Here is a 57671-nt window from a genome sequence, read left to right on the forward strand (position 1 = left end):
CGCCACGCCCATGGCGGCAACGAGCAACGCCACCAGAACAAGAGGTACGGCGAGATAGAGCTCCATGGTCCCTCCCTGCGCGTCGGACCCGCGCCAGACGCCGCCGTGAGCATGACACCCGTCGCACCCCGCGTCCACGCGCTTCCGTGCCCACGACGCTCCTGATCGGCCGGACAGTCCCAGCAAAGCCAAGGGCGGCCCCCACATCTCGCCAAAGACCGGGGCCGCCCTTGTCCAACCAATCCACAACAGACCTGTTGGAGGTCTCCCAGCATGACCCAACCGACCGACATTCGGGCAGAGCACCTGCATACCGCTCTCTCCCTGGCAGCCTCCGGCGTGCCCGTGCTGCCGTTACGAGCTGGGAAGGTGCCGTTCGGCAACTGCCGCCGCTGCGCCGACAACGCGTGTGGTGGCCGGCCGAACATGAAGACCCCCGGCCCCTGCACCTGCCCGGCGCCCTGCCACGGCTGGGCCGCCGCCACCACCGACCCCCACTCCATCAACTCGCCGACATGGGCGCGGGCGTGGCGCGATGCGGCAGCGGCGGCCTACCACCCCGGCGGCGCCGGGCTGACGGTCGTGGACCTCGATAACCCGGCCGCCGTCGCCTGGGCAGAGCGAGCCCTGCCGTCCACCCGGACAGTGGCCACCACGCGCGGAGAGCACTGGATCTACCAGGGCACCATGCGGTCCGTGAACGCCGTCCGTGACGGTGTGGACATCAAGTCCACGATGGCCTACGCGCGCTGGCTCGGCCCCGGCACCGGCACCCTGACTGAGCTGCCCGATGTCGTGCGCGCGCTGGCCGTGCGGGAGCCTTCCACGCTCCGGCCGGCGCCGCAGGCCGTCAGCGTGCCCGCGTTGGCCGGGGGCGGGGAGTGTCCGCACCGGACGCCCGCCTTCCTGCACCGTGGGATCGCCATGGCGGAGCAGCGCATCACCGAGGCCCGCAGCGCGATCCACACCACCGTCTACCGCACGTTCCTCGCCGTGCTGTCCACTCACGGCCGGTGCGGCTGCCTCACCGACACCCACGTCGCCCGGCTGTTCACCGCCGCTCAGGCCAAGGGCGAATCCCCTCGGCACTGCACCGACGCGTGGACCAACGCCCTCACCAGGTTGGGACTGTGACCATGTCTGAGGACGAGAAGACGCCCGCCCGCGAAGTCATCGCCGACTACGCGCAAGCGCATTTCCGGTACTTCCGCACCGCCGAAGGGACCGTGTACGCGCAGAGGAATTGGCCACCCCGTGGCACGCCCGATGCGCTCGCAGGGGACGACCGGCAGCCATCGGCAGGAACTCATGGTCGGCCTGTTCAAGGACGGGCTCGGCGTGTTCAACGGGACAGCGCTCAAGGAGGCGTTGGACCTGATCGAAGCGCTCGCGCTGTCCGAGGACGTGCAGCCCGTCCACATTCGCGTCGCGCCCGGATTCGACGGGGCGACGTGGCTGGACCTGGGCCGCAACGACGGGCAGTCCGTCCGTATCCACCCCACCGGCTGGGACATTGCTATCCCGGACCCGCGCGAGGTGTGCTGGCGGCGCACCCAGCTCACCGGGGAACTGCCCCTGCCGGCCAAGAACACCGACGGCAAGGGCATCGACCGGCTGATGCAGCTGTGCAACTTCGCCACCGCGGAAACCGAGTGCCTGGCCATCGCCTGGCTGATCGGCTGCCTCGGGCCGTCCGTGCCCGTCCCCGCGCCGTTCCTCACTGGCCCCCAGGGCGCGGGCAAGTCCACCGGCGGCAGGATGCTCGTGCGGATCATCGAGGGCATGAGCGGTGACCTGCGGCGGGCGCCGAAGGACGAGGAGAACCTGATCGCGGCGGTGGCCGCCGGATGGGTGACCGCGCTGGACAACCTCTCCCACATGACGCCGGACCTGTCCGACGCCATGTGCTGCATCGTCACCGGAGCCGAGAACGTCAAACGCGCCCTCTTCACCGACGGGGACGTGTTCCGCGCCCGCTACCGCCGCCCCCTGCTCCTGACTGGTATCGACGTGGGAGTCATCCGGCCCGACCTCGCGGAGCGGCTCCTGCCGTTGCGTCTGGAGCGGCCCCGGGTGCGGCGCACCGAGGCGGAACTGTGGTCGGAGTACGCGGAGGTTCTGCCCGTCGTCCTCGGGTCTCTCCTGGACCTCACGGTGAAGGTCCGCGCGGTTGAGGCGGAGACCCCGACCGACCTGCGGATGGCGGACTTCGCGCACCTGTGCGCGCAGCTCGATGCGGCGACCGGCCTCGGAGCGCTCACCGCTTACCGGGCCAGTCTGGACGACCTCAACGACGACGTGATCGAGGGTGACCTCCTGGCACAGACCGTGCTCAGGCATGCCGCAGACATCGAACCGGGCGCAGAGCAGCGGATGACCTCCACGGAGTGGCTGCACTGCCTCACCCGCCTCTACACCGGCGAGGACTTCCGCCCGCTGCCCAAGGGGTGGCCGACCACGGGCAAGGTGCTCTCCGACCGTCCCCAGCGTCTCCAGCCGACCCTGGCCGCCCGGGGCGTCCTGATCGACTCGGGCCGCACCAGGGAGGGCCGCTACATCGAGATGACCCGCTCACCGGCCACGCCTCCGCACGAGCAGCGGGCGTTCTGACCGGCGACCGCCGACCGCCCGCAGCAAGAGGAGCACCACCGGCCAGGCGTGCTCCTCTTGCTGTTCGGCGCTCGCGCCGCCCGATGGTCGCGCCGCGAAGCGGCTCCTTCTTCACGCCCTGAGCCGCACCGCACCACCACAGACACCCCCTCTCTTTTTCCTAAGTGGAGAACGCTGCGTCACCTGCGCATACAGCCGTGACGCAGACGGCCTCTGGCTGCGTCACCCCGCGTCACCCCGCGTCACCCGCGTCACCCGCGTCACCCGCGTCACCGGTGACGCACAGCCTGCGTCACCGGTGACGCACCCCCAACGCCCTGCGTCACCCAAAACCCGCAGGTCAGGAACACGAATGACGCAGATGACGCGGTGACGCAGAAATCCACACCTCGGACAGACCGCCCCAGAGGAGTCACCGCATGACCACCGCCATGCCCCCGAGCCCCGAGGCGCTCACGGTCCCCGAGGTCATGAGCGCGCTGCGCCTGAGCCGCAGCAAGGTCTATGACCTCATCCGATCTCGCCAGTTGGCGAGCTTCACCGTCGGACGGGCACGCCGCATTGCCCCCGACAGCCTGCGCACCTTCATTCAAGAACAGATCGAGGAGAACGCAGCCTGATGGCATCCCGCAAGAGGAACCCGAACGGTGCCGGCAGCATCTGGCAGCGCAAGGACGGCCGTTACGAAGCTCGTGTGTACGTCCCGCAGCCTGACGGCACCCGCAAGCGCAAGACGGTCTACGGCAGTACGTGGGAGGAATGCGACACGAAGCGACAGGAGTTGGTGCGTCGTGACCGCCAGGGCATCCCGACGCCAACTCGTTCCGCCAAGCTGTCAGAGTGGCTGCTGTACTGGCTGGAGCACTACATCGAGCCGCGCCGCAAGCTCAGCACCTACGACAAGTACGAGACGCACGTACGGCTCTACCTCGTCCCCCTGCTGGGCACCAAGCGGCTGGAGTCGCTGAGCGTCGCAGACGTGCGCCGCTTCATCACCCGCATGCAGAACGCCCACACCTCCGCGACAGCGAAGGAAGCGCACCAGGTGCTGCGCACGGCCATCACGGCGGCCGTGCGCGAAGAACTGATCACGCGGAACGTCGCGTCGCTGGTGGAGCCGCCCCGCGTCAAGCAACGGGAGATCCATCCCTGGTCGCTGGAGGAGACGCTGGCCTTCCTGGAGGCCGCGCGCCGGGACCCGCTGTACGCCGCGTTCGTGCTGGCCATCTGCATGGGGCTGCGGCGTGGTGAGCTGGTGGGTCTGCGCTGGTCGGATGTGGACCTGGACAACCGCGTCGTGCACGTCCGCCAACAGACCCAGCGCCGCAGGGGCACGCTGTACGACGACGATCCCAAGAGCCGCCGTAGCCGCGTGGTGCCGATGCCTGCGCTGTGCATCGCGCCGCTGCGGTGGCACCGGCTGCGGCAGCGGGAAGCGTTCGCGCGCACGGGCGCCGCATGGTCGGAGACTGGCTACGTCTTCGCCACGAGGAACGGTCGACCCGTGGAGCCGAGGAACGTCTACCGGTCGTTCACGCGGGTCGCGGCCGATGCGGGCCTGCGGGTGGTCCGACTGCACGACACGCGGCACGGCTGCGCCACGCTGCTGACGGCGGCGGGCGTCGCGCCGCGGGTCATCATGGAGATCCTCGGGCATAGCCAGATCAGCATCACGATGGATGTGTACACGCACGTCGTGCACGACACCCAACGGGAAGCGATCAGTCACATGGACCGGCTGCTCAAGCGCCGTCTGCCTGCCGCCTAGGAAATCCCGTTTCTTGGGGAGCCGCCGTCCCGGCCACTAGGCCGGGCGGGCGTCGAATCGACGCCTAGGCCGGGCAGGATTGGGTGGAAGCTGGGCTGGAGGCTGCCCCAGCTCAAGCGGCTCGACGGGCGACAAGCCTGGCTGCTTGGCTGTCTGGACCTCGCAGGTCTCACCTCCATGAGGAGTGGGTAGCCATGCTCGCTGGCTCTCCCGAGGACGGCGTTGCCTTCCCAGCGCATAGGCAGTTCCTGCTTGCCTTGGGATTCCTGTTCGCGGCGCTCCGGATGCGCGTGCGTGATGTCGTGCGCCCGGTTTGGCGGCCCGTGGACTGGGTCCTGCGTACCTCATCGCGCACCAATGCGTTCATCACTGCTGTTGTGGGCGCCCAGGCCATCTACATCGTCGGTGACGACGGTCTGACTGCGATGGTGGCCGGGGCGTGGGAGCCCTGCGGCGCCACTGGGGCGTCACTGTTCGCTCTGGCGCGGTGGCTCCGCCGTGTACGGGGTATCGAGTTGGCCGTACCGGAGAGTGAGCACGTCGACGAGTCGCCGTAGCAGGCGACTGCCGTCAAATGCTGCCGTCAAAGGCCCCGGACCATGATCGGTCCGGGGCCTTTTCGCTGGTGCCCCCGGCAGGATTCGAACCTGCGACACCCGCTTTAGGAGAGACGCTATCGCTGTCCCTGTCTATGGCGATCTTCCCCTAGGTTTACCATTCCTGCTGGTCAGCGAGGTGTAGTCTTCCGGCCCCGTCTGATCGTTCCCCGCCTTTACACGACCTTCCGTTCCCATGACGTTCCCATGAGGGCTCCCACGAGCCGGTGGGAACGAGGGTGGGGGAGTCGGCCGAGACCAGCTGCGGTCGTCGAAGAGGTGAGCACCGCAGACCCTTTGGGGGCGACAAAGGCCCCGCCCCCATCAGCTTGGGTTCTAGTGGTCGTCGCAACACCCCAGCTCAAGGGGTGCAATGGACTTCAAGATCCGGGAGAACCGGGGCAAGGCTCGGGGCCGCAAGATCCTGGTCCGTGAGCGGGAGGAATACTTCCGGCTCATGGACCAGGGCCTGAGCAGTGCCGAAGCCTTCAAACGCGTCGGGATCAACTACCAGACGGGCAAGCGGTGGCGCAACGGGCGGGGCGCCTCGGGCAAGGACAAGGCGAGACCGCCGGTACGTGCCGTGGTGCCCTGAAGGCCCGTCGAGATATCTGAGGGAGGCCGACCGCGTCCACATCGCCGACCGGCTACGGGAGAAGGCCACCATCCGGCAGATAGCGGCCGAGCCGGGCCGCAGCCCGCCCAGCATCAGCCGCGAGATCCGCCGCAACCAGCACCCGGTCGGTGCTGGGATACCTCCTGTCATCCCGGATGCAGTCCCAGGGGGCGCGTGATCCCCTGGAAACAGGTTGCCCCGGAGACACGCCGCAGGCTCAACGTGGTACAGGAGGTCGCGGCATGAACAGTGATGCTGCTACTCGCAAACGGATAAATGAGCGATGGGTGTGGGCGGCCCTTTCTGGCCTATCCGCCCTGGCGGCTGGACTAGCGGGCGCATGGAGCAGCGGCAAGATCTATCCTGTGGCTAAGTGGCTTCTCCCGACAATCATTGTGGCCACCGTTGCATTTATCGCTGCATTCTTGCGAGCCGTACGTGATGAGAGCCAGAGCAAGCGGGGGGCCCGGCTATTCGTGGAATTGCTGGAGCCGCCCAATAGAGCAAAGGTTCCCTGGCTGACGAAGGTAGAGGGGCAGCTTAGACTGGATGGGTGGCCACCGGAGACGGCCGCGTCTGAGCTTGAAAGAAGGGGGCTGAAGGCAGTCCCCTTTGTGCTGTCCCCTAACGGAATATGGTACTTGCAGGACAATGCTACCGTTCGCAGCAATGGCGCTATTTCTGGCATGGCCAGGATTGGGCAGCAATCATGGAAACCGCAAGGGTATTTCACCATTGTCCTCACGCTCGTGGACGAAGGGCGGCCAGAGAAATCGGATCACGAGTTTCAGAACTTTCCCTCATTTGTGACGGAAATATCGCCCGAGCGGATGGTGCATCGGTGACTCTCCTGCGGGCGGCGGCGGTCGTAGGGGCGGGTGACCTTGGTAGGCCCTGCTGTTCTCGCAATCTCGACGTAGCGGCCCGTCCAAGCTCCGAGCACGCATCACACCTGAGGGCAGGGGTCAGCAGGTGCCCAGCAGATGCGGGCAACAGCAACCGGGGGGAAACTGGCTGGTAGTGAGTGCGGCTGCTAGCGCGACTGATCGTCAATCTTGGCGTTCGCGAGCGGCTGGAGCACATAAACAGGTCTTGACCAAAGACTGATTCTCGATTTGTCGCCTGATCAACTGGCGGACGGGCTGAGGATATCGCACACAGGCCGCCGAGGTCGTCGCGAACATCGCCAAAGATCTCTGCCGTCCTCATGCCGAGCCGAGGAGGAATCTGTGGCAAAGTCAATCAGGAATCCGATCTTCTCAGCACTCGGTGGCTATTTCACGGCCAACGATAGCTATCGCCATGCGATCGTCGGGACGGCCGAGGGAAAGGTCTTCGACATCTCCTTCGGGCAGCCGCAGGCGCATGGCCGATCCTACCTGGCCTGCTTTGACGCCATTACAGCTGCCGACGCTTTCTTCACTCCCGACGACGACTTCGGCCACGTCATCGTGGCCACGCCCAACGGAGATATCAGCGAGATTTTCAACGGCTCGTCAGGAACGTTCTTTACCTCGCCTCCTTTGGCTAATTTCTCCGACATCTTAGGCATCTCGGCCTTCTTTACCCCTGACGACGGCCTACGCCGTGTGATCGTCGCCACTGGCGACGGCAATCTGACCGAAGTGTCCTACGGCATCCAAGCTGGTACCGCGGTGACCCAGTTGCCCTTGGCAAACTTCGCCAACATCGTCGACATCGCCGCGTTCTATACCGCTGACGACGGCTTGCGCCATGTCATCGTCGCCACCGGCGACGGAAACGTCACCGAGGTTTACTACGGCCCCGCGATCGGCGTGCGTATCGCGGAGCCACCCCTCGGAACCGATCGCGACATTGTTAGCATCGCTGCGTTCTACAGCCCCGACGACCGCGCCCGTCATGTCATCGCCGCCACCAGCAACGGCGACATCATCGATAAAATCTACGGCCCCACGATCGGTGTGCACATCGGGTGGCGACTCATTGCGACCCTTCGCGACATCGTTGGCATCGCTGCGTTCTACACCCCCGACGACAGCGCCCGACATGTCATCGCAGCCACCGGTGACGGCAGCGTCACCGAGGTGTACTACTACCCCCAGTCGCCCCCCTACGTCTCACAGCCCGCACTTGACGTCTTCGGCGTCGACGCGCCGACGCTCGAGGACATCAGCCCCGACCTGTCCAATCTTGATGCCAACGCCTCCGCCGTCCTCAGCGCCAACGACATCTCCACAGCGGGACGGTCGGTGTCGATCGCCGGAAACGCCGACGAACTCTTTGTCTTCAATCAGCAGGCAGGCGTATGGAAGAACACCGGTGAACTGAACTGGAGTGCGCTGCCGCGATCGCCACTTACAGCCAGCATCTTCCCGCCCTCGCAAATCGACGTCGATCCTGTCGCAGGCGGGCACGTGGTCGCCGGCACGCTACAGGGCGCGTTTGAGAGCACCGATGGCGGCAGTACGTGGACACCGATCCAACAGACCTGGCCTTGTGGCTCGGCCGCCATCCGCGCGGTGGCGTTCGCAAAAAACTCGGAGCTCGTGCTCGCGACCGATTGCGGCATCGCCACACGTCCTGCGGCGGGCCAGCCGTTCACCTACTTTCCGACCGCCGCTGGAGTGGGCGCGCTGGCCGTGAGTCAGACAAAGCTCTGGGCCTGCAGCCACGGATCACTCTTCGTATCCACCGACAACGGGGCAACGTGGACGGCACTGCTCACCAACAACACGGCACTGAATTCCCTGGATTCAAGGTCACTTGCGGCGTTCGACAACTTCGTCTATTTCGAGTCCTCCGTCAGCGGCCTCGGCGGCTGCGGCAGCGGCAACATCATAGGCGTCTACGACGTGGCCAACAACATCCTCACCACGCAGCCGGTGACGGCGAGCGGCAGGCAGACCTGCGACGGAACAGGTCTGGGCGGACGCAGGTTCGTCCGGTCATTCATCCTTGACAATCCCGCCCTCCCGGCCACGATCGGTCCGGCAGGGCGCCTCCAGCTGTTCTTCGGCGCCGGCCAGGAGGTTTACCAGGCACTCGGATCCGACCCTGCCGGAAACATCACCAACTGGAACCTCGTCGTCGCCACCATCGAATCCGCCGCGACAACCTCGATCGGCGCGAACCCTCCGGTGCGCATTCATGCGGACATCTGGGATTTCCTTATAGACACATCCGGCGGTGGCACCAAAGCATGGGTAGCAGGAGATGGCGGTGTCTACGAGAACGTTCTCAGTAATCCGTTCGTCTTTCCCGAGAGCGATGGATGGATCCGACGCTTCGGGGGTATGCACACCCACCAGGCGCATATGATCACCGTCATTCCGACTAATCCGGTGAATCGATCCCGGCTGGCATATCCGACCGGTGACAACGAGGGCTGGTATCGCAATACCAGCATGCTCGACACGCCCACGCCCGGCTGGGAGGTAACCTTCCGGGACGGTAATCTCGGCGACGCGAGCTGGACTATGGCCGATGCCAGCTCGCCCCACTTCAGTCTCATTACCCGCAATCAGGCGGCGGCAGCCTTCATCAACCACCGTGCCACCCCCGATATTCGGTTCATCAGCTTCCTGAATTTCTGGATGAAGAAAGATGCGAAAGGGAATCCAAAAGTACTGCAAAACGGGCACTTCTACCCCGACGGCCCGACCGCCTTCCAGTTCATCCAGTCACCGAAGGGTGCGGGCCGCTTCCCGTCACTCGACGCCGTCATGATGTGCGACCTGCCGCTCATCAAATACGACGCGGCCACGGACACCAACATCCCGCTCCTGCCGAACACGCCACTGGCAGCGAACACCAACGGCCAGCCCGTGCTACTCCGCAACAAGAGCTTTGACTCCAGTCCGGACATCAACGCCGACGGTGCCGCTGGCTGGGTGATCGAGATTCCGTCATTTCCGCCCGGGACAGAGGGTTTCTACGTGACCGGATCCCGCACAGGACCGGTCTACTACTCGTTCACCTCGACAACCCTTTCACGACGCGACGGCAACAACTGGACAACCATCGCTTCCAATGTCAGCGCGAGCCCCGCATTCGGGCCAGCCTTCGTGAATCCGTACGATTCCAAAACGGTCTACGTGATCACGCCCAACAGCATCGAGGTGTCCGTGGACGGAGGCAGCACGTTCACCCCGGAGCAGCAGCTCACGGCCCTGGTGGCCGGCCGCCAAGGCTTCGCGACGAGCACGTTGGCCCAGATCTCCTTCAGCTATGACAACCCGGATGAGATCGTGGCGGGAGCCCAGAGTGGCGTCTTCTACCGCAATGCCTCCGGCCATTGGGTCGACCTGACCTCGCTCCTCCCTGCTCCACTCAGCCTGATCACCGGTGTAGGCATCGACTGCGAGGCGCTGTACGTGTCGTTCGACTCGCGCAGCGTCGTGCGGATTACGGGTTACCGCAATGCTTGACGAGGGTTCAGGAGGTTTTATGGGTTGGTGAGCAGTTCGTTCGTTGTGTCGATCTGGCGTTTGTGTCAAAGGGGTTGACGTTCGGCGAGGTTGCGGTCTGCTGTAGTCGCGGGCGAGCATGCGGATGCGGCCGCGGGCTGGGGTGATGGGCCACGGGGGAGGCTCGGGCGGATCTCCGGGGCGCCGACGTAGCCGCAGTCGTGGGGGCAGCGACGTTGCCCGCCGGTCCTTACGGCGTGCGTGACGTCGCTGAGCCCAGGTTAGGCCCCTACGCGGCGGCGCCGGAGGGCGCTCCTTGGCCGACTAGGGTCCCTCTGACGGGTCAGGCTGCCGCGGAAGGAGGCGGCGCGTCTCGGTTGCCCCGTCAGCCCAGGCCAGCAACTCCGCCACCACTTCCTCGGGGATTCCGCCCCGGGCCAGTTTCGCCTTCGTGACGTCGAGTTCCCTCTCGAGCGCAGCTAGTTGTGAACGTGACTCGTCCACCCGTGCCCGGGCAGCCCACGCCCTCGCACGCAGCAACTCCACCAACGCAGTCATCGACCGTCCTCAGTCCAGGTCAGCAACCGCCATTCCGTCCCGGAGGCAGACGGGGTGGCGTGTCATCACCACACCGTAGTAGACGGTCGGGAAGTGCGGCAGGCACAGGCGCCATGACGCCTGTGCGCTCACGGTGCGGACACACTGTGGCCTTGTCGGCTTTCCACTCCCACCCTGATCCCGCTGTGCCAATACCGTGAATGATCCGCGCCTGAGGTGTGTGAGATTCTCTGCTGCTTTGCGGGTGGTGCCCGCGGTGCATGATTCTCGCCGTCGGGCGCTCCTGCCCCGACAGCATGGCGCTGCCAGCGGATTTGCTGCGCTTCGCACCTGGAGCCCCTGGCCGGGCGATGTCCCTCGAGCGCAGATCGGTGAACCCTCGGGGAAACAACAGGGAAACCCTTTCTCGCACCCGCAGGTTGGGCCGTGCCAATGAGGGTGGCGTAGGCTGCCTGGCCTAATAACTGTCCGCTCATGTACTTAAGTTGACGGATGGTCCGCACAGTGCGCCGTGTGTCCGAGCTGGCTGATCGAGAGGACTCCGATGCCCGAATCCTTGACCTATGCAGTGCGTTCGGCGCCCGGTCGGTCGCCCGAGGTGGGATCGGCGCGTAACCGGCATGCCAGGCGCCCGGCCCAGGACGAGGCGACAGATTCGGCCATCAAATCTCGTCCGGTACGTCTCGCGGTGGTCCCCGCAGTCGCCATGGCGGTGCTCGCGGCGGCTCTGATCGTGTTCGTGCTGCGCGCTCAGGCTGGCTCAGCCGATGCCTTGACATGGGCCGTGCTGACCGGCGGTGCCGTTCTTGGCTGCGGCGTTCTGATCGGCGCCGTGATCGCCGGCTGCAACGAGGCCCGGGAGGCATCGCGGCAGTATGCGTTGCTGCGCCGCACCATTTCCGACGGCCGGTCCGCGTTGCAGGATGTGGTGCGCCGCATGGAGCGGGGCGAGCGCGTCGAGCAGGGACCCTTTCCCCATGCTGTTCCGCCCCGGACGGACCCGATGGGCCTCGTCGCGGATGAGATCAACGTCGTCCTGGGCCAGGCCGGGGCAGCCGTGGCACAGGCGACGCAGCTCTCCAAGATCGCCTCGCCGGACAGCGAGGAGAAGGTCGAAGTATTCGTCAATCTCGCCCGGCGGCTGCAGTCTCTGGTGCACCGCGCCATCGGCATGCTCGACCAGCTCGAACACGAGGTCGAGGACCCGGAGCTGCTCAAGGGCCTGTTCCACGTTGACCATCTGGCGACACGTATCCGCCGCCACGCGGAGAACGTCGCGGTGCTTGGCGGATCCGTGTCCCGCCGCCAGTGGACACGCCCGGTGACCTTGACCGAGGTGCTGCGATCGTCGGTCGCCGAGGTCGAGCACTACTCGCGGGTCAAGCTGGTGCCGCCGATCGAGGGAACACTGCGTGGGCACGCCGTCGCCGACGTCATTCACTTGTTGGCCGAACTGGTGGAGAACGCCACGAACTTCTCCGAGCCGCACACGCAAATCCTGTTGCGTGCACAGCGGGTCACAGCCGGCCTGGCCGTTGAGGTCGAGGACCGCGGTCTGGGCCTGCCGCTGGAGGAGCAGACGCGGATCAACGCGCTGCTGGCCGAGCCGGATCGCATCGACATCAGCAAGCTGCTCGCGGACGGCCGTATCGGCCTGTACGTCGTCTCCGCGCTGGCCCGCCGCCACGGCATCGCCGTCCGGCTGCAGAGCAACATCTACGGTGGTGTCCAGGCGGTCCTGGTCATCCCGCGCACGTTGCTCGGCGACGAGTCGGTCGAGGTACCACAGAAGCCGCACTCGAACGTGCACCGGCCGATTCCGGCCGCGCCGGTGCAGCAGCCGGCCGTACGCGCACCTTCCGCCGCGCTGCCCGTCACCTCGCCGCCCGCAGTCGGGCAGCCGTTGCCTCCGGCCCAGCCCGTGGCCGCGCCGATGCCCCCCGCTCAGCAGAACACCCGGGTCGACCAGCCCGGACCGTACGACCGCGGGACCGCGCACGGCAGGGCAGCCCAGAGCGGGCGTCCGCCGTTGCCGCAGCGCCGGGCGCAGGAGAACCTGGTGCCGGAGCTCCGCAACGGTCCCTTGCCCAGTAAGGCCGAGGACCAGGAAGTGGAGCACGATCCGGGGCTGATGGCTGCCTTCCAGCGTGGAGTCAGCCGCGCCGACGACGATGCCGACGAGCCGCCTACGGGCAGCTCTCTCTGACCGCAGGCTCCGTACTCGCAGCAAGGAGAAGATCGCCAACGTGAGTGACATGCATGCCGGCCAGTCCCAGAACCTCAACTGGCTGCTGGCTGGACTCGTCCAGAGGGTTCCCCATACCCGTAGCGCAGTGCTGTTGTCCTCCGACGGACTGGCGAAGGCCTTCGACGGGCTTGAGACAGCAACCGAAGCAGAACACCTGGCCGCCCTGGCATCGGGTCTCCATTCGCTGGCCCGCAGCGCGGGTATGCAGTTCGCCCAGGGTGCCGATGTCCGGCAGGTCGTGGTGGAGCTGAACACCGCCCTGCTGTTCGTATGCGCGGCGGGCTCCGGCGCCTGCCTGGCAGTCCTGGCCGATCGGGAGGCCGATGCGGCCGTGCTCGGCTATGAGATGGCCATGCTGGTCAAGAGCGTTCGGCCGTACCTTGCCACGCCGGCCCGGCAGCAGGCGGCCGGCGTGGCGAATGAAGCGAGGCACTGAGAATGTCGGACGCGGGGGAGGGGGCATGGCTCGATGACGAGGCCGGGCGGTTGGTGCGGCCGTACGCCGTCAGCAACGGGCGCACCCGTCCCGGCGCGCACTTCGACCTCCTCACCCTCGTGATGGCCACCGGCACCCGGCCGAAGACTTGTCTCGGCCCTGACTACGATCAGGTCCTCGACCTGTGCGGCACCCCCATCTCGGTTGCCGAGGTGGCTGCTCACCTGCGGTTACCGGCCGTCATCACCAAAGTACTGCTGTCCGACCTCGTGACGGACAAGGCGCTCACCACGCGTGCGCCAAGCGCCCTCGGGGCGGCTTCCCCCATCGACCGAACCCTCCTGGAGGCGGTGCTGCATGGTCTTTGCAAGCGGCTCTGACCCCTTCCCGACCGCCCTGAAGATCCTCATCGCCGGGGGCTTCGGGGTCGGCAAGACCACTTTCGTTGGAGCGGTCAGCGAAATCGAGCCGATGAGTACCGAGGAGTTGTTGACCCAGGTCAGCGCTCGCACGGACAGCCTGGTCGGCGTCGAGAGCAAGTCGACCACGACCGTGGCGATGGACTTCGGCCGTATCACCCTGGACCAGGACCACGTCCTGTACCTCTTCGGCACGCCCGGGCAGGAGCGATTCTGGTTCATGTGGGACGAGCTGTCCCAGGGCGCACTGGGAGCTGTCGTCCTTGCCGACACCCGCCGGCTCGACCACTGTTTCGCCGCCGTCGACTTCTTCGAACGTCGCGGCATCCGCTTCCTCGTGGCTGTCAACGAGTTCGACGGCGCCTACCGCTACGAGCCGGAGGAGGTCCGCGCGGCCCTCGACCTCAAGCCCGATGTCCCGATCGTGATGTGCGACGCGCGGCAGTGCACCTCCAGCACCCGCGTGCTGGTCGCACTCGTACAGCATCTGCTCGCTTCGACTCCCGGCGCCTCGCCCGCGGAGCTCAACCTGCTGCACTGATGCACGCTCAGTGCAGCTGAATGGAGTCTGCATGTCAGCCCCGGTGCCCTACTCCCAGTACACCCCGTACGACCCGACCAGCCACCTGCTGCTGACCCCCGACGACCGGGATGCGCCGGCCCGGGTGGCCAGGCTGCGCGAGCTCGGTATCGCGGACGTCCCCGTCCCGGAGTTCGACGAGTTCGCCGCCAACCTGGCACGCATCACGAACGCTCCGTATGCGATGGTCAACTTCATCGACGAGAACCGCCAGTACTTCGCCGGCCTCTACGCGGCCGGACAGTCCACGGTGGAAATGCAGCCCGTGCCGCAGCAGGAGCCGGTCGGCCGGGAGATGACCCGGGACCAGGGATACTGCCCGCACGTTGTCGTACGCAAGAAGGCGCTGGTGCTGGAGGACGTCTGCGACTATCCGCGGTTCGCCGGAAACCGGGTCGTGGACGAGATCGGCATCCGCTCCTACATGGGCGCTCCGCTGATCGACTCCAAGACCGGGATTGCTCTGGGGACGATCTGCGTGGTCGACACGGACACCCACCCGTGGGGACGAGCAGGTCTGGCGACCATCAAGTCGATGGCACAGGAACTGGCCGACCGGATTCAGGCAGGCGAGGGCCGACGTCGGCATTGAGACGGGCGCAGGCCCTGCCTTCAGCTGCGGTTTGGTTGGGTCCTCGAAGCCTGAAGGGATGCGTGACTCGCGGGCACAGCACCGTGTCCGCGACTCCCTGTGCTCAGCCCACGCGTCCGGTTGTTTCCAGCTGCTCTCGCCGAGGCTCCGCCGCTACGGTCTGCACGAGGTCGGCCAGACGCTCGGACCACTGGCCCTTGGCGGTGCCGAGCGCAACCTCGCCCAGCCGCAACAGCTGGATGTCGGAGGTGCCGGCGGGGGCGTAGATGTGGTGGGCGTCGCGCAGATAGCGCTCGACCGGACGGTCGGTGAACAAGCCGCTGGCGGCGTGGATGTCCATGCTGTCGCGGGCCGAGTCGATGGCGGACTCCACATTGAGCAACTTGGCGTTCATCAGCTCGGCGTCACACGGCAGCCCCTGGTCGAGCAGATGTACGGAGTGATAGGCGAGCAACCGCGCTGTCATCAGACGTGACTTCATCCTGCCCAGCTTGAGCTTGATGTTGGTGAGTTTGGCGAGTGGCGCGCCGTACCGTTCGCGCTCGATGCACAGGGCGGTCGTCTCCTCGACGACGGCCTGGTGGATACCGAGGGAGACCGCGGTCAGGTTGGGCCTGCCGTAGAGCACGCTGGACGAATATGCGACGGGCAGTCCCTGGCCCTCCGCACCGAGCAGATTCGCTGTCGGCACCCGGCAGTTGTCGAAGATCAGCTCACCGAAGCTGAAGCCGTGCAGCCCCATGGCAGGTTGCTGTTCGGCAAGCGAGAAGCCGGGGCGGTCCGCCTCGACGAGGAAGGCCGACAGCCCTCGCGATCCCTCACCGGTACGCACGACCACTCCGTGCAGATCGCCGACATGGCTGTTGCCGACGAAGACCTTCCGGCCGTTGATGACGTACTCGTCGCCATCGCGGACGGCGGTGGTGCCCATCCCCAGGACATGGCCACCCGACTCCGGCTCGGTGACCGCGATGGTTGGCAGGCAGTCGCCTGCCGCGATACGCGGTAGCCAGGTCCTCTTCTGCTGCTCGTTTCCGAAGTGAACGATCTTGGCGACGCCGAGCTGGGAGGCCTGCACCATGGCGCCCATGGCCCCACTGACGCGAGCCAACTCCTCGATGATGATCGTCTTGGCCAGGTGCCCAGCGCCCATGCCGCCGTACGCCCTGTCGATGGTCACGCCGATCCAGCCCTGCCGGGCGATGAGCCGGGACAGCTCCGGGGCCACCGTCTGAGCAGCCTCCATCTCCGCTATCCGCGGACGTACTTCTCGATCGGCGAACTCACGTACCCGCTGGCGTAGTTCCTCATGCCATCCGCTGGTGAAGTAGCGCTCCACAGGGCCTCCTCCGCACTTCCTCCGCATCCATCCGGATCCGAAGATCATCCGTCGGGCAGTGGTCCTAGCCCCCGTCTGGCCGCCCGTAGCATTGTCTACTTGCCGATCTATCCCAGCCAAGATCGACTCATGGCTTTGACTCAAACAGGACGTCTTGCGGCTCAGCCCAACGCTGCGATACGGAACGGCACTTACCATATCCAGGAGGTGATGAAACGAGTAACTGCTCACACGTGAACAACCTCCGCCACGTGGGCCTGCCACCAGGCAGTCGCCCAACGGAACAGGGAGCCGTTTACGTCGACGTCCGGCCGCATACACCTGGCCGACAAGAAGCCCATCTTCCAGCCTCAGCGACGACCCAACGGCGTAAATCAGCCATGACCGCGAGAGCGGATCGTGCGGGAAGCAATATCAGTACTGCGGTCACCGCTGTCACGGGACGGCATCACACTCAGAGGCCTGTCGTGGAGTCCACCCGAGACGGCCAGTGAAGGGGGCTTCGTCCGCGCCGGCCTGGGCCATCAGCGCGGTGAACACTCGCTCCCAAGTGGCGTCGATGGCCCAGATCCGCGTTCCCAGGACATCGCCGACGCCTCCTGCGCGACACGAAGCGTGCGCGCCCCAAGCGACGCGACCTGCTGACGAGCGCGATTCGGTTCAGTAGTTTGGTGATCTTGTAAGGTTGGGCCGCTACCCGTGACACGCAGGTCCTGGAACGCGCTGAACACAGTGACCCTTGAGCGGGTCACGCCGCCTGCAGTCTGGGGGAGGTGCGCGGACGGCACCAAGACAGGGGCGGGCCCGGTCAACCCCCTGGCGGGTCGGCCCCCCTGTTCACCTCGCAGCGTTTCGAGCGGAGTTCACGTGCAGCGTTATGTCATTCCCATGGGCTGGTCGATTGTGGCGTTCTCCTCGGCGTGAGCGGCGGGCAACGCCTTGGTCCGTCCGTGCCCCGCCCACTGAAAGTCCCCACAACGTGACCGTCTCCTTACCTGAGGCCGAGCCAGCCGGCCGGCACGCTGCCGTTCCCACAGGCAGCCTGTTTCGGCGCGTCTACACACCCCGCGCGTGCGACGCCCTCGCCTACTCCATGGCGACCTATGCCATGCCGCTCGTGGTACTTGCCACCACCGGCTCCGCGTCCCTGACGGGCCTGGCCTTCGCACTGGAGTGGATACCCCGGGTGGCCGCGTTCGGTATTGCCGGCGCCCTGGTGGACCGCAGCGGCGCGGCGATCGTCTGCTTCATCGCCTCGCTCGCCCGCGCCCTGCTGGTGGCGGGCGCCGCTGCCGTGCTGGACGTCCTGCCGCCGGGTACGGCCGAGACCGTCACCGTCATGGCACTGGCCGCGGTGACCGGGGCGCTGACACAGTTCAGCTTCATCGCCAACGAGGCGGTCGGCGCCGTCGTGAGCCGGCAAACCCAAGGGCAGACCCACAAGGTGCAGTCGGTGCTGATCGGCATCGACCAGACGGCCACCCTCATAGGCCCAGCTCTGGGCGGTGCCCTCTTGCTCACCGGCCCGACTCGCATGCTGGCGTGCCTGAGCGTGCTGTCCTTCGTATCCGCCGGACTCGCCCTGCAGACCCCGCCCACGCCCCTGCGCGCCGCGCGCCGTGGTGGGCCGGAGCGGGGCGGTGGCCTGCGGGAAGGGTGGCAGACGCTGCGCGCGCTGCCGTCCCTGCGCCGGCTGGTGGTCGGACTGGCCTGCTCCAATCTCATGCTCGGGCTGCTGCAATCGGCTAGCCCCATCCTCGTGGAGGGGCGCTTCGGCCACTCCGCGGCCGCCGCCGGCGCGCTCTGGTCCATCGCCGCGGCCGCCACCTTGGTCGCGGTCGCCTGCTGCCGGGTCGGCCTTGGCCGGCTCGGTCTGTGGGGGGTTGGCGTCATCAGCGCAACCGTCGCGGCGGCCGCCTGCCTCGCCGTGCCCCAGGCCCCCTCCTACACCGGCTACGTGGCCCTCGTGGCCCTCTTCATGGCCGCCGACGGAGGGCTCACCGTCGTCTTGCGCACCCTCCGCTCGCAGGTCATTCCGCCTGCGGCCTTCGGTACGACCCTCTCCCTGACCATCCTGCTCCTGCTGCTGCCCTTTCCTCTCGCGGGCATCCTGCTCGCCCTGACACCGCTGTCCTATCTGACCGACGTCATCGGGGCGTGCGCCCTGGTGCAGGCGCTCACTCTGCTCGTCACCTTCCTGCGCCTGCGTAACGACCCGGCCCTCCGAGCCAGGACATCGCCAGCCCGCCACGAGGCCTGACCCGGCCATTCGGCAATCCCAGGGTGCGCGATTTCGGCAAACTGCCGACAGGGGCACACGACTACCTGCTACCGATCATTACCAAGACCGGCCCGAGTGCTTCAGCCGGACCCCACACCAGCCCCGCGACCAGCGATCGTCATGATGCCCCGGCCTCGGGCCGAAAGCCGGGGCATCATGGCGGTTGGCACCCAATGACACCGAGGAGGTGCAGTGCAGTGACGGAAGGCTTGAAGTGGATTGGGCAGCACACATTCGATAAGCCGGCGGCTGACGGGATGCTCGGCGGGATCTCCATGACCGCGATGCGCGGGGTCCCTGTCCGGGATCTGCTGCTCAGGCTGGGCGCGGATGAGGAGGAGATATCGAGCGGTATGCCGTACCGGGACTTCCACCCGACCCGGGACGCACCCTGCATGTACGGCACGTCCGGTGAGTGGGCATACGTCCTGGAAGACCGAGGGTCGTGCACCTGGTGCGAATGGTTCTTCGATGACGAGGACAAGATGACCCCCGCGGGCGGGGAGGAGCTGATCTGCCTGAACGCGAACGTAGCGGTCAACCCGAGCTATCTCGTCTACGCGCCCGGCGACGGGAACGTATACCTGAACAACTTCGGCGACGATCTGACGGACCGCCCGCATGCGGTAGAAGGCAGCAAGCTGGCGGCCCTGGGCGAGGGCCTGAAAGCCGCAGGGGCGACCTGCCCAGAGGGGTACACCGTCCCACAATGGCATGACCTTCTCGACGCGCAGGAGGGTGGTCTGTGCGGCGTGGTGTGGCAGGCCGTCGGAGACATCCTGGGTATCCGCATCCCCCGGGCAGACGTGGAACAGGGCCGCTTGCCCGCAGCCAGGCTGACCGGCCCCTATACGTAATACTGCGGGGCGGCGCGGATGGGTTCAGTGCCGCCCCGCAGTCGTGGGAGTGCGGGTTACTTGAGGGTCATCGTGCAGCGCCAGGCGTCACTGTTCGCGCTGGTGCAACTGCCGGTGATGCTGGTCTCCAGCCAGTAGGCATCCTTGTCCATCAGCCGCATGTTGTTCACGAAGCCGGCGGAGAACGCGCCCATAGATCCCCGGTTCTGGCTGCCGGACATAGCGGACCGGCCGCAGACTTCCTTGAAGGTTGTCAGGGCGCCGGGCAGGTTGCGCAGGTGGATCGCTCCGTCGACCTTGGTCGCGTAGGACTGGATGCACTCCGATCCGGACGACACCGGGTTCAGGCCGCCTAGGTTGGCGGGCATGCCGCCGCTGTTGTACGAGGCGTTGAAGGTGAACTCGTCGCAGTCCGGAGTGTCGGTGCTGCTGTTCATCGCGTCCGGGTCGTAGTTGTTCTTCGCCCAGCCGTCCTCGTCGCAGATGACGGCGCGGTTCTTGCCGTCGCGGCCGCCAGGCAGGTAGTACAGCGCCGTGCCCGCGCTCTGCACGCCGGGGGTCTTGGGCGTGGCCTGCTGGATCAGCCAGGCGTGCGCCGCCGCCTGCGGGTTCTTGCCCGCGTTGAACGTGTACGTCGGCGCGTAGTTGGGGATCACACAGCCCGCCTTGGTGGACTGCGACTTGGTGTCGCAGCGCACCTCGTCGAAGTCGCTGACACCGCCCAGGCTCCACTGGTATCCGATGGTCTGGATGGTCTCCTCACCGATCGGGTCGACGATGCCGTTGATCTGCACGTCCGGCTTGAACGTGTACTGCTTGTCGGCGGTGGAGTCGTCCCACAGATAGCCGGAGGTGACGTAGGCGATGTGGGTGTCCCCGGCGGTCCAGTCGGGTGCGCCCTTCCAGGCGGAGGGATCGGCTTCGACCGGGTCACATCCGGCTTCGCACAGGTGCTGGTAGATGCCGAGCTGAATCCTGTAGAAGTCGGCGGGGATGCTGATCGGCTTGACGGTCAGCGTCTCGCTGAAGCTGTTGACCCCGTCCAGGCTGATCAGCCGCTGGAACAGGAACCAGGCGGTGGCCTGGACCTGGCCGTCCTTGCGGTAGTGGGCGGGCACCTTGCGGTTCTCGCAGACTAGGGTTCGGGTGGCGCGGACCAGCGTCAGATCGTCGTCGCACCAGTCGGCCACCCCGGCAGCGCCACCGGACTCCGTCGGGGCCAGGGTCGACGGCATCTTGGGGCCCTTGTCCGCAGGCACCGGCTTACCGAAGCAGACCTGCGCCCCGTCCTTGCCGACCGGGCCGCACTGCTCCTTGCCGTCGTCGCTGCCGGGCTGCGCCAACCGCGTCGACGAGGTCTTCACGACCAGCGGCTTCTTCGGGAAACTGCTTGGGTCTTGGATGGTCTGGTTGGGGTTGGGGCTGGTGTCGTCCCGAGCGGGGAGCGTCAGGTCGATCCCGGCCCGCACCGTGAACGTAGCCCACGGCGACCAGGTCGTCTCGTACAGGGACCCGTCGTAGGCGTTGGTGTGGAACATGTAGGTCGTATTGTTCTTCAGGCGACCGGCATCGACCTTGACCTGGGCCTTCTGCCCCGAGTTCACGTAGGGGGAGACGAGCACCCCGTACGCGTTGGCATCGGTCAGCTTGACCCTGGTGCCGGGAGTGCCGTCGGCGTTGGCCGTCCACACCTCGAACGTCAGGTTGACCTTGTCGCCGTCCGCGTCCGTCACCGTGTTACGCAGCGTCGGCGTGATTGTGTTGACCTGCCACTTGCCGCTCACACTCTTGAACGGCAGACCCGCCTCGGGGGTACGGCCGGACACAGGCCGCGACCCTGACGCGACCAGACTCTTTCCCTCCGGGCCATGGACCTGCGGTGGCGCAGCCAGCGGATCAGGTGCCTTCGGTGAGCCAGCTGCGGAAGCTGTTCCCGCCCCGGCCAGAACAGTAAGAACGGCACCGGCTGCCATGCAGCGCAGCGCCGTCCCTATGCGTGTGCGTCTCAACGATCCCCCTTCAAGGGTACGTATGTTCGACGCAACCCCATCACGCCCAACTCGCGTAAGGCAGGGGCAAATTCGCCACTCCGTGCACGCTGCACTCATGTGTCGCTGACGAAAAATCTCCCGGCACCGATCACCAGCACGACGAGCCCGAGTGCCCCACGCCAGCCCCGTGACCAGCGACTTCAGGGTGGAATCAACTCAGTGAGTGCAGGAAGGCCGGCCAGCCGGCGCTGGGATGCCGAAAATCCAATAAACCCTTACACCGTTCACCGTCAGGTCATACCAAATCTGAATGCTCATCATAAATGAGGCGGGACAGCTGACTTCGGCGCGGGAGTGACCGTCCTGAGTGCTGATGGCAACCGTCACGTCTGCATCTGCTCAGCAGGTCATGTGAAGGAGTCGGTGTGTTCGCTCATTGCGTGGCCACATTGGTGAAGGCGCATTTCGATCTGCGTCCCGTCCGAGGCTAGGGCGATTGGCCGCCTCATGGTTGGCCTGCTTTGATCCTTCGCGTAGCGCCAACTCGCGGACAAGAATTCCGGTATCGGGAGCCGAGCGAGGGAACGCTGCCATTCAAAAGTGCTCATTCGAAGGGAACCGCGCGTGATGAACCCCGCCCCCCAGGTTGCGACAGTCGAGATCTCCGACGCTGACCTGGACAACGTCTCCGGTGGCCTCGCGGTCGGCGGCGGTCTCTACGTCGAGACGCCGATCGCAGACGTCGCCTCTGGCGGCCTGGCCGTCGCCACGCCCGAGGGCGTTGCGGCGGGCACGGCCGTCCACACCGCCGCACACTGACAGTAGCGTTCAGCCCGATGGGTCCCGGATCCCCTGGTCCGGGACCCATCGTGGTCTTTTCGCGCCGCGCGGGCGGCAACTACTCGTCGTCACTGACGCCGGGCCGGCGCGGGTCCGGCCCGGCGGGCCCGGGCCACCCATCTGGCCAGGGTGGTCTCGTTGATCCCCAGGTCCCTCGCGACCTCGGCTATCGACTTGCCGGTCTCCGTCACGATCCGTACAGCCCCCTCACGGAACTCCGAATCGAACTTCCGTCGCTTCTCCGCCATGACTCCCAACTTCCCCTGCAGTCACGGTCTGGCGTGCGGGGGCAGTGGCCGGCGTGCCGATAGCTGCCATGGCTACGCCGCCCGTAGTCAGACTGCCGACGAACACGGCCGCTGTTCGGGCCGTGTCCCCGGCTGCCTCTTCCGAGGCGTCGATGGGCGAAACCTGTGCTGTCGCTGTTGCGGTCGCCTCAGCGCGTGCAGCGGCTCCGCGTTACACCTGTCTCATGGCGAGTTGGCGGGCCAGGCGCCTCAGTCCTTGGTAGGCGGCTGCCCGCACGGCGCGGGGACGCTTGCCCAGGACGCGCGCGGCAGCGGGACCGTCGAGGCCGACGACCACGCGCAGCAGGACCGCGTCGGCCTGGTCGCGGGGCAGACCGCGTATCAGTGTGAGGATTTGTTCGGTCGAAAGTGACGTCAGCACCTGGTCGCACGTGCTGTGGGAACTGGGGATCTCGGCCATTTCGGGTTCGAGGGCGGTGGCGGTGGAGCGTCTGCGGCTGCGACGCAAGTGGTCCAGAGCCCGGCGGCGGGCGATGGCTGCGCTCCAGCCGCGGAAATCGGCCTCGTCACCCTGGAATCGGTCCAGGTCCCGGGCTATCTCGTGCCAGGCCTCCGATGCCACCACTTGGGCATCCTGGCCGACCAGGCCGCGCAGGTAGCCGAGCAATCTTGGCTGCACGATCCGGTACACGACCATGAAGGCTGTTTCGTCGCCGCCCTGTGCCTGTGCGACGGCAGTACCTAACCTCGTGTCGGACTCGGCGTGACCGGCTTGCTCTTCCTGGCCCAAGACCTGTCCTCGTCAATAGCGTCCGGTGAGCGACGGATGGCGGACCAGCTGCGCTGGCGACCGCTTTACCCGACGTGATCATTAGCGGCTGGTCGCACAGATCTGTCACAGCAACCGCTACCCCGAGGGTGCACAGCCCTGGCTCGATGCCGCACCATGTGACGTTTGGCCGGGTCTGTGCGGCTACGGCACCGAGTCTGTGCGAGCCGACAGCTCCCGTCAGGCGTTCAGGGCGCCGCTGAGGGTGGGGTAGCAGTCGATCACGGTGTCCAGGCCCACGAGCTGGAAGGTGCGCATGACGCAGTCTCGGGTTCCGGCCAGGCGTAGCCAGCCGCCGGCCTGGCCGAGGACTTGATGAGCGGAGAGGAGAGTGGTGATGCCGCTGGAGTCCATGAACGTGACCTCACACAGATCGACGACGGTACAGCGTGCGGCACGATGAAGGCTGCTCAGAGCTTGTAGCCGTCTGATGTGATCGGGCGGTCTCCGACTCCGTCACGCGCCGGACCGTGCATCATCGGTGACTGCGAGCGAATGGAGGCAATCACCTCCACGAGTTGTTCGCGCAGCAGACAGACGCCGTGTGCGTCTCCCGCCGCAGTCGTCCCTGGTCCTTCAGCGCTGTTCATGCTCACCTCAATCGGATGCGTCCACCGGGCCACGGATGTCTCCAGGTCTCAGGCGAGCCGGCCCGCAACGGCCAGCACCACAGCGGCGGCAACGGTCACCGTTGAGCACATGACCATCACGGTCCGACCCACCCGCCTGTGCGACGGACGACGGCGTCCAGGCCATTCGGCTCGGACGGCTGGAGCACAGAAAGCCCTGAGCGGGCGGCCGTAACGCACGGCACCGTCACCACGGGGTTCCACAGTTCGTCCAACGGACGATCAAGGCCAGCGGCAATGGGGCCGTCGCCCACCATCACTCCCTTGGCCCACACGCTCATGTCACGCGACTGTCGAGCATGGCGCCATCCTGCCGCCCGGGAGCCGGGCGGGCTGGCCGCAACCCCGGTGCTGAACGCGGGCGGCCACGCGAGCGAAGAAAGCACGGCTGGAAAAGCGCCGCTGACGTACGCTTCTCCAGCCGCTGGAAAGGGCACCATCCGTCGATGTTCGTGATGGTGAACGCCTCACAAGGGCGGGATCACTTTACTCACCCTCGGACGACTCCTCACCCTCAGCCGTCGGCGCCTCCGCCTCCTCCGTTCCCGCTTCGGCTGCGGGTTCGCCTTCGGTGGGGGCCGCTTCGGGTTCCGAGGTCTCGCCGCCTGCGGGTGCTTCCGCTTCCGTGGCTTCCGCCGCCTCGGCCTTCGGCTGCTCGCCTTCGGTCGGGGTCGCCTCGGGTTCCTGAGGTGCCTGTTCGGTGTCGTCCATGTTTTCACCTCCTTCCTGCGTCGCACAGTCAAGGAGTCTGGTGTCCGTCGCCTGGTAGCCACCGGGATCCGCACGAACACACCTTTGAGCGCTTTACGCTTTTTGTCCTATTCCTTGAGGGTGAGGATGTCAACGGGCCCCCGGCCGAGAGGTTGGCGGGCCGCGGCTACCTTTACCTGGCCGCCTTCTCCGCCGTTGCCAGGGGTTGCTGTCGGTGGTGTACGGGCTGCTGGTGCTGCAGTCCGGCATCCTGCACGCCCTGCAGGCGTGCTCGCCTGAACCTGCGCCCACGCCGGCGATGACGATGGCCTCCGAAAGGCGGCGGACACCGCAATCAGTGCGTGCGGGTCGTCGATCTACGACAACTGTGATCAGCGTTCAGTCATACAAGGCCAGTGGAGGTCCCGGAGCTCGTCGTGCCACTGCTGACGGACCACGGCGTCGAGCCCGGCCGGCTTGAGCCAGCGCCGGCCTGTCCGTACTGGCACCAGGTGATGGCCCGGACCGGCCGCCGCCAGGTGGGGCCGTGCTCGGTCTGCGGTGCGCCCTGCCTGACCTCCCGGGTCATCGACACTGGCCGCGGCCGCTGCTGGGTGGGCCTGTGCCGCGATCACACGCTCGCCGTGTGGTGGCCGTCCTCCGCCATGTCGATGACCCTGGAGGGGACCCGGCTGACCTGGGGGAGGTGCTGGCTGAGCTGGGGATGCATGTCGCCTTGCGGGCCTACACCGATCAAGAGGGCTGGTGCGATGAGACTCAGCGATGAGCCACAGCGCTACTACCTCACCCTGACCGCCGGCGGTCGGATCGTGCTGCAGGGCTGGTGGGCCAGTGAGGCGACGGCGCGTCGGAAGTTCTCCGGTTGGGTCGGCGAGTACGGCAATCTGCACGGCGCGAAGATCACACTGGTCGACGAGGAGACGGGCCAGACGCTGGCCAGCTGGCCGTAGCGGGTCAGTGGGGCCTTGCCCCCGAACGCGCCCTCGGAAAGGACGCCAGTCCTGCCTCCGACACGTACGCCCTCGGCTGCGTACTGTACGAGCTCCTCGTCGGGCACCCCCCGTTCCGCGCGGATACTCCGACGGCGCTGCTCTACCAGCATGTCCAGGAGTCGCCGTTGCCTCCGCACAGCGTGAGGGCGGAGCTTACGGCGGAGCTCGAAAAACTCGTCTTGGCGCTGCTCGCCAAGGAGCCGGAAAACCGCCCGGACGCAGAGCGGGTTGCCGACAGGCTGTCCGCCCCCGAGAGGTGGGGTGCGATCCCATCGGCGGGGCTTACATCACGCCTGCCCTGAGCGGGTCGCCGCGATGAGCCGCACAGCCGTGCTGCCGGCCCCCACGACAGGACGATCTCGCAACCGTAGCCGCCGGCCACGCAGGGTCGCGATCTCGGGGATCGCAGCGGCTGCGCTGGCGACCATAGGTTTCTTCCTGTTTCAGCCCGACCCTGCGGACGTCGCCTCCGATTCGCCCGCCCGCCGTCCGCCACCGATGCTGCAGTGCCGCCGTCAGCCACTGCCGTGGCCGTCGACGCACCCGCCGCATTGTCGAACGATCCCGAGGTGCTGCTCAGCCAGCTGTCGCAGGCCCTAAGCGACGCTGCGAACCGAGTTCGCCTCGATCCGCCGCCGCGGTCGCCCACCGCGTGGCGAGCAACTCCTGGACGGCGAAGGCCGTCTGGTCGTCGCATGCCGCAACCTCCACCACGGCCAGCCGCGGCTCCACCACATGTGCTTCGTTGAACGGCTTCACGCACAGCACTATGCGCCGGCACCCGCAGAAGCTCTCCATCCGGGGGGTCGCGTGCGCTCGCATGCCGGGCCACGCAGTTGCACACTGTGGAAGTCATGGGCGTGAGGAATCAACATGTCGCCGGTCTCCGGCAGCCGTGGCAGTCGAGCCATTTGTTGCTGCTGATACCTGTTGCGCTCATCGTGCTCATCACGGTCTCGGACATCATGACCCCGGCCGACATCGTCCTCGGCCCCCTGCTGGTGATCGCGCCCGCGCTCGCCGCGTGGTTCGCAGGCCCCTGGATGACCAGCGGCATCGGGGCCCTGGCTGTCATGGCCCAGGGGTTCGTCGGCTGGCGTGATGGCCTGCTGCTGTCTCGGAACGTGCTCGTTGAGATGGTCGCTCTGGCGGTGCTGTTGACGCTGGTGGTCTGCTTCTGTGTGGTGCGGGACCGGCACAGGCGTCAGCTGGCCCGGGTAAGGACGGTGGCCGAGGCCGCCCAGCACGTCTTGCTGTGGCCGCTTCCCACCCGGCTGGGCCCGCTGCAGCTTGCCTGCCTCTACCTGGCCGCTGAGGAGGAGGCCGAGATCGGCGGGGACCTCTATGCCGCCGCCCGGACCGACAGCGCGGCCCGCGTGCTGATCGGTGACGTGCGCGGCAAGGGCCTGCCCGCCATTCGGTGAGGCCGCCCTCCTGCTCGGCGCCTTCCGGGAGGCCGCTCACCAGCACGCCTCCCTACCCCAGCTCGCCGCGGCCCTGGAGCACAGCATCACCCGCTACCTCACCGACTTCGATGGCGAGGATGAGGTGGGGGAGCGCTTTACCACCGCTCTTCTCCTGGAGATCCCCGACGACGAGCCCGTCGTCCGGATCACCAACTGCGGCCACCCGGCACCCCTGCTCCTCGGCCCCGACAACAGGGTGACCGTGCCCGGCCTCGACCCCGCACCACCGCTCGGTATCGGCTTGACGGACCCCGACGACCACACCCTGGGCGTCCTGCCCTTCGGCCCGGACGACACCCTGCTCCTCTACACCGACGGTGTCATCGAGGCCCGCAACCGGCAGGGTGCCTTCTACCCCTTCGCGGAACGCGCCGCCCAGTGGACCGACCACGATCCAGAAGACCTGCTGCACCAGATCCGTCGTGACCTGATCGCCCACACCGGCGGGCGCCTCGGCGACGACCTCGCCCTCATAGCCATCCGCCGCACCCTCATTCCCCGCCCTGGCCACGGCCTGGGACACGTCATCCGGCCCCATCGAGATCCGCCACCCCTCCCAACCACGGAACCGGGTCGCCCTCCGGCGGGTAGCTGACCATTGCAGACCAGCCAGCTCAGGTTCGGGCAGCTGCTTCGTGCCGGATCAGGTGGCTGATCGAGATCGGGAACGAGAGGGGACCGGGCGAGGTTGTGTTGCCAGAACGCCCGGATGTGAGCCACGCGACTTTCGACTTCAAGTACTTGAAGTTCCTACGGTCGATGAAGTGAGTGCACGAACCGCCCAGCACACATACACGATCAAGGAAGTGGCCGTCCTGACCGGTCTCCCGGCCAGCACGCTGCGCTACTACGGGAGCGCCCCGATCAGCCGCGGCGCGAGTAGCAAGCACCGGATCTATGACGAGGACGACCTGGGCCAGCTGATGTGGGTCGCGTGCCTGGCCGCCACCGGCATGTCAGTGAGCGACATGCGGCAGTACGTGGCGAACGGGCAGCTGGGTCCCTCCGCTGCGGGCGAGAAGATCGAGCTGCTCGCGGAGCAGGAGCGGCGTCTGGCACTCGAGGCCGAGCAGATCGCTCTGCGTCAGCGTTACGTCCGCCTGAAGATCGACTACTGGCGCGCGGTTCAGGCGGGCGATGACGCCCGCGCCGAGATGCTGTCGGCCGAGGCGCGCTCGCTCGCCGACGAGCTCAAGCGAGCCAGGAAGCAGTAGCCCGACCGCGCGCCCACTGGCGGGCTGCTGGAACCGCAGATCGACGAGAGGGGCGCACGAACACCTACCGCATCCAGCCGGACAAGGTGCTGCGCCACCCGGCGGAAGCCGGCCTCCCTGTGGCCTTCCTGCTAGTGCAGGATGAGACTGACGAATCAGGAAGCCCCTCGCTCCGTAGCCGCGCTCAGACTGTGTCCTATGCGATGAGACGGATGAGCCGCTGGTAGCAGCATTAAGCGGCGGCGAGGCCGAGCAACGTCGCGGAGGGTACGGCCCGTCACACCGACTGCCAAATGATCGGTGGCCACTCCGCACAGCCGTTCTACGCAAACATGCCCGTGCCCGCATGCCTGTAGGGGAAGCCCGCCCTCTTAGCCCTGGCCTGCGGTGCCGTCGTCTGAAGTCGCCCAGGCGGGTCGGGCGGACGAGATCGTCTGCCGCGGTCGCCGTGGCAGGCCAGCGCGCGTGGAAGCAGGGGCGGCGGCGTCTGGTCGCGGCGGACTGGGTGCGCGCGCGGGGGTGCGCTGCTCTGTGCCCTGCCCTGTGCCGGGGCCCGCCGAGCTGCGTTGTGGCGTGAAGTGGGCCACTTCGCTCGGGGGCATGCCGAGCAGGCGCGCGGCGTCACCTTGGCTTACGTGCAGCTTGTCCACGAGCTCGTGAACAGCGGCGGCGATCGCCTGGTCTTCGGCGGCGACGGCGGCCGCCCGACGGTGCCGCGCTTCGGTTACCGGACTGAGCACGGGCTCGAGTTCGGGCACCACCATCTTCAGGACGATCAGGTCCGCGGGGGCTCCGACGGCTTCGGCGACGAGGCCGCGCGCCAGGTCCTCCGCACTTTCAAGTGTGCGGCACTGGGTGTGGAGGTCGAGGCGGGGAATGTCGATGGCCCACCACCGGCCGATGCGGCGCAGGAGGACTTGGAATTCGTCGCGGGGACTCATGGGCTCTGCCTCCTCTCCTTCCCGTCGGCTGGGACTGTTGCTCACAGATTGACATACGGCCGGCGAACTTCGAAAACTGTTCGACCGGGAACGGACCAGGTGCAGGCGTGGTCAGCTGAGGCACAGTCCGAGTAGGCAGATGTCCGTCGGAGACGTCGGTACCCGTGCGGGGCGGGTCTGGGACGTATCCGCGTCCGTGCGGTTGGTGGGCGCAGGCGTCGACGGCTGTTGCGCCGTTGTATCGGAGCGGTCGGGAGCCGCGTCTCTGGTGGAGGGGGCGGTGCTGTGCGGCTGCGGGGTCGGCGTCCCGGCCGGGCGGACAGGTGCGGCGGCCTCCGGCGGGTCGATCGGCGGCGTCGTGCGGGGCGAGACCGTGAGGGCGTGCTCTCGTGGGGCGTTGGTCCTCGTCGGCGGCCGCGGCTGGGAAGGGGCGTGGGAGGACCGGTGAGTGCGCTGATCGGTCGTTGGCGCGGGCGCCGAACGATTCTGCTCGGGCGTCTGCTCCTCCACGGCGCCGATGCTCTGGTCGTGCGGCGCCACGGCTGCCTCGGCCCGGTCGGCGGAGGTCCGGTCCATCATGGCGACGGTCAGGCCGCCTCCGACGAGTGCGACAGTGCTGGCGATCGCTGCCCGGCGCTTGTTCTTCTTCCAGCGGACCAACTGGCGCCGACGTGCCGCACGCCCCTGCCGCACGGGCGGCACGTCCTCGACATCGGCGGCAACGTGCGGGGCCACGCTCGTGGAATCGCTGGACTCCGCCTCACCGTCGAGGAGCGTGTCATGCCACGTGTCGGCGGTCGCAGTGTCCCGGTAAGCCGTTGTGGCCGGTGCAGCGCTCGCCATCGCCGGGGCCGACTCGCTGCAGCCGCCGACGGCGGGCGGGGCGATGTCCGGGGCGTAGGCGCCGCACCCGGGGCACACCAGGGCGCCATTGAGATGGCGACGGCATGAGGAGCAGTAATCCATCCGCGGTCTTCCGGTCTTCCTGGTTCGAGGCGCCGTCGGCCCGCCTGGGCCACGGCCTGGTCACGTTCGCACATGTAATCGAGCAACCGGCAACGCTAACGAGGCTTTCGGAACGCTGTGTGCAGCATGTGTGATGTTCCTGCGCGGATTCCTTGTGTGAGGGCGGGATGGGCGGACGTATTCGCGCCGAGTCCACCCACGGCGGCGACCCGCGCCACTCCGGCTGACCAGCCGCAGCGGCTCCGACCGAGGGCCGCTTCCTCGGCAGGCCTGTCGGTGGGCGTCCTTGGTTACAGCCCGCAGGAGCCGCGGTCGAGGTGGAACGTTGACCCAGCGGCACACCCGGATGCCGACGATGGTCACTAGGGCGGGCAGGTATCCGCTGGCGACCTGGACGATCGGGATGGCCGGGCACCCACCTGAGATCGCCCAGCCCGTACCGAACAGCACTGCGCCGGGGATCACGCCGGCGCCGGTGCACAGGCCGAAGGCTTCGCGGTAGGGGCCGCAGCGCTCGGCATCGAGGAGGGCGATCTCGCGCGGGAGGACGGGGTGCACTTCAGGTTGCCATTCTGAGCACGATGTTCGCGCAGCTCATTGTGACTGAGCGCCGCAGTCGGTCACTTCCGGCGATCAGTGTCCGCCTGCTCGACGTGCCGCTGGAGCCGGGTCAGTTAGACCCAGATCTCGTGCTCGTTGCGGTAGTGCGGCCACGGCTGGCCGGCCTGTCGTGCGGCGAGCAAGTGTCTGATACCTGCGGCCCACGAACCCGGCCGAAGGAACTCGACCAGGTAGCGGTCTAGTGCCGAGCGGCGCATCTGCAAGGTCCAGGCCGGGGTCATCGTGAGCCCGCCGGCATGGCCCGGCTGCCGGGGAGCTCGGTTGCGTGGATGCCCTCCACAGCGGCCCTCCTCATGGCCGTTGCCAGCAGGTCCAGATGGGTGCGCAAGGGCAGGTCCAGGTCATGAAGGACCTCCGAGGCGTTGTCCCCAGGCAGCGGACCACCGTGTAGGACCGCCGCGCGGGCCTGGTTGATCCGCTGTAGCTGTGCCCGCTTGGTCTTCTTCGGATCCGTCTTGATCTCCAGCGTGCGGGGCGGCTCAGTGTCGTGGAACACCGTGATGTCGCCGATGCGCAGGCAGCTGGTCAGATCATGTAGGAGCGCGAAGGCGCCGTCCTCCTTCCAGGCCCGCTCGACCGCCTCCCGCTCCGCTGACAGTCCCGCCTTGCCGTACATCAGGCCGGGTGGGTCGTTCCGGCACAGCGCGAGGATGAACGGGCGGTGGAAACCGAACACGCGCCAGGCCAGCGCGTCGCCGACCGAACGCAGCTGCCTGGCCAGCCGCGTGCACACGTCGTACTCGAACTGCCAGGTCTCCGCAACTGCAGGGTCACGGTCGGACTGCGGCTCAGGCGCCTGTGGATGGGGCGACCTGCCCTTCTTCCGCATCCTGACGAAAGCGCGCTTGAACTCGTCGCGGTCCCTCTCCACCTCCAGCAGGCGGGTCAGCAGGTCCTGCTGGAATGCGAAACCAGCCTCCACCGTCCGGCAGTCGCGCAACTGCTGTATGAGCGAAGCCAGGATGGGCTGCATCGCCTGATGGCGGGGATGCACCATCATGTCGTCAGGGTCGTAGTGGTCCGCGTCGAACAGGCTCACGCCGCAAGTGTGACGATGAACCTGCCTATCTGTGGCGCATTTTCCCGGGCCCAGCCGAAGTGATTCCTGTGACTGTGAGCGAAGAATTTAGACCCATGGACGCCTGCGAAGGGCGGCCGACCGGGCGCATCGTCACGGTCTGGAAACGACAGCACGCGCACCGTATATAGCTGCCACTGTGGCTACACGTAACTCTGCACTGCCGGGGGGCCTCGTGCGTCGCTTCGTTCTGCCCATCGCTGCCGTCCTGCTAACTGCCGCCTGCGGAGGCGGCGCCGGGCACGCCACATCGGTGTCTACGCACGCCTCGTCCGGGCCGCCCACAAAGGGCATAACCTCGCCGACTGCGCACGCTCACAGCGGACCCAAGGCGGCCAAGCCGAAACCGTCACAGTCAGCCAAGAAATGCTCGCCTACACGGGACGTCATCGTCTGGACGAAGGCCCGCGGTGTACCCGACAACGCGGCGGTCCTGGGAAATTACAACTTGGTGACCTGCGAGAACACATTTCAGTTGCTGCAGCACACGTCGCCGACTGAAGCCGGAGACTGCACCGAAGCGGCATGGGCGAGCGATAACCCGGGCTATGACGCCGATGCGATCCCGGCCGCGCGCCTGAAGAAGGTGCAGGTCGCGATCGGCCCCGCCTGTTGACGTTCAGTGTCGTCGCCGACGAGGACCAGCGGTGTCGGTGCGGTCCGGTCGGTGAGGGCGTTCGGGACTCCGGGCCCTCGGACAGGGCCCGGCGCTTCATCCGTAATCGGAGGGGGATTTGCCGAGTCGCCAATCACTGGGCTTGTGGCTGCGCATCGATTCCTCGGCAGCTGCATCTGCGCGGGACTCTTGATCGGCGCGCTTCTCCTCGGCCTGCTGGCGGATACGCCGCTTAGCGGCCTTGCTTGTTCGCATATAGAAGCAGGCCAGATGGTAGAAGCGGCCTCCTTCACTCTTGAGGCCGGGCTGTGCGCGACACTGGCGGTCATGCCTCCGGTGCTTCCCGGTGGGTATCGTCCAGGGTGAGGCGGATTCGCGCCAGGGCCTCGGCAATTTCTGCGGTCTCCTCGTCGTCGGGGCCGTAGACCACGCACATGTCGGCGTGAAGCGGCTCGAGCCATCGTCGTGCCTCGACGAGTCGTCCCTCGGACAGCTCCAGGAATCCGATGGCGCTCCGCAGTTGTATCGCCTCGTCGCAGGCGTCGCTGTCCACGGCCCGCACCTGACGGAGGATGGCCTCGAACTCCTGCAGGGCGACCGTCACCTGGCCCAGTTCGGCGCGGCAGTGCGCGGCCTGGGCGCGGCAGGAGCGCGCCTTCTCGCTGGTGGGCCCGGCGGTGCGGGAGAAGGCGCGGGCGAGCGCGTCGAACTCGGGTAGGGCCCGGCGGTAGTCGCCGCCGAGGAAGCGAACCGCAGCCCGTTCCATGCGCAGGTCGAGAACCTCCCTGTTATCGGAGCCGAGCGCCAGGGCGGCCGGCTCGATAACGCTGCTGAGGACCTCGCCGGCCTGTGCGAACCGCTCGTCTTCGAGCAGGGCGTTCGCTTGTGCGCGTGCTGCCCTGATGTCTTCGCGGAGCCGGGTGGCAGCCGCTGCCGGCGGGGCGGACGGTTCGGCGCGAGTGGGAGGGATGCGGGCCGGCTGGGTCCCGGTGCGGGGGCGGGGCGCGTACGGCTGCCGGTAGATCCCCGTGGGGTCCGGTGTACCGGCGGGGCCGGCCTCATCCGGCGCCGGGGCCTGGCCGGGCGGGGGCAAGAACGGCAGCAGCCGTTCGTACACCTCCTGGGCGTCGGCGGGCCGGCGCTCCGGGCGCTTGCGCAGCAGGTGGAGGACGAGCTCTTCCAGTGCTTCTGGGACGTCGTCCCGCAGCAAGCGCAGCGGTACGGGCGCGGCCTCGACGTGCTGCCGCATCAACTGGTATTGGCCGTCCCCGTCGAACAGGGGGCGCCCGCAGCACAGTTCGTGCAGGATGCAGCCGAGCGCATACAGGTCGCTCTGTGGCGTGACCCGTCCGCCTTGGACCTGCTCGGGTGCCATGTACTGGCTGGTGCCGACCGGGTTGCCGGTGGCGGTGATCCTTGTGACGTCGGTGCGCAGGACTGCGGCGATCCCGAAGTCGAGGACCTTCACCGTGCCGTCCTCCGCCACCAGGATATTGGCGGGCTTGAGATCCCGGTGGACGATGGGCACGGCGTGGGCGTGAGACAACACTGTGCACACTTGTGCCGCCACCGCGGCCGCCCAGGACATCGGCAGCGGTTGGTCGGGGTCGATGTAATCGCCGAGGGGGATCCCGTCGACGAGCTCCATCACCAGGTACAGCCGTTCGTACGACTCGTCGAGTACGGCGTCGTAGACCTGCGGGACGCCGGGGTGCTGGATGCGTGCGGTGACGCGTGCCTCGCGCTTGAACCGCTTGGCGAACTCCTCGGCCATGGCAGGCGTGGCGATGGCTGCCTGGCGCACAAGTTTGACGGCGACGGGGCGGTCGAGCACCCGGTCGTAGCCGCGCCACACGTCGCCCATGCCGCCGTGGCTGAGCGGTTGCACGAGTTCGTAGCGGTCGGAGATTCCCTGTGACGGCACGCCCCCGCCTCCCCCCTCCTATGCCCTCACCTGTCGCAGTCCGGTGCGTCCGCGGTCGGTGGCCGGGAGCGCCCGGGTGCTCCCCCAGTGTGGTGGCCGCGGTGATCTTTCGTCCAGACGGGGCCGGGCCGGGCAGAAATGCCGCGCCCAGCCCAGTCCCGTCCAGCGTCACGCCACGTTGTCGTCGATGTTCTCCTCCTGGCGGATCATCCGCCAGGCCGCGCGTCGCGCACTGCGGTTGAGGGCGCTCTTGAAGCTCTTGTCAGGACCGAAGTACTGGCGGCCCAGCCCCGCGATGGTGTCGATGTGGTCGGCCATCTTGTCTTCGAAGACGTCGTCGAAGACCAATCCGAAGTTTTCCGGGTCGTTGTTGGCGACGGCCGCCAGTCGCACCTTCGGGTCGGCGACGGCTTCCTCGAACGGCCGGATCACGTCCTGCTCGGTGAAGTCCGTGCCGAACTTCTCGTTGAACCGCTCGATCAGATCGGACAGCAGCAACTTCTCCGCTTCCTTCGCGCCGCCCGAGCCGTCGCCGAAGCCCTGCATCGTCGTCGGCCCCTCGGAGGTGAGGGAGACGTCGTATTCGCCGGTCTTCTCCACGCGCATGTGGCTGAGATCGATCTCTCCTATGTCCACGCCGCCGTCCGCGCGGCGTGGCAGCCGGTTGAGGAGGTAGCGGCCGTAGAGGTGCAGCCGCTCCAGCTCGGCGTCCCGGTAGGGGACGATCTGTGCGAGGAAGCCGTACTTCCTGACGTAGTCGTTGAGGTCGGCGCGGAAGCCCTCCGCCGTCTCCTGGTCGTCCTCGTCGTCGCTCTCGAGCAGAGCGGTGAAGCGGGCGACGGCGGGCGAGAGCAGCCGGTACAGCTCGGCGTGCAGCTTCTCCCACTTGGACTGCGAACCTGCGGCCTTCTCCTTGGCGGCGAAGTACGCGGCGGCGAACTCGTCCATCTCCTGCCCGGACAGGATCGCTGCCTGCATGACCCGGCTCTGCGCGGTGTAGAGCAGGTTGGGGTCGGAGGGGAGGGTGTTCGCCTCCTCGAAGTACGGGCGGAAGGAGTCCTGTATGTCGCCTGCGTCGTTGACGAAGTCCAGCACGGCCAGGTCGGCCTGGGTCTTGCGGTCGGCGGTCCGGTTCAGCCGGGACACGGTCTGGACGGCGGAGATGCCGGTCAGCGACTTGTTGACGTACATCGTCGTCAGCAGCGGCTGGTCGAACCCGGTCTGGTACTTCTCCGCCACGACCAGGATCTTGTACTCGCGCTGGCCCGCACCGCCGGCCCGGGCGGCCTTGTCGTCGGCACGCGTGTACGCGAACGCCTTCGGCAGCGCGCTCTCCGACAGCCCACCGTTCTCCTTCGGCTCGGTAGTCTCCTCGCCGTCGACGCTGAGCGAGCCGGAGAAGGCGACGAGGACCCCCAGGTCGGGGTACTTGGTGTTGTAGTCCCGGTCCTTGATGTAGCTCTTGATGGCGCGCGCCATCTGTACGGCGGACTGCCGGGAGGCGGTTACCACCATGGACTTGGCCCGCCCGCCGAGACGGCCCCGGCTGTGCGCCACGAAGTGCTCCACGATCACCTGGGCGTGCTGGGCGACCGTCGAGTCATGGGTGAGTGCGTACCGGGCGAGCAGGGAGTTCGCCTTCGACGGGTCGACCTCTCGCTCGTCGGGGTTCTGGTTTACCAGCTTCCAGTACGTGTTGTATGTGACGTAGTTGCGCAGCGGGTCGAGGATGAAGCCCTCCTCGATCGCCTGCCGCATGGAGTACGTGTGGAAGGGCCGGTAGGTCGCCTTGCCGTCGATGTCCTGGAGTGTGCCGAAGAGTTCGAGGGTCTTGGCCTTCGGCGTGGCGGTGAACGCGAAGTAGGAGAGGTTCGCGGCGCGGGAACGCTGCTCGGCCTTCTTCTTGAGCTGCTCGTCGAGGGTGGCGGCCTCGGCCTTGACCGTGGTCGCGCCCGCGTCGTCGGAGTCGGAGTCCAGGCCGAGGTCGCGCAGGGCGGACCGTACGGCGGTGGCGGCGTCGCCGGACTGCGAGGAGTGCGCCTCGTCCACGATGATCGCGAAGTGGCTGCCCTGGATCTCGGTGGGGTTGCGCTGGAGGTAGTCGAGCAGCGCCGGGAAGGAGTGCAGGGTGACGGTGACGATTTTCCCGGTGTCGCGGGAGAGGGCCTTGGCGAGCTGCTCGCCCTTCGCCCCGTGCTTCTCGTCGATCTTCACGACGAGGCCCGCGGTCTGCTCGAAATTGCCGACGGTTTCCCGGAGTTGCGCGTCCAGGTTGCGGCGGTCGGTGATGACGATGACCTTGTCGAAGACCGGCACGCCCGGCTTGAGGCCCTTGGCCACGGCCTCGGTGTCGAGCGCCGACGGGTCGGTGGGGGTGTGCAGGTCGCTGAGGCGGTGGGCGAGCCAGCCGATGGTGTTCGACTTGCCCGAGCCGGCCGAGGCCATGACCAGGTAGTCGTGGCCGGCGCCGTGGCTGGCGGCGTGCGTGGTGAGCTTCTTGACCGCGTCCCACTGCTGGAACCGGGGGAAGACCATCGTCTTGGTAGTGCCGCCGCCGGGCGTCTTGCTCTTGTGCAGGTGCACGAACCGCTGGAGCAGGTCCAGCCAGTTGTCTGGCTGCCAGACCTGCTCCCAGAGGTAGGAGGTCGCGTACGTGCCGAAGACGGTGGGGGCCGGGTTGCCGGCGCCGCCCGGCTGGCCGGGACCATTGGAGCCGGTGTTGAACGGGAGGAAGCGGGTGTTCTTGCCCTTGAGCTGGGTGGCGACGAAGACCAGGTCCGGGTCGACGGCGAAGTTCGCGACGACGCGGCGTGTGAAGATCAGCTCGGTGGGGTCCCGGTCGGTGCGGTACTGCTCCTTGGCCTGCTCCACCCCTTGCTTGGTCAGCGGGTTCTTCAACTCGGCCGTGGCGACCGGAATTCCGTTGAGGAAGAGGGTGAGGTCGAGCCGGTTGCCCCAGTCGGCCTGCTTCGTCGCGTACTCGAGTTCGCGGACGACGGTGAGGCGGTTGGCCCGGTATCCGTCAAGGACGGAGTCGTGGGCGACGAGGTTCGGCTTGAAGTACGCGACGCGGAGGAGGACGCCCCGGTCCTTGACGCCGTTGCGGAGGACATCGAGGAGCCCGTTGGTGGCGATGGCCTGGTCGAGGCGGCCGGCGAACCCGCGCTGCGCCTCGTTCGGGTCGCCGCCGTAGACGGTGAGCAGCTCGCTCCACTCGTCGGGCTGGGTCGCCCGGATGAAGGTGAACAACTCGTTCGTGTCCAAGCCGAGATCGGCCCGGTAGTCCTGCGGGCGCGCCTCGCGCCAGCCGCGCTCGACCATGGTGGCGACGATGGCGTCACCGAAAGCGGACTCGTGATGGATGGCCATGTTGCCATGCCCCCGTTCTCGTATCGCCTGACAATCGAACGTGCCCGAAGTGCTGCCCTCCATTTGGGAAGGCGGCAGTATCGATGTGTTTAAAGTGCCTGAGCGGCCCGCCACTGGTTGACGAACCGAGAGTTCCTCGGAGGTGACCGTTCCGGCTCGGCGTCTGGTTTGTCAGTACTGCGCTACTCATTCTCGAGGGAGTCCTCGGCGGACTGCAGACGCAGCGCCAACTCCCACAGCGTCTCGCCCCCCTCTATACGCCACCGAGTAGTGCCCTGGTTGGCGACCGGCTGCTTCTTCCAGGCGGCGAGTCGCCACATCTCGCTGATGAGTCCTGACGGCGAGTACTGCGTCTTGTCCGCCGCCCAGAGGATCGGGCGCTTGCGGTCGTTGGTCCAGGTTGCCTGTCGGCGGCGCGGATCGGCTGCCAGCCAACTGATCAGCTCTTCGGCCTCCCGCTCGGTGCTGTGGGGCGTGTCGTAGACGAGCGCGGTTCCTTCGGCGATGGCCTGCGCTGTGACGAGGTACGGCACCGTGTTGGGGCGCCGCGGCTTGCGGGGCCTCGGCGCCTTCACGTACGCCGCTTGAAGCGCCGGTATGGCGGCCGCCGTGCGGGCGTCCCTGAGAACGAGTCCGGCGAGCTTGGAAACCTGGGCCGCGTCCGCGAGCGTCCTGCCGATCTGGGCGCTCTCGCCACACTCTTCATCGATGTGGTGGATGAGCCACGCCAATACTGCATTCGCGGTCTCGGGGACCCGCTGCAGGACCTCCACGTCCCAGTCGAATCCCGGCTCGTCGATGTCGTCCCTGCCAAGCAGTTGCATGGTGAGGTGAGCGATGACGTAGGCACCATGCTGGGCCAGAGCCGCGGCGCGGCCTTCCCGTGTGGAACGCGACTCGTGCAGCGCCGCACGGACAGCTCGCACGGTGAGCACAGACCGCCAAACCTGGTGGGCGGAGGGCCGTGTTCGGAACAACACGTCGTACGTTCCGCGAACTCCGCGTTCCCACAGCAGTTCCGGGGACTTGGTCAATCGAGAGGAGTGCGTGGCGTCCGGGTGGAAGCAGGCCAGTGCGGCAGCGGCCTCAGCGAGCGAGCACCCGGACTCTGGAGCCGGGTCCGGCGCCCCGCGCTTGATCGTGTATTCCTTGTCCAACTCTGCCGCGAGGTCGTCCCGGATGAGGCTCTGGACGAGGTCGAGGGCGACGAAATCACGCGGCTCCACCCGGTTCTGTAGGTTCGTCGCCTCGGTCACATCCTTCGCAAACGCCGCGACACCCTGGGTGGCGATCACACGCACACTCACATAGGCGTGCCCGGCAGCACCAGGATCCGTCTTGATCGCCTCGGCGATGGCGGTAACAGTCTGCGCGCCGTTGACGATGCTGGCGTTGACAGCCGTCAGTGCGACGCGGCCGCCCTGCGGGGCAGACTGAGATCGGTAACGGGCCTGGATCGTGTCGCACAGCAGTGTGATGCCGTTGTTGAAATACCAGAAGCTCGCCGGTGACTGCAATAGCGTCTTGATGATTCCTGCGTTCGTACGCGTGGCGCCGAGCGGGTTGCGGATATTGAGATGAAAGAGCTGACTGCCGTGGTCCTGATACCAGCTCGCGATGTCCTCCACCCGCACGATGCCCTGGAACGACTCGTGCAGCCCATCGTGCTTGTGCCACCGTTCCATCTCGACCTCGAGGTTCAACGGCGCCGGAGCCAAGTCCGCACGAACCTGCTGGGCGAGATCCTCCGCGTGTAAATAGCGCACGTCGAGGAAAGGGCCGTTTTTGTTGTACTTGTACCGTGCGTCCTCGAACATCTGCGTCGCGCCCGGCCCGGGCTTGTCGGTCCCCATTAGAGCGACGACCAGCGTGGCAGGTGCCATTTCCTCAAACATCAACCGGCTTGCCTCCTCGGCGAGCCGTTCCCCACGAGCATTGAACCGATCGAACAATTCCTGGTCTATGAGGTCGAGTCCGACGACCATGTCGCGCGCGGCGCCGCGATCCAATCTGGCCTTACCCGTGTCGCTCCACTTTGACTGGATCAGATAGACATGGGCGGGGTTGGTGGTAATCGCTATGGCATCCAGCCCCTGGTCCTTCCCGCCGTCGATCACACACGCCGCGGCGTTTTCGGCGGTGAAGCCCGTTACCGCGCGCACGGCCAGAGCGCTCAAGGCCCGAGATCTCACCCGCGGAGTGCGTTCCGCTTCGCCGAGTGCCGCAAGGTCACTAATGTCCAGATGCCGCTCGTAGTCACGTTCCAGCGCAATACGAACTTGACGGGCGAAACGTTCCGCTTCCCTAGTGATAGTCATCTTCCCCCCACATTCTTCACTGACGCGAATCCAGCGCTCAAAATGCCTTGAATTTTGATAACCCATGCTTTCCCGGCCGCCGCCCGTGCGGCATCAGGGAGTCATGCCGAAGCATTCCGGATTCCTCTTCCGCTGGCGGTGGTGACGTCGAACTGGCCGGTCACGGCGGCGGTGATGAGGGCCTGGCGACGTTCCGTCAGCAGCTCGACTTGTCGACGAACCTTGTCGGTGAGGTTATCGATGCGTGAGTTCTGGCGGCGGATGGCATCGACGATCTCGCCCTGCTCAACCAGTGACGGCACAGGGATACGCAACATCTGCAGATCTGGTACGTAGATCGTCTTATGCGTGGAGCCCATCGCCAGTCGACCCAGCAGATCCGAACGCATAGCGCGGAGGCACCAAAGCAAGAAGTACGGGTTCAACCGCGGACCACAGGTCCAGGTGACGAAGTCCTGGCTCGTAGCCATGTCCGAGCCCATCACTCCCGAGTAACCAGCGGAAGCTGTCCGACAGAGAAAGACAGTCCCCTTCGGATGCAGCTCGGCAGCAGAGTTGGCGAGTCCCAACTCGCTAATTTTCTCGCGAGTTTCGTGGAGGTCTTCGAGGCGGTCGTCTCGTATCTGCTTCACCTCGCCCGTCGTGATCCAGGGGATAGTGCAGTCCACCCACCACTCTGGGTGAGACCGGCTTGGTGTATGACCGCTGCCCATGCGGGCCATGAGTCCGACGCGTACTTCTTGCCACGACTCCGGGATCGAATCCAGCCAGGCAAGCGTGGACGCGCGGCGCCCGGTACGTTCGCCGCCTGATACGGCAGCTACCACTCCAGCCGTCCGACGCTCGGCCAGACGGTCCAGTACGCGCTGTTCTGCGTTTACAAGGCCGTCGATGCGGGCGGTCTCGGCGTCGAGGAAGTCGGCGATGCGGCGCTGCTCCTCCAGCGAAGGAACGGGTAGCTGGATATCGCGGGCTACCTCTAGGTTGATACGAGCGCGCGTCGAACCTCTAGTAAGCGTGAGTACTTGCCCAGAGACAATTGATGAGCTCAGGGCCCAAGCGGCATACCGGTGTAGCAGGCGGCTCTGGTCAAGTCGTACGCGGAAGCAATCTGCCTTAACGATCGAGGGGCCCAAGTTATTGGGTGCTACGCATGCGCGTCCAACGGCATGGTTCTCATCGCCGAGACCCGCGATCAGTAGATCCCCCGGCTTCACCTCATGACGCCTAAGGTGCTTGAAGTAATCCATGGGAATGAAAGCGGCGTCGCTACCTTTGAAGTGCGCTGATCCGATGTTGCCGAGGCGAATTACTCGTGCCCCATCATCGGAATAGTGACTGCTCGTCAGGGAACTCCCAAAAGGTCCATCAGTGATCTCACGAATGAAGCGCCTCAGGGGAGTCTGGAGGTATAGAGAGCGTCCAGCCCCAGTCATCCCGTCACCTCACCCAGCAGCGCCTGAATCTCTGCCTCCAGCGACTTCAACTCCGCGTCGATCTCCGCCAGCGGCCTCGGCGGCTTGTACACGTAGAAGTGCCGCGTGAACGGGATCTCGTAGCCGATCTTGGTCTTCGTGTGGTCGATCCACGCGTCCGGGACGTGCGGCAGTACCTCGCGCTTGAGGTAGTCCTCGACGTCCTCGCGCAGCGGGACGTTCTCGTAATCGCGCAGGTCCCCGTCCGGTTCCGGGGCGCCCTTGACCTTCTGGACCTCGCCCTCCGGGTCCCGGACGCCGATCGTCTCCCGTACCGCCTTCGCGAACGGCGCTCCCGACGGCCAGGTCAGGCCGGCCGCGACCACCGCGTCCTTGAGCGCGACGAACGCCTCGGACTTCGTCGTCCAGGACGAGCCGAGCAACGTACGCACCGCCGCGACGAACTCCTCACTCCGCTCCAGCTTCGCCACCGGCTTGGCCCCCGCCAGCGCCGCCACCGTCTCCTCCGTGACCTCGAAGCGCAGCTTCAGGGGGCGTTCGACGGTGATGCGCTGGTAGCCGAAGTCCTCGTTGGCGAAGACCTTGACCTTGCCGTGCAGCGGGTGCTCGGGGTCCTTCACGACCTGGGCGGCTTCCGCGTACAGGCGGGTGATTTCGCCGATGTGGTCGGGGCGGCCGTTCGTTCCGTCGCCGAGTTCCTTGCGCTTGTCGCCGAGCGACTTGCGCATCTTCTGCCACTGGTCGCGCGCGTCGAGCAGGACGACCTTGCCCTTGTGGTCGGCGTCCTTGCGGTTGGTGAGGATCCAGAAGTACGTGGAGATGCCGGTGTTGTAGAAGAGTTGGTCCGGGAGGGCGACGATCGCCTCCAGCCAGTCGTTCTCCAGGATCCAGCGGCGGATGTTGGACTCGCCCGACTCGGCCGCGCCCGTGAACAGCGGGGAGCCGTTGAAGACGATGGCGATGCGGGAGCCGCCCCCGCCGTTCACGTCCACCGGCTTCATCTTCGAGATCATGTGCTGGAGGAAGAGCAGCGAGCCGTCGTTGATGCGCGGCAGGCCCGCGCCGAAGCGGCCGGCGTCGCCGAGCGACTTGTGCTCGTACTCGACCTCCTCCTTGACCTTCTTCCACTCCACGCCGAACGGCGGGTTGGCGAGGATGTAGTCGAACTTGCGGCGGGCGTGGCCGTCGTCGGAGAAGGAGTTACCGAAGCGGATGTTCTCCGGGGCCTGGCCCTTGATCATGAGGTCGGAGCGGCAGATCGCCCATGACTCGGGGTTGAGTTCCTGCCCGTACACCTCGACTGTCGCGTCCGGGTTGAGGGCCTTGATGCGGTCGTCGGCGGCGCTGAGCATGCCGCCTGTGCCGCAGGCCGGGTCCATCACGGTGCGGACGATACCCGGCAGGCTGAGGGCGTCCGCGTCGGGTGCCACCAGCAGGTTGACCATCAGTTTGATGACCTCGCGCGGGGTGAAGTGCTCACCCGCGGTCTCGTTCGACTGCTCGGCGAAGCGGCGGATCAGCTCCTCGAAGATGTAGCCCATGTTGTGGTTGGGCACGACAGCGGGGTGCAGGTCGAGGTCGGTGAACTTGCCGATGACCTGGTAGAGCAGGTTCGCGCTGTCGAGCTTTCTGACCTGCTGGTTGAACTCGTACTTGTCGAGGACCTCGCGGGCGTTGTCGGAGAAGGCGCCGACGTAGATCTGCAGGTTCTTCGCCGCGTTCTGCGGGTCGGCCGCGATCTTCCGCAGCGTGAGGTCGCTCTGGTTGTAGAAGGAGTGGCCGGAGGCCTTCCGCAGGAAGCGGTCGGTGTCGATGTCCTGGCCGGCGAAGCGGGCCACCGTCTCGGCGACCTTGTCCCGTGTGGGCTCCAGGACGCATTCCAGGCGCCGCAGCACGGTGAACGGAAGGATCACCTTGCCGTAGTCGGACTGCTTGTAGTCGCCGCGCAGGAGGTCGGCGACGGACCAGGCGTGGTTCGCCAACTCCGTGTGCTTGCTGCTGTTCAAGGTTCCCCGAGTTTCTTTCGAGCCGTTCCGCCGGGCGAGAGGGCCGGTACGGCCGAGTGTGGTGGATGAGTGAAGAAGTGTGCCAGTCCGTCAGGTCGATGCCGTCTCGGGTGGGAGCAGCGCGCCCGCCGTCAGGCCGGTGGTCAGGAGGTCCGCATACTCGCGGGCCAGTTCGGTGGCCTGTCGGGCGGCGGTGCGTAGTTCGCGGACGCGGCGGAAGGCCTCGCCGTAGCGGCGCTGCTCCTGCAGTGGCAGGAGCGGTACGCGTAGCCGGCCGGGCTGGAGGTGGACGGTGGTGCTGCCCGTGGATGCCCCGGTGATGTTGTCGTGCGCGCCGACGAAGCCCGCAAGAAACCAGGGGTCCAATCGCGTCGGGTCGGGGCGCAGAAGGTACAGGTCATGGCCGAGCAGCACGCCGATGTCCTGCTCGTCGGCCAGTCGGGCCATGCTCCCGCCTTCCCCTGTGAACGCGCGTACCAGAATGTCCCCTTCGGCGATAGCCGGTGACGACTTCAAGGGCATGCTGTCGAGGAACGTGTCGGAGGCGGGTACGCCGTCCGCGATGTCGGTGCCGTAGAGAACCCGCCGTCCGGCGTTCTCGGCCCTCCATTGCGCGCCCTCGGTCTTCTCCCGGGTTTCGGTCGCTGCCCGCAGGATCTCCAGGGCGCCACCGCGGGCGAGGTCGGAGACGGTGGCCGTGCGCCACTGCCGTGGGGAGCCGCCGGTGGGCTGCCACGTGCCCTGAGCGGCCTCGGCAAGGAGGCTGGAGTGCTCGGTCAACTGCTTGCGGTGGTCACCGGCTTGCCGTGCCACCAGGGCTGGGTCGACGTCGGCGGGCAGGGCCCGGACCTGGCGGGCCGGGGTGAGGTCGACGACCTCGTCAAGGAGGTCCAGCACGGGGACGGCCCGGGCGATGCCAGGCTCGTCGGAGAAGGAGTCCGGGTCGGCGCGGAAGACCGTCCAGTGGTCCAGCACGGTGTCGGTCAGCTCGTCCCAGTCGAGGGCGTCGCGGCGTCGGCGCGTTCCCGGTGAGCCGAGCGTGCTTTCGGCCCGGTTGCGTGGCCTGTCCTGTTGCCGCTCGCTGCCAGCGTCCACGAACAGCACCGAGGCGCGGTCTGAACCGTCCGGCTTGGGAGTCTGCAGGATCCACAGCTGGAGTCCGATGTGCAGGGGCGCGGCCGCACCGGACGGCAGGGCCACGACGGCGCGCAGGGCGCCGTTGCGCACCAATTCGGCACGCACACGACGGCCCGAGGTGCGGGCGGCGGTGGCGGGGGGCAGCAGCAGCACCGCGTAACCGCCGGGGCGCAGATGGGCCAGGGAGTGCTGGATCCATGCGAGTTCGGATTCCATGCGTGGTGGGACGCCGTAGGCCCAGCGGGGGTCGTAGGCGAGTTCGTCGTGGCCCCAGTCGCGGTCGCCGTAGGGCGGGTTGCACAGCACCGCATCCATTGGGGGCTGTGGGAAGGCGTCGTGGCGCAGGCTGTCGCCGGCCTGTACGGCCACCGCCGTGTCGGGCGTGGCTAGCAGTAGGCGTACTGCGCTGCGTTGGGCTTGGACCGGCAGGGCGTCTTGGCCGTACAGCTCGCGGGTGCCGTGGCGTGCGGCGGCGGCCAGGAGGGTGCCGCTGCCGCATGCCGGGTCCAGGATCCGGGTCGTGTCTGCGGGCAGCAGGCGTGCCATGAGGTCGGCCAGACGATCGGGGGTTTGGTAGGTGCCGGTGGAGGCGCTGTCTTCGAGTTCACGCTCGGCGAGTACGTCGAGGGCGGCCTGGGCGCCTTCCTCCCGTACGCAGTGGATGAGTGCGCGCACGATGCCTGCGTCGGCTGCCGTGAAGGTGGTCGCATCGGTCTGCGGAACTTTGTCGGCGAGCTCGGCGACGGCGGCGTCCGCGCGTGCGGCGAGCTCAGCGTCCGGCAGGTCAGTGAGCGTGGTCAGCTCGTGCGGGGAGCGGCGGGAGGTGGCAAGGACCAGGGGGAGCAGCGGTACGCCTGGGTCAGCGCCCGCGGGGCGCAGTCGCAGCAGGGTGCGGAGCTCCTCGGCGGGGGCGGCGGCGGAGGTCTGACCGCGGGAGCGCAGCCAGGCGCGCACGGTTTCCAGGTCGTAGAGCGGGCTGGTCTCGGTGCCGCCGGCTGGTGCTGGGAAGTCCTCGTGCCGGCGGCGCCAGTTGCTGACGGTGGCACGCGTGACTCCCGCGATGCGGGAGATCTCCGCGGCTGTCACCTGGGCTGACGGCTGGGCCATGACCTGTTCTCACCTCTCATCGGGGATGGCGACCACCCTACACCATCGGCTAAGTCCGTGAACAGGTTTGACAGTGCTTTCACTGTGATGCTTATCTGTAGACGCTCCCGGTTGGCGGTGGGTCGGCGGAAGCGCCCCCGGGGCCGTTTTTCGGCCGCTTCGGCCTGCCCCGGGACAGCAAACGAAGCCTCACGAGTGGAGAGACCTGCTTGACCGAGACGGGCGAGCCCGAACTGACCGTGTACCGCCGCCACCTGGCGCAGTTGCTGAAGTGCGACGCCGGGGAGAACTTCCGGGCCCTGCTGGTCCAGGCCCGCCACATCACCGGCACGTCCTACGAGACCACCCTCTACGACCACCAGCAGGTATTCCGCCTCCTGTGGCGTCACCTGGAGCGCAGCGGCTACCTGCGTCGCGCCCACTGCGACGCCCACGCCCGCCTCGCCTCCGGTCACGCCGCACCCGACGAGCGCGCCGACCTGGAGCTGTTCCTCACCGTCTACGGCCAGGTCCACCCGCCGAACATCGCCGGCGCCTGACCCACATGCCCCACCCAGTGGGCGTCACGCACGCCCGCCCTCTCTCCCGCTGCTCCGTCGCGAAGACAAGGAGGCAACAACTGCCATGGGTCGTCGTTCTCCCCTCGCCCACGCACCGCGCCCCACGACGTCCACTCGTCGCCAGGTGCTCGTGAACGACAAGGTCAAGGCCGTCACCGGGCCGATCGTGCTGGCCACGGACGCCTCGGTCGGCCCGGACCGGGTGGCCTCCGGCTACCTCGCCACCACCGGCCACACCGGTCTGCGCGCTCACCTCTACCCGAAGTACCTCGTGCACCCTCGCTCCCGCGTGGTCGTCACCGAGCTGCGGGCCGTGTACTGGGGTCTTAAGGCGGTTCTCCGCACGCACCCCGGCCAGCCCATCGAGGTCCGCGTGGACAACCTGCAGGCGCTGCGGCACCTGCACAGCTGGCAGCAGGGCGGAGCGGGCATGCCCGAGGGCTACGACACCCACCTGCGTTCCCAGGGCCGCCAGCCCAGCCTGGTCAAGTTGCAGTTGCTCGCCGAGTACACCCCTCACTTGACCTTCGTCCACGAGAAGGCCCACGCCGGTCACCCACTCAACGAGGCGGCCGACTCCCTCGCCAAGCTCGGTCTGCGGTGCGTGCGCGGCACCGTCCCGCGCACCGAACTCCCGCGCCTGGTCCCGCTGTGGGCTACAGGCGCCCTTGCCGCCTGGGCCGCCTGACACACATTCCAGCTTCACAAGTCACACGCACCCGCAAGGTGCATCTACATCCCCTGGGGGGACCATGAGCCAGCAGCAGTACCCGCAGCAGCCCCAGCCCGGTTGGGGCGGCCCGCAGCAGCAGGGCTACGGCACTCCGCCGTTCCAGCCGCAGCCGCCGAAGAAGTCGAAGGCAGGGAAGATCATCGGATTCGGCTGCCTCGGCGTCGTCGCCCTCTTCGTTCTGATCGGCATTGCCGCCGCGGCCGGCGGCGGAAACGGCGACTCCACCGACACCGGCGCCAAGGACAAGGCCGTCGCCGCCGGCCGCACGCCGGCGTCCGACAAGGCCGAGGCGACGCCCGCGCAGAAGACGAAGACGCAGGCGGAGCAGTTCAAGGCCTGCGTCGCCAAGTCCGGTACGGCCACGGAAAAGAAGGCCGTCCAGCACGTGACGAAGGTAACCGGCGCGGACAAGCGGAACGACATCCTGGACTCGGCTGAGGTCTACACCGACTTCACTGGCGGGCTTATGAGCGACAACCAGGGTGACGCGAAGCTCATCGCCTCCGCGTTCACGTCCTGCTACGAGTCCAAGAACGGGCTCGTCAGCGTCTACGGCCAGGATGGCGACCTCATCGCCAACGCCAACTACTGATCTCTTCGACCAAGTCCCCCGTCGACCCGTGACGGTGGTCCTTGGCTCGCTCAACCGTGCACGCAGCGTGCTGATTTCACACACCATGGGGGACACGATGCGCCGCATCACCAATACCGTGCTACTCGCCGCTGCCGTGCTCGCTTCGCTTGCTGCCTGTGGCAGTACCAGCGACGACACGACGCCTGCCAAGCCGAAGGCGTCGCCGAGTGTCAGCAAGGAAGTCAAGTTCCTCGACGCCGTGCACCTTGCGTCGTGGCGCAGCTGGGCCGAGCGACAGCCATCCGACGGTGACCTCATCGACTTTCCACAGGAGTGGTGCGACGCTCTGGGCGCGGGGCACAGCGTGAAGTGGATGTTCGACGAGGGCGGTCTGTACCCGTACGGACCGGACTGGGGCACGCAGAAAGAAGAGGCGAACGAACTGCTGTTGATGGGCGTGAAGGTGTACTGCCCGGAGCTGCGGGAGCAGGTCGTGAGTGAGCTACGGGACAGCGGCGCATACTGACCAGCCCGCGCTGACGAGGCCGCGCCACGCACAGCCGCGAGCAGGGCTTAGTCGTGTCCGGGCGAATTGCAGCCCCCAAGATCCGGCACCGTCTGAAATCCGTACCTTCCGACTCAGGGAGGTGACGGTGGCGCGGCGGCAGTTCGTTCTTCAGCGGCAAGTGGACCGACACCAACGCCGGCTGAGTGGCTGCCCGAGCGGGTCAGTACACCTTCGAGTGCGGCGGCGAGGCGATGCTCCGCCGCCTCCGCGCCGCCCCCGGCCACGACCTGTTGCGTGGTTTTCACCCTCCGATTCCTTCCTGAAGGACAACCGTGAACCGAGCCAACGTCATTGCCATTGCCGCCTGCGGGTTGACAGCCCTGTCCGTCACCGCGGCCACGGTGGACCACGTCAGTACCCACTCTGCGCTCGCCGCCGCCCGCCGTCAGGCGGCTGCTGCCGACCACCGCGCCCATCAGGCCGAGTCTCGGCCGCCCAAGGTCGTCACCCATACGGTCACCAAGACTGTGGACAAGCCTGTCTTTGGCCGCGCAACACTTCTCGGCGCCTACGCGTCCGGCGTGATATCGGGGGGCGTGTACGTCGACGACGGCAGCATGACCTACACCGCGAGCGACAGCACATGCTCGCAGGAGTACGCCCAGATCTCCCAGGAGTCCAACGGCGGTACCGTCCACCGCGACGACTTCATGAAGGCCTGCTTGACCAACGTCAACGACACCGCCAAGGCCGACCCCGCGCCCTGACCGGCGGCGCTCTGCGCCGATCTGCAGGTCACCGACGTGGGCGCGTTGGGCGCCGTTCCTGTCTATGAGGCCGCCGACTTCCTCGCCAGGCTCAGTCTGCGCTGAGTGCGCGGCACTTGGAGTACCGACACCTTTGCGTAACTTGCCCAGCAGTGGCGAGTCGGTGTCCTGCACGGTCTGGTTCCCTTCGACGGATTCGCCACCGTCGCCGCCCCCACGGCGCTGGCGCGCTTTCGCCTACGCGGGGGTGATGCGCGGCTGGGATCACAGGCGCATCGGAAACCTCTACCACCAAAACGAATACGTCCGGCATACGCCGCACACCTGGAGAGGATCGCACGTGACCACTCGTAAGCTGCTCGCCGCTATAGCCCTGGCCGCCTTCCCCCTTGGTACCGCCTGTACCGCCGCCCCGCATGCCGCTGCCCCGTCCCCGTCCGCCTCGGCGTCAAGCATCTCTGCGGAGCCGGTGTCGGACCCGACCACGGAGAGCCCGGCGTACGCCGACCCGAGACCCTCCGACTTCACGATGAAATTCAAGATCAAGCGGAAGCACTGCTTCGGCTCGGCCGGGTGCAACGTGGACGTGGAGCCGGATCTGTCTTACGGGGGCATCTTGCCCATCGACCCGGACAAGTCGTATGAGATCACGTACCAGATCAATGGTGACGAGAGCGGGCCGGTCATCGAGACGATCAGCCTGACCGACGGGACGTCGATGGAGTACTACCCCTCATCGTTGTCCACCGCGAGTTCCCGCACCAAGATCACGGGCAAGGTCACGGACGTGGCAGAGACGAACTGACGTCCCTGCTCCCCGGCGGCACGGGGGGTGACCTTCACTTGGACACGCGGTGAGACGCGCCATGGCTGGCGGCGCTTGGTGCCGGTCTGCAGGTCAAGCGCCGCGGTCGCGCATCGCTGCCTGCGCCGTGGTGCCGCGTGCAGCGGACCCAGCTCCCTTGTGGAACTGCCCTCAGTCATGACGAGTCGGGGGCTGCTGGCTCCGGTACCCGACCGTCCGGACGAGCTGAACCAACGTCACCGCGTCGGCGGCCAAGCCTCCACAGCCATGAGCCACCCATGGTTCGGGTTGTCGTCCCGGTTACTGCATCCACCGCTCGGGATCTTCAGAAGGTCCCGGACTTTTCCAGGGAGAGAAAGTGACCCACCAGGTCAGCAGCCCGTCTGAGGGCTTCGAAGAAGCCGCATCGCACGGCCCCACCGCGGGGCAGGCAGGACCTCAGTACCCTCCTCCGCCGCCGTACGCTCCGCACGTCATGGGCCAGCCGTCCCAGCCTGTGCCCGTAGACAACTCCTTCGCCTGGACCTTGGCCTTCGCGCCACTGCTTCTCGTTCTGATTGACGGTCTCTTGGCGGCGACGGGAGCTGGGTTCTCGGCTGTACCAGTCTTCCTCGCTGCCATTGGTCTCAACGTCGGACTCTCGCTAGCCGATCACCGTCGTGTGCGCGCGGCCGGGCAGGAGCTGCCCGCCGCACTGGCTGCCCTGCTTGTTCCCGTGTATCTGTTCCTCCGGCAGGCGCGGCTCGGCCAGAACTATGCGATCCCGATCGTGTGGTGCGTGACGTTCCTGGCATCCCTCGGTGGCTCAGGGATCATCGAGAACACCATTGGGGTTGCCATCGATACTGGCGTCGTTGAAAGACAGATCGAGCAGGGCATACAGAACCAGCTGGGAACCGCGGTCACAGTCCAGTGCCCGTCGTCCGTGACCGTCCGGACCGGCGAGAGCTTCCAGTGCGTGGTCCAGGCCCCAGACGGCAGTTCTGCCATCGCGAAGGTCACCATCCAGAACGGTCAGGGTGCCTTCGTCTGGCAGCTCGGGCAGTAAGTAGAGCTGAGGCCGGCGAGTACTGGCAGCGGGGGTTACCGGGCGTCGATGCCGACCAGGCGCGGGGCGCGGTTACGGGTTGTGTCCTCGGTAAGGGATAGGTCGGCCAACGCGTATACCGGGCGGCCTGATTGTGCTCTGGAGCCCAAGCTGAGACGCCAGCCGCAAGGTAACCGGTCATGAGATACGGAGGGTTCAGGCATCATCCGCGATGCGGCGTGGGGCATGAGCAACGAGGGAGAGCGAGGAGCGGTGGGCGACAACGGGGGAAAGTCGTTGATCAAGTGTAAGCGCAGCGGGTGCAACAACTCGGCACGGTCGAAGCCATACGCGGAAGGGTTCTTCTGTCGCCCGTGCCATCAGGCGATGAACGGGCCCCACGAGCCGAAGCAGAAGCGGTATGTGCCGCAGCTCCGAGGCGCTGCGGCACGCAAAGCGTTGGAGGCAAAGACGCCTGAGCCGTGGTTGCGTCCAGCCACCGGGGAGAAGGCGAAGGCGCCGATGATTGCGCATACGCCGCCGGGGCCGCTGCGGAAATCGACGCCGGGGTGGTGGGAGGTCAACGACCGCTGGTAACGAGGCAGTATCCGTTGGACGCGGCCTCTGAGGCTGCAGCCGGTGCAGAGGCCGAAGGAGTCGCGGTAGGAGCCGCAGCGTTCGGCATCGGGGACAGCGATCTCGCGCGGGACGGCGAGGTGCGGGTAGGGGCGTCCGTTGGGCCTCAGAGGTCACCGCCGCAGCCTGCAGCGTGGGCGGCTTTCCCCGACGACAGGGCGCCTGAGGCATCAAGTCTTGAGGCGGCTGACTGTGACGCGCTGCCCCTTCAGCAGGGGTAGGTTGCGCACGTGGAAGGCGTGGGCGCCCGTGACGTTGCTCATCTCGTCCAGGATGTGCGGCATGGCCGCAAGGTAGGCAGCCGTGGAGTTCACGATGTACAGCAATCCGTCGGCATCCGGTTGACGATGGCCGATCCAGTGGAGACTGGTCTCTATGAGCGCATCGCGCTCATCCCGGTTCGACAGCTGGTTGCGATCCTGCGTCATGATCGCGTCGAAGCCGCGGTCACTGACTGCGTGTATGAGTTCCGTGTCCATCACCCCGGACAGCCCCTCGTCGTGGGCAGTGCGGAACTCGTGATGGAAGAAGACCGTGCTCAGAGGAGGCAGGATCGCCGGCGTCTCGTTCTCGTCCAGGAAAAACCTCATGCAGCGCGACCGCCGATCTGCACGACCTCCTGGTGGAAGTCTGCCGCGTCTGCCGCTCCGGACACCTCTACGGTCGGGTAGAAACGATGCACTTCGGCAGGTGCGACGCCTCCGGCGACCAATTTCGCGACAGCGTCGTACGGTACTCGTGTCCCTTGGATGGTCGGCCATCCCCCGAGCCGGTTCTCCTTGACCTCCAGATGTGGCCGGGGGCGGCGGAAGTCTGCGACGGTCCGCCCTTGCATGTTTTCGAAGGGTGCGAAGACGTTGGCCAGACTGTAGATCACCTCTTGACCGGGTCGGCGGACAAGGTCGATGGCCCGTTCCTCCTGCACGAGGAAGACTGAATCCCCTTCAGTGACGAGCTTGTAGGCAGCCGGATGCTCGGTCAGGTCCCACTTGCGCAGCTGATCCATCGCCTTCCTGATGCGCTGCAGAGGCAGCTTGCTGCGCAGATATACGAACGTGCGCAGCGCCACCACGTCCCGGAATGAGTAGCGAACCGGGTTCTCCTGAACTTCCGGTTCCAGCAAGTGGGTACGTCGCCAGCTGTGTAGCTGTGCGACCGAGGCGCCGCTGAGGGCTGCTGTGAGGTCTACGGGGAAACTCATGATTCACCTCCTCTCGCGAGCTTCCTGCCAGGGATTGAATCCCGCTTCAGCGACGCGAGCATCCCACAGACTCACTCTGCCCCCCAGACGTAGCCCGAATGCCGGGAATAGTAGTTGCTTGCGAGGCGCCCGTCTGCTGGTACGACCATGCAGGCCGCACCTGTAGCTGGAGGGGGCTTCGCGGGTCGGGGTCTGAGCGAGAACCCGACCCACCACCCAGTTCCCTACCTGAAGGCGAGTTCGCGGAAGGCGATGCGGATCGGTCAGCGGCCCGCGGTCGCGGGTGTAGTAGAGCTTGTTAGTCAGGAGCACCGCCCACCGGCCCGTGGTACGTGAGATCCACATGCCTGTGTGCCGGTGAAGCCGTAGTGGCCCCAGGCGTCCTCGTCGGCGGTGGTTCGCCGGTTAGGGCCGGTTGTGCCTGTCCCATGGGGTGGTGCGCCTTGCTGGGTGCGGGTCGGGCCGCCCACCTGGTGGGGTGGGCGGCCCGGTGTAGGGGTGGGGTCAGGAGGTGGGCTTGTCGGTGGCCGGCTTGGCGGGGGCGCGCTTGCGGGCCGGGCGCTTGGCCTTGACGTCGGCGGCCGCGGTGGCGGGCTTGGCGGCGCGCTTGCGGGTGGGGCGCGGCTTGGCCTCGGCGGCGGCGTCGGCGGTCGGGGTGTCGGCGGCGGGCTTGGCGGGGGCGCGCTTGCGGGCCGGGCGCTTGGGCTCAGCGTCGGCGGCTGGCTTGGCGCGGCGGGCCCGCATCGGGATGACCTTGGCGGTGGGCTCGGCCGGGGCCTGCTGCTCGGGTTCCGGCGCGGCCTCGGGCGCGGGCTCGGGCTCGGCCATAGGTTCCGTGTCCTCACCGGTGTTCTGCGGCTGGGTGTGCGCTTGCGGGCCGCTGTCGCGCAGGGAGGTGCCTGCCTCTGGCGTCGACTCGGCGATCACCTCGGACAGTGCGCTGTCGAAGGCCTCTTCCCAGGGCCGGTGGCCGACGTAGAGGGGCTTGGTGTCGAAGACGGGCAGCAGGCGGTCGCTGATGGCGTTGTAGAGGACGACGCCGGGGTCCTTGTCGGGTTCGAGAGCGCCGATGTGGACCCAGGTGTGCCAGCGGCGGCCGTGCGGCAGGGGGGCGATGCCCTCGGCGGGCTCGTGGTCGGCGGGCTGGGTGCCGCCGGTGGCCCACAGCTGGATGGTGCTGCCGTCGCCGATCAGGCGCATGCCGATCTGGCGGTCGTGGGGGCCGTCGAGGTTCACGATGTCGTCGATGACGAGTTCGTTGAATGTCCAGCCGAGGTGGCCCCCGAGGGTTTCGGCGGTTTCGTGCAGGGCTGAGGGTGCGAGTTGCACTGGGTTCTCCAAGGGGTCGGTGGTGCTGTGCGAAGGCCCCGCCCTGGTGGGGCGGGGCCGGCTGAGGGTTAGGCCGGGAGGGCGGCCAGGAGGGTGCTGGCGGCGTTGGCGAGCTGGTCGGCCATGGCCTCCTCGCTGGCGGCGTAGCTGCGGGCGGCGCGCAGGGCGTCTCGGGCCTTGGTGGTGTCGCCGCGGTCGAGGAATGTGGCGGCGGAGGCGAACTGGACGGCGGTGACGGTGAGGGCGCTCTCCTGGTCCTCGCAGGCGGCGCGGTTGACGAGGGCGCGGGCGCGGGTGGCCCACCTGCGGGCGGAGGCTCCGAGTTCGGTGTGGTCGAGCTGAATGTCGAGGATGGGGGCTGCGAGCTGCATTCGGTTCTCCACGAGGTCGGTGGTGCTGTGCGAAGGCCCCGCCCCCTGGTGGGGGCGGGGCCGGTATGGGTCACGCGGGCTGGCCCCGCCCCTGGCGGGGGCGGGGGCGGCGTGGGTCAGGCGGTGGTGTGCTGGAGGGCGCGGGTCGCCTGGGTCAGCCCGGCGACGCCCGACTCCTCGGCGTAGCCGTAGGCGGCGCGGAGGGCGGCGTCGGCGCGGTCCAGCTCGGCGGCCACCGTGCGCAGCGCCTGCTGCTGGATGGGGTCGCTGGCGTGGGCGGCGGCCTGGCGGGCGCGGTCGGCCCACTGGCGGGCGGTGCCGGGCTCGTGCTGCATCGGTTCTCCCGTGGTCGGTGGGGGGAGGGACCGTTTCCCCTCCCTTGTTGCTCTTATTTTACTGCCATTAGGGGTAGGGGCAAGAATTTTCGGGAGAAAAATCGCAGGTCAGACGGCTTGTTTGCCGATGAGCCGGTCCGCGAGCCTCATCGCCTGCTGCGCCGCCTCCGCCACCGCCAGGCGGCCCACGATCTCGTCGCGCTCGTTGAACAGGGCCTCGCGCTCCCGCACGGCCTGCTCGTACAGATCGCCCTGGGCGAGGGTGTCGCCGCAGGCGATGACGACGTTCGGGCCCAGGCCCCACACGATCGCGTTGACGGCCGCGCCGGCCGCCGCGAGCGGCTCAAGCTCGTTCAGCGCCCACACGTAGTCGGCGGGGTCCGCCTGCAGTTCGCGCAGACGCTGGGCGAGGGAGCGGAACATGCCGCCCGTTCCGCCGGCGGGCTCGTGGAACCGCTGGCCCTTCTCGGGCGGCTCGTCGCCGACGAGCATCCGGGCCATCATGTCGCACAGCTCCGGCGGCGTGTGGTACTCGCCGAGGCCCTGCTTTGCGCCGTGCGAGCGCAGCGAGGTGATCGTCCACGACATCACGTCGGTGTCGGAGCGGTTGTAGGGGTCGGGGTCGCCGGTCAGCTGCAGGATGCCGTAGCGCAGCGCCGTCTCGGTGACCCGGCGCACCGCGTACGCCTTCTCCTCCACGCCCTGCTCGGTGAGCCAGCCCATCAGCGGGGCCATGCGGGCGCCCAGGTCGGGGCGGTGGGACCAGGTGTGGGCGTAGATCTCGCGGTAGCCCTGCAGCATCTCCCAGTCGGAGCAGTTGCTGATGATGCGGGCGACGTCCTCGGTGTGGCCCTTGATGGGGAACAGGGCCAGGCCGCCGACGATGCTGACGGGGATGTCCATGCGGTAGCCGCCCCAGTTGGAGGCGTGCCAGGTCTCGGCGACGGCTTCGCCCAGGCGCTGCCCGGCATTGCGCGGGTTGCCGATCAGCAGCGGCGTGATGCGGCGCGGCGCGGGGATCGGTGCCTGGATGGACGGCGGTTCGGGGCGGGGGTCGGCGAACAGGCCGCCGGGCTCGGCGTCGGCGGCGACGACGGGGCGGGGCGCGGGCGCGGTCGTCGGCTGGATGGCGAGCTGCGCGGCCGGGCGGGGGGCGGGCGCCGGGCGAGGCGCCGGCGGGGCGGTGAGCGGGCGGGCCGGCTTGGGGCGGGCGGCGAACGTCGCCGGGACCGGGGTCTCCTCGGCGAACAGGTCGAGCTGATCCATGGGTTGCTCCTTCGAGTGCGGGTACGACGGCGCCCCGCCGCCCGGGCCGGGGTCGGCCGGGGCGGCGGGGCGCCGAACAGGGGGTGAGGTCAGGGACGGCCGCAGGTGCCGGACACGGTGTCGGCGAGGCAGAGGACTGCTGCGGCCAGGCCGCTGAGCAGCTGGGTGATCTCGCTGGCGTCGTGTGAGGTGACGTCGCTGGGGATGGTCCTGGCGGCGTCTTCGGCGATCTTCCGGAGATCCCACGTCTCCGGACCGGTGCGCTTGGGTTCCGGCTTGGCGGCCGGGCCTTCGCGGCGGGCGAGAACCACGTCGTCCACGGTGGTGAGCAGGCGGCCGGGGCGCAGCCCGGGGTACTCGTCCCAGTAGTGGTCGAGCAGGAGGCGGACCTTGCGCTCGTCCTTGTCCCAGCTGGCGTGGACGCCGTACAGCTCCTCTTCGGGGTTGGCCTCGACGAGGAGGGCCGGGGTGAGGGCCGTGCAGCCGTCCGGGGCGGCGGCGGGGATTATCGGGATGATGCCGAGCTTGCCGAGCGCGCCGTTGATGTTCTCGGCGTGGTCGAAGGCGGCCAGGGCCTTGCGGGTGGCGTCTGCCTTCTGGCGGCGCTCGTAGGCGGCTTCGGCGTCGTCGAGCCACTTCTGTTCGGGCATGGCGTTCCTTTCGGTGTGCGGGTCAGCTCCAGCGGGTGGCCGCGCGGTGGTGGCGGCTGAGGTAGGGCACCGCGGCGTCGGGGTGCTCGCGGGTGATGTGGTCGCGGGCGGCGTCCCGGGCGCCGTCGCGGGTGGTGGAGCGGCTGAACCGGGTGCAGGTGAAGGACATGGAGGCCGCCGAGTCGCACGTGGCGCCGACCACGTAGATCCGGCAGCGCCAGATCCAGCCGTGGCCGTAGCGGGCGCCGGGGACGTTGCCCCAGCTGACGGTGGCGGCCGGCTCGAAGGCTCCGGTGACCTGGAGGAGGCTGTCGGTGCGGTAGCGGTTGAAGCTGTCGTCGGGCAGGACGGTCGGCGGGATGTCCCGCCAGGTGAGGGTGAGCGGCGGCCACTGTTCGGGGGCGGGCCGGTCGTCGGGGATGCACTGGTCGGCCGACGGCAGCTGGGGCCAGTCGGGGACGAGGGAGCGCAGGAGGTTCTGCTGGTCCACGGTGGTTCCTTCCTGGGCTATTCGGCGGTGTCGGGGTCGGCTTCGTGCCAGGTCCACGCGCAAGCGCCGATGCCGTACAGGCCGTCGCGGTTGGGCTCGATGACGTCGGCGCCCGTGTCGCTTTCGTTCAGCCACTGCCAGCTGATGTGGAGGACGACCGTGAGGAGCGTGCCCTTGCCGCTGGGCTTGCGCCGGCGTGCTGCCTTGCGGGCGGCCCGGGTGGCGATGGCGATCGTGGTGGCCTGCTCGGCTCCCTGGTCCAGGTCCCGCCAGTTGACGCGGACGGCGAGCCCGAGCGGTTCGCGGTCCTCGTGCTCGTCGTCCGTGTCGCGCTTCAGGTCGCTGTCGAGGATGTGGACGGTGTCCCGGCTGTCCAGGCGGCCCTCGATGACGTGGATCGTGTCGATGCAGTCGTAGCCGTACTCGTCGGCCATCTCCTGCGTGCGGGCGGCGATCTGGCGGACGGTGTCGAGGGTGAACGCGGGGACCAGCCAGCCGTTCCACCGGAAGGTGGTGTCGACCTGGGCGTCGTAGGGGCCGAGCGTGTCGTCGATGCAGACCCTCATGTGGGTCAGGCGGGCGTCCGTGTCGGACACGGTGTTTCTCCTTCGTGGTGTGCGAGGGGCCGGGCGCCCGCGGTGCGGGGCCCGGCCCGTGGTTGGGGTGGGGTCAGAGGTCGGAGGTGGAGGCGG

General features: G+C 67.4%; 53 protein-coding genes and 4 pseudogenes (1 of these 57 running past the window's edge). 30 read left to right on the top strand and 27 right to left on the bottom strand.

Going from position 1 to position 57671, the window contains the following annotated elements; translation table 11 throughout:
- Nucleotides 1–273: 273 nt before the first annotated feature.
- The 13 genes and pseudogenes from ACWEK3_RS32025 (at nt 274) to ACWEK3_RS32085 (ending at nt 14811) form a co-directional block, all read left to right on the top strand.
- Nucleotides 274–1134, top strand: coding sequence for a bifunctional DNA primase/polymerase (locus ACWEK3_RS32025; protein WP_453251199.1), 861 nt, complete (start codon nt 274–276; stop codon nt 1132–1134).
- Nucleotides 1135–1136: 2 nt separating this feature from the next.
- Nucleotides 1137–2610 (top strand): annotated as a pseudogene (locus tag ACWEK3_RS32030) (ATP-binding protein).
- A gap of 419 nt (nt 2611–3029) precedes the next feature.
- Complete coding sequence (locus tag ACWEK3_RS32035; protein ID WP_453251200.1) at nt 3030–3230, top strand: helix-turn-helix domain-containing protein; 201 nt, start codon at nt 3030–3032, stop codon at nt 3228–3230.
- Complete coding sequence (locus ACWEK3_RS32040; protein WP_453251201.1) at nt 3230–4378, top strand: tyrosine-type recombinase/integrase; 1149 nt, start codon at nt 3230–3232, stop codon at nt 4376–4378. Before ACWEK3_RS32035 ends, ACWEK3_RS32040 begins: the two co-directional genes overlap by 1 nt.
- A gap of 194 nt (nt 4379–4572) precedes the next feature.
- Nucleotides 4573–4935 (top strand): hypothetical protein, encoded by a 363-nt coding sequence (locus tag ACWEK3_RS32045; RefSeq protein ID WP_453251202.1) that lies wholly within the window; start codon nt 4573–4575, stop codon nt 4933–4935.
- A gap of 412 nt (nt 4936–5347) precedes the next feature.
- Nucleotides 5348–5714, top strand: a pseudogene (locus ACWEK3_RS32050) (helix-turn-helix domain-containing protein); the annotation flags it as partial.
- 118 nt (nt 5715–5832) lie between these two features.
- On the top strand, nt 5833–6435 hold the full coding sequence (locus ACWEK3_RS32055; protein WP_453251203.1) for a hypothetical protein: 603 nt from the start codon (nt 5833–5835) through the stop codon (nt 6433–6435).
- Between the two features lie 384 nt (nt 6436–6819).
- Nucleotides 6820–9999, top strand: a complete 3180-nt coding sequence (locus ACWEK3_RS32060) for a WD40/YVTN/BNR-like repeat-containing protein (protein WP_453251204.1) — start codon at nt 6820–6822, stop codon at nt 9997–9999.
- Nucleotides 10000–11080: 1081 nt separating this feature from the next.
- Nucleotides 11081–12742, top strand: coding sequence for an ATP-binding protein (locus ACWEK3_RS32065; RefSeq protein ID WP_453251205.1), 1662 nt, complete (start codon nt 11081–11083; stop codon nt 12740–12742).
- A 49-nt stretch (nt 12743–12791) separates the two neighbouring features.
- Nucleotides 12792–13220: a roadblock/LC7 domain-containing protein gene (locus tag ACWEK3_RS32070; RefSeq protein WP_453251251.1), complete on the top strand. Its 429-nt coding sequence runs from the start codon at nt 12792–12794 to the stop codon at nt 13218–13220.
- Nucleotides 13221–13222: 2 nt separating this feature from the next.
- Nucleotides 13223–13600 carry a DUF742 domain-containing protein gene (locus ACWEK3_RS32075; protein ID WP_453251206.1) on the top strand — a complete coding sequence of 126 codons (378 nt, stop codon included), beginning with the start codon at nt 13223–13225 and terminating at the stop codon, nt 13598–13600.
- Entirely contained in the window at nt 13578–14180 is a 603-nt protein-coding gene (locus ACWEK3_RS32080; RefSeq protein WP_453251207.1) for a GTP-binding protein, read from the top strand. The genes ACWEK3_RS32075 and ACWEK3_RS32080 overlap by 23 nt, the downstream gene beginning before the upstream one ends.
- A 31-nt stretch (nt 14181–14211) precedes the next feature.
- A complete protein-coding gene (locus tag ACWEK3_RS32085; protein WP_453251208.1) occupies nt 14212–14811 on the top strand; it encodes a GAF domain-containing protein in 600 nt (199 codons plus the stop codon).
- Between the two features lie 103 nt (nt 14812–14914).
- Here ACWEK3_RS32085 and ACWEK3_RS32090 read toward each other — a convergent pair whose 3' ends face one another.
- A complete protein-coding gene (locus ACWEK3_RS32090; RefSeq protein WP_453251209.1) occupies nt 14915–16150 on the bottom strand; it encodes an acyl-CoA dehydrogenase family protein in 1236 nt (411 codons plus the stop codon).
- 979 nt (nt 16151–17129) lie between these two features.
- On the opposite strand from ACWEK3_RS32090, the gene ACWEK3_RS32095 reads away from it, so the two are divergent.
- Both ACWEK3_RS32095 and ACWEK3_RS32100 read left to right on the top strand, forming a co-directional pair.
- Nucleotides 17130–18410 (top strand): MFS transporter, encoded by a 1281-nt coding sequence (locus tag ACWEK3_RS32095; protein ID WP_453251210.1) that lies wholly within the window; start codon nt 17130–17132, stop codon nt 18408–18410.
- A gap of 218 nt (nt 18411–18628) precedes the next feature.
- A complete protein-coding gene (locus ACWEK3_RS32100; protein ID WP_453251211.1) occupies nt 18629–19288 on the top strand; it encodes a hypothetical protein in 660 nt (219 codons plus the stop codon).
- Nucleotides 19289–19344: 56 nt separating this feature from the next.
- On the opposite strand, the gene ACWEK3_RS32105 is transcribed toward ACWEK3_RS32100, so the two are convergent.
- Nucleotides 19345–21114 carry a hypothetical protein gene (locus ACWEK3_RS32105; RefSeq protein ID WP_453251212.1) on the bottom strand — a complete coding sequence of 590 codons (1770 nt, stop codon included), beginning with the start codon at nt 21112–21114 and terminating at the stop codon, nt 19345–19347.
- Between the two features lie 792 nt (nt 21115–21906).
- Between ACWEK3_RS32105 and ACWEK3_RS32110 the strand changes: the two genes are divergently transcribed.
- On the top strand, nt 21907–22098 hold the full coding sequence (locus tag ACWEK3_RS32110) for a hypothetical protein (RefSeq protein ID WP_453251213.1): 192 nt from the start codon (nt 21907–21909) through the stop codon (nt 22096–22098).
- A gap of 89 nt (nt 22099–22187) precedes the next feature.
- Here the strand turns inward: ACWEK3_RS32110 and ACWEK3_RS32115 are convergent, their stop codons facing one another.
- From ACWEK3_RS32115 to ACWEK3_RS32130, 4 genes are all read right to left on the bottom strand, one after another.
- Nucleotides 22188–22367 carry a transposase gene (locus ACWEK3_RS32115; RefSeq protein ID WP_453251214.1) on the bottom strand — a complete coding sequence of 60 codons (180 nt, stop codon included), beginning with the start codon at nt 22365–22367 and terminating at the stop codon, nt 22188–22190.
- A 211-nt stretch (nt 22368–22578) separates the two neighbouring features.
- On the bottom strand, nt 22579–23157 hold the full coding sequence (locus ACWEK3_RS32120) for an RNA polymerase sigma factor (protein WP_453251215.1): 579 nt from the start codon (nt 23155–23157) through the stop codon (nt 22579–22581).
- 219 nt (nt 23158–23376) lie between these two features.
- The gene (locus tag ACWEK3_RS32125) at nt 23377–23628 is read right to left on the bottom strand and encodes an STAS domain-containing protein (protein WP_453251252.1); all 252 of its coding nucleotides are present in this window, start codon (nt 23626–23628) and stop codon (nt 23377–23379) included.
- Nucleotides 23629–24311: 683 nt separating this feature from the next.
- On the bottom strand, nt 24312–24536 hold the full coding sequence (locus tag ACWEK3_RS32130; protein WP_453251216.1) for a hypothetical protein: 225 nt from the start codon (nt 24534–24536) through the stop codon (nt 24312–24314).
- Between the two features lie 749 nt (nt 24537–25285).
- Between ACWEK3_RS32130 and ACWEK3_RS32135 the strand changes: the two genes are divergently transcribed.
- Nucleotides 25286–25486, top strand: a complete 201-nt coding sequence (locus tag ACWEK3_RS32135; protein WP_453251217.1) for a hypothetical protein — start codon at nt 25286–25288, stop codon at nt 25484–25486.
- Nucleotides 25399–25830 carry a protein kinase domain-containing protein gene (locus ACWEK3_RS32140; RefSeq protein ID WP_453251218.1) on the top strand — a complete coding sequence of 144 codons (432 nt, stop codon included), beginning with the start codon at nt 25399–25401 and terminating at the stop codon, nt 25828–25830. Before ACWEK3_RS32135 ends, ACWEK3_RS32140 begins: the two co-directional genes overlap by 88 nt.
- A gap of 274 nt (nt 25831–26104) precedes the next feature.
- Here the strand turns inward: ACWEK3_RS32140 and ACWEK3_RS32145 are convergent, their stop codons facing one another.
- Nucleotides 26105–26287 (bottom strand): DUF6207 family protein, encoded by a 183-nt coding sequence (locus ACWEK3_RS32145; protein ID WP_453251219.1) that lies wholly within the window; start codon nt 26285–26287, stop codon nt 26105–26107.
- Nucleotides 26288–26382: 95 nt separating this feature from the next.
- Between ACWEK3_RS32145 and ACWEK3_RS32150 the strand changes: the two genes are divergently transcribed.
- The 4 genes and pseudogenes from ACWEK3_RS32150 to ACWEK3_RS32165 all read left to right on the top strand — a co-directional run.
- Nucleotides 26383–26952, top strand: a complete 570-nt coding sequence (locus ACWEK3_RS32150) for a hypothetical protein (RefSeq protein WP_453251220.1) — start codon at nt 26383–26385, stop codon at nt 26950–26952.
- Nucleotides 26915–27589, top strand: coding sequence for a PP2C family protein-serine/threonine phosphatase (locus tag ACWEK3_RS32155; RefSeq protein ID WP_453251221.1), 675 nt, complete (start codon nt 26915–26917; stop codon nt 27587–27589). Before ACWEK3_RS32150 ends, ACWEK3_RS32155 begins: the two co-directional genes overlap by 38 nt.
- 169 nt (nt 27590–27758) lie before the next feature.
- Nucleotides 27759–28208, top strand: coding sequence for a MerR family transcriptional regulator (locus tag ACWEK3_RS32160; protein WP_453251222.1), 450 nt, complete (start codon nt 27759–27761; stop codon nt 28206–28208).
- A 44-nt stretch (nt 28209–28252) separates the two neighbouring features.
- Nucleotides 28253–28435: pseudogene (locus ACWEK3_RS32165) on the top strand (hypothetical protein); the annotation flags it as partial.
- Between the two features lie 144 nt (nt 28436–28579).
- Here the strand turns inward: ACWEK3_RS32165 and ACWEK3_RS32170 are convergent.
- From ACWEK3_RS32170 to ACWEK3_RS32180, 3 genes are all read right to left on the bottom strand, one after another.
- Nucleotides 28580–29149: a hypothetical protein gene (locus ACWEK3_RS32170; RefSeq protein WP_453251223.1), complete on the bottom strand. Its 570-nt coding sequence runs from the start codon at nt 29147–29149 to the stop codon at nt 28580–28582.
- Between the two features lie 111 nt (nt 29150–29260).
- Nucleotides 29261–30115, bottom strand: a complete 855-nt coding sequence (locus tag ACWEK3_RS32175; protein WP_453251224.1) for an SCO2400 family protein — start codon at nt 30113–30115, stop codon at nt 29261–29263.
- Nucleotides 30116–30953: 838 nt separating this feature from the next.
- On the bottom strand, nt 30954–31775 hold the full coding sequence (locus ACWEK3_RS32180) for a hypothetical protein (RefSeq protein ID WP_453251225.1): 822 nt from the start codon (nt 31773–31775) through the stop codon (nt 30954–30956).
- 490 nt (nt 31776–32265) lie between these two features.
- On the opposite strand from ACWEK3_RS32180, the gene ACWEK3_RS32185 reads away from it, so the two are divergent.
- Nucleotides 32266–32430: a hypothetical protein gene (locus ACWEK3_RS32185; RefSeq protein WP_453251226.1), complete on the top strand. Its 165-nt coding sequence runs from the start codon at nt 32266–32268 to the stop codon at nt 32428–32430.
- 325 nt (nt 32431–32755) lie between these two features.
- Here the strand turns inward: ACWEK3_RS32185 and ACWEK3_RS32190 are convergent, their stop codons facing one another.
- From ACWEK3_RS32190 to ACWEK3_RS32215, 6 genes are all read right to left on the bottom strand, one after another.
- A complete protein-coding gene (locus ACWEK3_RS32190; RefSeq protein WP_453251227.1) occupies nt 32756–34354 on the bottom strand; it encodes a protein kinase domain-containing protein in 1599 nt (532 codons plus the stop codon).
- 168 nt (nt 34355–34522) lie between these two features.
- Nucleotides 34523–37723, bottom strand: a complete 3201-nt coding sequence (locus tag ACWEK3_RS32195) for a type I restriction endonuclease subunit R (RefSeq protein ID WP_453251228.1) — start codon at nt 37721–37723, stop codon at nt 34523–34525.
- Between the two features lie 182 nt (nt 37724–37905).
- Nucleotides 37906–40041, bottom strand: a complete 2136-nt coding sequence (locus ACWEK3_RS32200) for an AIPR family protein (protein ID WP_453251229.1) — start codon at nt 40039–40041, stop codon at nt 37906–37908.
- Between the two features lie 101 nt (nt 40042–40142).
- Nucleotides 40143–41291: a restriction endonuclease subunit S gene (locus tag ACWEK3_RS32205; protein ID WP_453251230.1), complete on the bottom strand. Its 1149-nt coding sequence runs from the start codon at nt 41289–41291 to the stop codon at nt 40143–40145.
- Nucleotides 41292–41473: 182 nt separating this feature from the next.
- Entirely contained in the window at nt 41474–43483 is a 2010-nt protein-coding gene (locus ACWEK3_RS32210; protein WP_453251231.1) for a type I restriction-modification system subunit M, read from the bottom strand.
- Between the two features lie 90 nt (nt 43484–43573).
- Nucleotides 43574–45727 carry an N-6 DNA methylase gene (locus tag ACWEK3_RS32215; RefSeq protein WP_453251232.1) on the bottom strand — a complete coding sequence of 718 codons (2154 nt, stop codon included), beginning with the start codon at nt 45725–45727 and terminating at the stop codon, nt 43574–43576.
- A gap of 209 nt (nt 45728–45936) precedes the next feature.
- Between ACWEK3_RS32215 and ACWEK3_RS32220 the strand changes: the two genes are divergently transcribed.
- The 7 genes from ACWEK3_RS32220 (at nt 45937) to ACWEK3_RS32250 (ending at nt 50722) form a co-directional block, all read left to right on the top strand.
- Nucleotides 45937–46266, top strand: a complete 330-nt coding sequence (locus ACWEK3_RS32220; RefSeq protein WP_453251233.1) for a hypothetical protein — start codon at nt 45937–45939, stop codon at nt 46264–46266.
- A gap of 85 nt (nt 46267–46351) precedes the next feature.
- A complete protein-coding gene (locus ACWEK3_RS32225) occupies nt 46352–46975 on the top strand; it encodes a hypothetical protein (RefSeq protein WP_453251234.1) in 624 nt (207 codons plus the stop codon).
- 64 nt (nt 46976–47039) lie between these two features.
- Complete coding sequence (locus tag ACWEK3_RS32230) at nt 47040–47612, top strand: hypothetical protein (RefSeq protein ID WP_453251235.1); 573 nt, start codon at nt 47040–47042, stop codon at nt 47610–47612.
- 28 nt (nt 47613–47640) lie between these two features.
- The gene (locus tag ACWEK3_RS32235; RefSeq protein WP_453251236.1) at nt 47641–48120 is read left to right on the top strand and encodes a hypothetical protein; all 480 of its coding nucleotides are present in this window, start codon (nt 47641–47643) and stop codon (nt 48118–48120) included.
- 314 nt (nt 48121–48434) lie between these two features.
- Nucleotides 48435–48869 carry a hypothetical protein gene (locus tag ACWEK3_RS32240; protein WP_453251237.1) on the top strand — a complete coding sequence of 145 codons (435 nt, stop codon included), beginning with the start codon at nt 48435–48437 and terminating at the stop codon, nt 48867–48869.
- A gap of 340 nt (nt 48870–49209) precedes the next feature.
- A complete protein-coding gene (locus ACWEK3_RS32245) occupies nt 49210–49674 on the top strand; it encodes a hypothetical protein (RefSeq protein ID WP_453251238.1) in 465 nt (154 codons plus the stop codon).
- A gap of 475 nt (nt 49675–50149) precedes the next feature.
- Nucleotides 50150–50722, top strand: coding sequence for a DUF4333 domain-containing protein (locus ACWEK3_RS32250; protein ID WP_453251239.1), 573 nt, complete (start codon nt 50150–50152; stop codon nt 50720–50722).
- 785 nt (nt 50723–51507) lie between these two features.
- Here the strand turns inward: ACWEK3_RS32250 and ACWEK3_RS32255 are convergent.
- From ACWEK3_RS32255 to ACWEK3_RS32305, 11 genes and pseudogenes are all read right to left on the bottom strand, one after another.
- On the bottom strand, nt 51508–51927 hold the full coding sequence (locus ACWEK3_RS32255) for a PIN-like domain-containing protein (protein WP_453251240.1): 420 nt from the start codon (nt 51925–51927) through the stop codon (nt 51508–51510).
- Nucleotides 51924–52538, bottom strand: a complete 615-nt coding sequence (locus ACWEK3_RS32260; protein ID WP_376550667.1) for a DUF433 domain-containing protein — start codon at nt 52536–52538, stop codon at nt 51924–51926. The genes ACWEK3_RS32255 and ACWEK3_RS32260 overlap by 4 nt, the downstream gene beginning before the upstream one ends.
- Nucleotides 52539–52762: 224 nt before the next feature.
- A pseudogene (locus ACWEK3_RS32265) lies at nt 52763–52921 on the bottom strand (serine hydrolase domain-containing protein); the annotation flags it as partial.
- A gap of 121 nt (nt 52922–53042) precedes the next feature.
- Nucleotides 53043–53879, bottom strand: a complete 837-nt coding sequence (locus tag ACWEK3_RS32270; protein WP_453251241.1) for a hypothetical protein — start codon at nt 53877–53879, stop codon at nt 53043–53045.
- Between the two features lie 56 nt (nt 53880–53935).
- Nucleotides 53936–54238, bottom strand: a complete 303-nt coding sequence (locus ACWEK3_RS32275) for a hypothetical protein (protein ID WP_453251242.1) — start codon at nt 54236–54238, stop codon at nt 53936–53938.
- Nucleotides 54239–54354: 116 nt separating this feature from the next.
- Nucleotides 54355–54573 (bottom strand): hypothetical protein, encoded by a 219-nt coding sequence (locus tag ACWEK3_RS32280; protein WP_453251243.1) that lies wholly within the window; start codon nt 54571–54573, stop codon nt 54355–54357.
- Between the two features lie 108 nt (nt 54574–54681).
- On the bottom strand, nt 54682–55839 hold the full coding sequence (locus ACWEK3_RS32285; RefSeq protein WP_453251244.1) for an N-6 DNA methylase: 1158 nt from the start codon (nt 55837–55839) through the stop codon (nt 54682–54684).
- 89 nt (nt 55840–55928) lie between these two features.
- Entirely contained in the window at nt 55929–56489 is a 561-nt protein-coding gene (locus ACWEK3_RS32290) for a hypothetical protein (RefSeq protein WP_453251245.1), read from the bottom strand.
- A gap of 22 nt (nt 56490–56511) precedes the next feature.
- A complete protein-coding gene (locus ACWEK3_RS32295; protein WP_453251246.1) occupies nt 56512–56979 on the bottom strand; it encodes a hypothetical protein in 468 nt (155 codons plus the stop codon).
- 17 nt (nt 56980–56996) lie between these two features.
- Nucleotides 56997–57575 carry a hypothetical protein gene (locus ACWEK3_RS32300; protein WP_453251247.1) on the bottom strand — a complete coding sequence of 193 codons (579 nt, stop codon included), beginning with the start codon at nt 57573–57575 and terminating at the stop codon, nt 56997–56999.
- Between the two features lie 73 nt (nt 57576–57648).
- Nucleotides 57649–57671, bottom strand: the 3' end of a protein-coding gene (locus ACWEK3_RS32305) for a hypothetical protein (protein ID WP_453251248.1). The gene runs 544 nt beyond the window's last position; the window shows 23 of its 567 coding nt (coding positions 545–567); its start codon lies beyond the right edge, outside the window; its stop codon occupies nt 57649–57651.

It is taken from the genome of Streptomyces sp. NPDC004721 (assembly GCF_053601495.1).

What these genes read in the sequence shown, in the direction of transcription:
- ACWEK3_RS32025 (WP_453251199.1), top strand. Translation starts at nt 274, where the DNA reads ATGACCCAACCGACCGACATTCGGGCAGAGCACCTGCATACCGCTCTC.
- ACWEK3_RS32035 (WP_453251200.1), top strand. Translation starts at nt 3,030, where the DNA reads ATGACCACCGCCATGCCCCCGAGCCCCGAGGCGCTCACGGTCCCCGAG.
- ACWEK3_RS32040 (WP_453251201.1), top strand. Translation starts at nt 3,230, where the DNA reads ATGGCATCCCGCAAGAGGAACCCGAACGGTGCCGGCAGCATCTGGCAG.
- ACWEK3_RS32045 (WP_453251202.1), top strand. Translation starts at nt 4,573, where the DNA reads ATGCTCGCTGGCTCTCCCGAGGACGGCGTTGCCTTCCCAGCGCATAGG.
- ACWEK3_RS32055 (WP_453251203.1), top strand. Translation starts at nt 5,833, where the DNA reads ATGAACAGTGATGCTGCTACTCGCAAACGGATAAATGAGCGATGGGTG.
- ACWEK3_RS32065 (WP_453251205.1), top strand. Translation starts at nt 11,081, where the DNA reads ATGCCCGAATCCTTGACCTATGCAGTGCGTTCGGCGCCCGGTCGGTCG.
- ACWEK3_RS32070 (WP_453251251.1), top strand. Translation starts at nt 12,792, where the DNA reads ATGCATGCCGGCCAGTCCCAGAACCTCAACTGGCTGCTGGCTGGACTC.
- ACWEK3_RS32075 (WP_453251206.1), top strand. Translation starts at nt 13,223, where the DNA reads ATGTCGGACGCGGGGGAGGGGGCATGGCTCGATGACGAGGCCGGGCGG.
- ACWEK3_RS32080 (WP_453251207.1), top strand. Translation starts at nt 13,578, where the DNA reads ATGGTCTTTGCAAGCGGCTCTGACCCCTTCCCGACCGCCCTGAAGATC.
- ACWEK3_RS32085 (WP_453251208.1), top strand. Translation starts at nt 14,212, where the DNA reads ATGTCAGCCCCGGTGCCCTACTCCCAGTACACCCCGTACGACCCGACC.
- ACWEK3_RS32110 (WP_453251213.1), top strand. Translation starts at nt 21,907, where the DNA reads ATGAACCCCGCCCCCCAGGTTGCGACAGTCGAGATCTCCGACGCTGAC.
- ACWEK3_RS32115 (WP_453251214.1), bottom strand. Translation starts at nt 22,367, where the DNA reads ATGGCGGAGAAGCGACGGAAGTTCGATTCGGAGTTCCGTGAGGGGGCT.
- ACWEK3_RS32130 (WP_453251216.1), bottom strand. Translation starts at nt 24,536, where the DNA reads ATGGACGACACCGAACAGGCACCTCAGGAACCCGAGGCGACCCCGACC.
- ACWEK3_RS32135 (WP_453251217.1), top strand. Translation starts at nt 25,286, where the DNA reads ATGAGACTCAGCGATGAGCCACAGCGCTACTACCTCACCCTGACCGCC.
- ACWEK3_RS32150 (WP_453251220.1), top strand. Translation starts at nt 26,383, where the DNA reads ATGGGCGTGAGGAATCAACATGTCGCCGGTCTCCGGCAGCCGTGGCAG.
- ACWEK3_RS32170 (WP_453251223.1), bottom strand. Translation starts at nt 29,149, where the DNA reads ATGAGTCCCCGCGACGAATTCCAAGTCCTCCTGCGCCGCATCGGCCGG.
- ACWEK3_RS32175 (WP_453251224.1), bottom strand. Translation starts at nt 30,115, where the DNA reads ATGGATTACTGCTCCTCATGCCGTCGCCATCTCAATGGCGCCCTGGTG.
- ACWEK3_RS32195 (WP_453251228.1), bottom strand. Translation starts at nt 37,723, where the DNA reads ATGGCCATCCATCACGAGTCCGCTTTCGGTGACGCCATCGTCGCCACC.
- ACWEK3_RS32200 (WP_453251229.1), bottom strand. Translation starts at nt 40,041, where the DNA reads ATGACTATCACTAGGGAAGCGGAACGTTTCGCCCGTCAAGTTCGTATT.
- ACWEK3_RS32205 (WP_453251230.1), bottom strand. Translation starts at nt 41,291, where the DNA reads ATGGATTACTTCAAGCACCTTAGGCGTCATGAGGTGAAGCCGGGGGAT.
- ACWEK3_RS32215 (WP_453251232.1), bottom strand. Translation starts at nt 45,727, where the DNA reads ATGGCCCAGCCGTCAGCCCAGGTGACAGCCGCGGAGATCTCCCGCATC.
- ACWEK3_RS32225 (WP_453251234.1), top strand. Translation starts at nt 46,352, where the DNA reads ATGGGTCGTCGTTCTCCCCTCGCCCACGCACCGCGCCCCACGACGTCC.
- ACWEK3_RS32230 (WP_453251235.1), top strand. Translation starts at nt 47,040, where the DNA reads ATGAGCCAGCAGCAGTACCCGCAGCAGCCCCAGCCCGGTTGGGGCGGC.
- ACWEK3_RS32250 (WP_453251239.1), top strand. Translation starts at nt 50,150, where the DNA reads ATGGGCCAGCCGTCCCAGCCTGTGCCCGTAGACAACTCCTTCGCCTGG.
- ACWEK3_RS32255 (WP_453251240.1), bottom strand. Translation starts at nt 51,927, where the DNA reads ATGAGGTTTTTCCTGGACGAGAACGAGACGCCGGCGATCCTGCCTCCT.
- ACWEK3_RS32260 (WP_376550667.1), bottom strand. Translation starts at nt 52,538, where the DNA reads ATGAGTTTCCCCGTAGACCTCACAGCAGCCCTCAGCGGCGCCTCGGTC.
- ACWEK3_RS32275 (WP_453251242.1), bottom strand. Translation starts at nt 54,238, where the DNA reads ATGCAGCTCGCAGCCCCCATCCTCGACATTCAGCTCGACCACACCGAA.
- ACWEK3_RS32280 (WP_453251243.1), bottom strand. Translation starts at nt 54,573, where the DNA reads ATGCAGCACGAGCCCGGCACCGCCCGCCAGTGGGCCGACCGCGCCCGC.
- ACWEK3_RS32285 (WP_453251244.1), bottom strand. Translation starts at nt 55,839, where the DNA reads ATGGATCAGCTCGACCTGTTCGCCGAGGAGACCCCGGTCCCGGCGACG.
- ACWEK3_RS32290 (WP_453251245.1), bottom strand. Translation starts at nt 56,489, where the DNA reads ATGCCCGAACAGAAGTGGCTCGACGACGCCGAAGCCGCCTACGAGCGC.